Consider the following 57,671-nt stretch of genomic DNA (forward strand, 5'->3'; position numbering starts at 1 on the left):
TGATCGCTGTGTAAAATGGCTGGTTTAATTGCATTTGTGTTCTCTAAAGCCAACCTGATCGTATCGGTAACTAACACCGATGTCTCAGTTTCGGCTACCTGCCAAGCAATAATACTATGATCATATAGATCCTTAATGGCGCTTAGGCGAAGCCGATACTGATTTCTAAGACCATATCTTAATTCGCTACAATCAGTTACCCAAATATGGTTAGCCTCATCTGGATGAAAATTATGACCCTTATCTGCATCATACAGAAGGTTAGCCGAGAGTTGCTCTTTATGTTCCTCATGTCGATCATGTTTCTTAACCCTGATAGATGCTTTGATTTCATTTTCGACCATTAATCGTCGCACTTTATTGTGTCCAACATGATACTTGGTATTCTTATTAACATACATTGTTAGACTCTCAACACCGTAGATATAGTTGTGTTGTTTCTCTAGCTCGATCATATACTTTACAACAGCTTGATCGTCGATCTGACGCTGACTTAGACCGTGATTTAACCACTTATAGTAACTTGATCGTGAAATTCCCGTATAGGTACACAAATAGCCGATATTATAAGGTTGATCGTTATCTGAATTCACTTCTTGTGTGAGTTCTTTAATAACTTGATATTTTTCTGTTTGAGGACATTCCTTCTCTCTAATTCTTGGATTTTTTCCCGCACGGCTAGCTCCGTTGAGAGCCGCATTACGCGGGCCTGAAGCCGTTTGTTTTCAAGCATTAATTTCTCGTTCTCAGTTAATTGACCATGATCTTCTTTCGCCTTACCACGACGATCCTCTAGGCCCATCGAACCATCTCGTTTGAACTTTCTAACCCAGGTATAGGCTTGTCCATATGAGACGTTAAATTTCTTTATAGCACCGACGTAGTCTAGATCATTGGCAATCACCCATTGTGCGATCTCAATTCGTTCAAGTTGAGTTGTTTTACGACCATCTCTCATATCGTTTTTCTCCCTAGTAGTTTCTAATGATTTACCACTAGTATACCGGGTTACCCACTGATATATAACTGCCACGTTAGGAATTTGATATTCTCTGGCCAATTGTGGATATGACGTGTGTCTTGTTAGATATTTTTGAACGATTTCCAGCTTTAGCTCGGTTGGATAACGGTGCGGCCAAGCTCGCTTTAATCCCGCTTCGCCATCTTTGTGATAACGTTGAACCCATTGCTGGATCTGTTCACCTTTAATATTGTACTGAGTGCCAACTGCGTTAGGAGTAATTCCCTGCTCCACTAAGCTAATACACGCCAGTTTTTCCTTCAATGTATAGCGGGAACCTTTTCTTCCCATAAAAAACTCCTTCCTAAGTGTACAAGCTTTGATTATTTGCTTGTCTACTTAAGTAGGAGTATAGCCTGCATTGCTAGAATAATGTCGCTTTTTCAGTTAATGTTCAAATGTAGCTAATATTCAAAATCAAATCGCTTTTTAAACCACTCCGGCACTATTCCAACGGTAAATCCAAATGGACTAAATCCGCAAAACTTTCTCGTTTCACAACTAATTGGGCGTGGCCGTTTTCCACGAAAACAACGGCTGGCCGTGGATTGCGGTTGTAGTTGCTGGCCATAGAATAGCCGTACGCACCAGTGGTGAACATGGCCACCACATCACCAGGCTGCGTCGCCGGTAACTGCTGATCCCAAGCCAACATATCACCGGATTCGCAATATTTACCCGCTAACGAAACGGTTTGAGTTGCTGCGCCATCAGGGTTACTGGCCAAAACAGCATCGTACTTTGCTTGGTAAAGCGCTGGTCGAATATTATCACCCATGCCGCCATCTAAAGCTAAGTAACTACGAATACCAGCCAAATCTTTACGGGAGCCAACGGTGTATAAAGTAGTTCCCGCCTCGGCTACCATTGAGCGCCCGGGTTCAATCCAAATTGCGGGTAGTTTCAAACCAGCCGAGCTGGTTAATTTTTTAACGACCGCGACAATGTCCTTAACGTAGTCCTGGGGCGCCAACGGATGGTCTTCCGCGGTATAGCGGACACCAAAGCCCCCGCCTAAATTCAGTACAGCAGCCTGAAAACCGTCCTTTTGTTTCCAAGTATTTAATAGGTCAACCATCGCTCCAGCAGCCATTTCAAAGCCCTTCGTTTCAAAAATCTGCGAGCCAATGTGACAGTGGACACCTAACAACTTCATTGTGGTCAACTGGCGTACTTTTTCAAAAGCCGCTGTTGCCTGGCCGCTCTTCAAATCAAATCCAAATTTAGAGTCTTCCTGACCAGTCATAATGTATTCGTGGGTGTGGGCCGAAATTCCAGGAGAAACCCGCAGTAACACGTTGACTTGCTGCTGCCGCTCTTCAAGCAAATTATTTAATAAATCAATTTCGTGAAAATTGTCTAAAACAATCGTCCCGACACCCGTTTCTAGGGCCAATTCAAGCTCGGCAACAGATTTATTATTACCGTGAAAAGAAACATCGGCCATGTTAAAGCCAGCCTGATTGGCAGTATAAATTTCCCCACCAGAAACAACGTCACAGCCAACGCCGGCCTGGGCCAAAAGTTGGTACATGGCGATTGCAGTGAAGGCCTTGCTGGCATAAGTTACCTTATAAGCAACACCAGCCGTTTCGAAAACTTCTTTAAATTGTTGAATTCGTTCTTTAATTAAGGCCGTGTCATAGACAAACAGTGGCGTACCATAATCTTTAGCAAGGGCCAAAGTATCAACGCCACCAATTTCCAAATGGCCAGCGGCGTTCGTCCGCGTAGTTCCGTAATGATAATAACTCAATGTATTCACTCCATCCAAAATCAAACTAAATTTTAAAAAAGTGGGCCAAACTGGCGCTTAAATTCCAAACAGAATAATTTGCCCTTTGCCGCACGATACAGCGATCATATTTAGAATAAAGTAAAGACTGGAAACAAAAAATTAACTTTGTTCCAGTCTCCATTTTTGCCGCAAATTACTTCTGTCCCTTTTCTTTTCCCGCAACAAAATAATGATCGTGCTTCATTTCATTTAGCACAATGTGAATATCATCGGCAGGAACATTTGCATCCTTAGCAATGGCAGTTGTGACGTCAGCGGCCATTTTTTTAAGCTGCTCCGGTGTCCGGCCTTCAAGTAAATCAATGTGAACAAGTGGCATAATTAAACACTCCCTAGTCTAATGAATTAGCCTTATTATACCGAATGTCTCCGGCCTTGGCAAAAAGAAGTGAGCGGTGGTCAAACTATTTTTAGTGCATCGTAGCCGCTCATATTTAAATTGAATTATAGCGCTACTAAAAATAATGCTTATGCCGCTTGGCCACTAAATTACACGTGGGCAGATTTGGTTAGGTTCCATTCCGGCGCTGGCGTATGGAACGCGTGCGACTTGGACTTGCCGGACTTCGGCTTAGTCCAATCGACAACGGGAAACAAGTCCTGTTTAGCGAATATGCTCTAGTAATTAATACTTGCTAAAATTAGTTGTTAAGAATGAGTGACAGTGGCGCGTTGACAAGCTAATTTTCTTTCCGATTAAACCCATTCGGAAAAGAAAATGGATCTTATCAATCACGCAAGGTACTAAATGACCACAATTCGGTCATCAAGTACCTTCGACACAGCTGATACGCCAGCGCCTCCATTTCACCTTGGCAGTGGTTGAGTTCTGATTATTGATTAATTTAACCGCTTAGTTAGTGCCATTGAGTAGGAACCACAGCCTTAATGCTGCGCAATTTATCGGCGCTCTTAATTGACTATCAACACTGACAAAGGTAGTTTTTATCCAACTCAATCTAAATATGTTTGAACCAGACCGCCTTCTGCACTTAACCGTAATTTTGACTTTTGCTTAGCTTGGCCCACTCATCAGCATTAAGAAACCAATAATACGCTGCAATTACAGAGTAAGAATATTTTCCCGGAATGTCAACTCAAGCGCAACACCATGGAGCCAGGCCGTGAGCTAGCTTGCAAGCGCGGCCTCAATAAGCTCGGCGGCGTTAGCGTAGCCGAGTGTCATGCGATGTTTTTGATTCAGCGCCTCTTGAACCTTTGCGATGTCATCATCAGAGAAACCATGTAGCGATAGACCCTTAGGGATGTACTCTCGAATCAAACCGTTCTGGTTCTCGTTACTGCCACGTTCCCAAGGTGAGTAAGGGTGCGCAAAGTAGATCTGAGGCCCTTGAATCTGGTCCAACAGTTTGAACTCAGAACCGTTATCAAAAGTGATGGTCTTAAAGTAGCCAGGATGCTGATCAATGGTAGCTTGAAGCTCTTTTAAGCAGGTGTCTGCGTGGTAATTGGGAATCTTGACGATGATCTCATAGCGGGTTCGCCGTTCGGTCAGGGTCATCAGTGCTGGTTCACTAGCCTGACGCTTGCCTTTAACTAGGTCACCCTCCCAATCACCAAAGCGTTCACGGTTATTGATAGTGTCTGGTCGTTCATCAATTGAAGTGCCAGCCAGACGCTTGTTTTTCCGCGAGTGGTTGTGACGATTGGACTTTACATGGCGTCGGACCTTGGCTGGCAGGTCGATGTTCTTAATGTCTAAGCGGCCTTGACCAATGTACCGATAAACAGTCGGTGTTGAGGGGCATGGTTTGTCAGGATGAGCCTGTTTAAAGGTATGAACAAAGCCATCAACACTATCAATCCGTGGCCGGCGTTTAAGTACTGTTTTAAGCATCTTGAAGAACAGCCAGCAGGCTTCCTCTAAGCCTCTGAAACGGCAATTTTGACGGGCTTTTTCGTGGCGAATTTGGCTGGTATCCGCAAAGTATTCGGTGAAAAAGAGATAGTCAGAATTACGCTGTTGAACAGTACCACGCCTGATTTCACGTGAGATGGTGCTACGACTACGGTCAAGCCGACGGGCAATTTCAGCCTGAGATTCTCCTGCATTCAAATACGCTTGGATTTCGCCTCTTTCTTCCGGGGTAAGTTGTTGATAATGCTTGGTAGTGCTATTCTTGGATTGGGTCATGGAGATGTCCTTTCTAGAGTTTCAGCACTTTAAGTTTAGGTCTCCATGGCCTATTTGTATAATTTGAACTTGTTGCACTTAGATTTTAAATCCGGGGTAAGAATATTTTTCCAAACAATCCACTAGCCGCCCTTCACAACGTGCTTCGGCTGTTGGCTCTCATCCAAAAACGCACCCATAACTTCATTTGTGTTCAAGAAATTAACGAAGGCGTGGGCGTCAGCGTCACGAACGGCCTGTTCAATTTCGTACATTTCATAACGGGTGATCACAATCATCAAAACTGTGCTGTCTTTTTTATAGTAGGCACCTTTGGCTGGAATAATGGTGATTCCCCGAATAAGTCGGGCGTGAACGGCGTTGACCACGGCGTCTGTTTGCTGGGTGACAATCATGGCCGTCACTTTCAAGTGGCTGGTATTTATATTATCCACCACCCGTGAGGTGCAGTAAATCGAAATAATCGTGTACAGTGCACTGGCCCAATTCAGCGTTAAACCAGCAACAAGTACGATAATTCCGTTAATCGCCAGCATTAAATTACCAATTGTTTTCCCGGTTGTTTTGGCTAGCACAAAAGCCACAATGTCCATTCCACCAGTTGAAAAGCCATCCCGCAAAGCGTACCCAATCCCCAGGCCAACCAGTGCACCACCAATAATGGCGTTCATCAGCGGATTGGCCGACAACGCCTTAACCGGCAACACAACGGAAAGAACCGCGGAAAGTAACGCCGTTAAAATACTATATAAAGTAAAACTGCGGCCGATTTTAAACCAGCCCAGTAAACCAATCGGAATATTAAACAGCAGAATAAAATAACCAGTTTCAATGTGAATATGCATAAAACGTTCCAATAAAGTTGCCAGCAATTGGGCAATCCCGTTAACCCCGGAACTAAACACATTTGCTGGAATCAAAAACATATTTAATGACAAGGCCGTTAAGATACTGGCAAAAAGAACGAAAAAGACCTTTTTTAGTGTTTCGTTACTTGTTAGTTTATTCATGAATAGCCTCCTGTTAAGTAATTCTTAGCTTATTCTACCTAAGCAACCCGTAAAAAAGGCTAAAATGATGGTTTTCTTTGCTAATTCTCATCTAGAAACAGTGTTCTAACGTTAATTTAACAAATTTGATTAGATCTTGCTATGATTATTATGAATAAAAAATCATTGTTAGCTGATTATGCTATAATTATCCCATTATTTATTCGCTTTAATGCATATATTGAAGAAAGAAGTTTTGCCGATGCAAAAAAATTTATTAACCAATTTCTCAGCCTGTACTAGTGTTCTTGTGGGTAAGGCTGCCAGTGCCGATGGTTCAACCTTTATTGGTCGTAATGAAGACAGTAAAGCTGCTTGGCCAAAGCATTTCGTCAAACACGCCCACAACAGTGCGGTAACTGAGTTTATTTCTAAGGATACTGGGTTAGCGTTAACATTACCACAAGAAAGTGCCGCCTACACGGCAACACCCGAGTGGACCGATAAATTTGGTCTCTTCGAAGAAGACGGTATTAACGAATACGGCGTTGCAATGAGCGCCACTGAAAGTGCCTACGCCAACGCCCAAGTCTTAGGCTACGATCCATTAGTTGCTGGTGGCATTGCTGAAGAAGCAATGGTCACCGTCGTTTTGCCCTACGTTCACTCTGCTCGTGAAGGTGTTCAACGGCTTGGCGATCTGATCAGTCAGTCTGGGACCAGTGAAACTAACGGCATTCTTTTTTCGGACCAGGAGGAAGTTTGGTACCTAGAATCCGGCTCCGGCCATCACTGGGTTGCGCAACGAATTCCCGATGATTCTTACGCGGTTGTTTCCAACCAACTGAGTATTCAAGTCGTTGATTTCGCGGATACTGCTAATTTCATGAGTTCCCCGGCCATTCAAGCGTTCGCCAGCCAGCACCATTTATGGCGAACAGGGACACCGTTCAATTTTCGCGAAATTTTTGGTACGCAAAGTCAATCCGACCTAATTTACAACACACCGCGTGTTTGGTACGGTCAGCGTCTGTTGAATCCCAGTAGTAAACAGAAACCGATGTCCTTTGCGCTACCATTTGTTCGCCAAGCCGAACGGCCAATTACTGTTGAAATGCTAAGTCAGATTCTAAGTTCTCATTTTCAGGGAACCAAGTACGATCCAGTTGGCCAAGGCAAACCAAAAAATAAACATAAATTTCGCCCAATCAGTTTAGCTAAAACGCAAGAGTCTCACATTCTCCAACTGCGACCAAATTTACCGACTGCTATTGGTGGTCTACATTGGTTGGCCATGGGTGTCGCTGCCGAAAGTTGTTACGTTCCTTTTTACGCTGGGATTAGTGAGACACCGGCGGACTACAAAGTTGGCGGCGCAACCTATGATCCTCAGTCAAATTACTGGGCGTATAAGCTGTTAGGCGTACTGGTGGATAGCCATTATCACCAGTTTAACGAACAGCTAGCGGCGGTCCAAAACGAAGTCCACGCCAACCTTTTACATCAGTTAGAGGAAGCTGATCAAAAGGCAGTTACGTTAACTGGCACTGCCTTAACTGACTACTTAACCAAAACCAGTGCCCAGCGTGGAGCTTACGCGCGCCAAGAATTCGAAGCCTTGACGGCCACGCTGATCACGCAGGCAACGGATCGATCACCACTGAATTTTAATACCGACGCAAACTTGTAAGACGTGTTAAAAGGTTATTTTGGACCGGGTTAACTTCGTGAAATGGCAGTCCAAGCGCCAAGCTAACTGTAAGTCACTAAAAACGTGACTAGGTCAAGCATGGCAACACCTTTTACCACACGTTACACCGCAGCACCATTGATTGTTTGGGTCTTAATAAGGGGAATATAAATAAATGGCTACTCAAAAGAAAATAACCTTAGTTGGTTTAGTTTTAATGATTTTTGGCTCCATTTTTGGCTTTGCTAACACTACCGTTGCTTACTACTTAATGGGCTACGGCGGCATAATCTGGTACATTATTGCAGCAATCTGTTTTTTCTTACCTTCATCCTTGATGTTCGCCGAGTACGGCTCAACCTTTAAAGAATCCCACGGTGGCATTTACTCTTGGTTGGCCGAATCAATTGGCCCGCGTCCAGCTTTTATCGGTACCTTTATCTGGCTGGCATCGTGGATTATTTGGATGGTTTCCACCGCTTCCAAGGTTTGGATTCCTTTTTCAACCTTTATCTTTGGTAGCGATAAAACCCAAAGCTGGCACTTATTGGGGCTAACCTCCAACGCCACCATTGGTTTATTAGGGATCATTTTCTTCATTTTAATTACAGCACTAGCAACCAACGGGATTGAACGAATTTCGCAATTTGCATCCTTCGGCGGTACCTTGATTGCCATCTTAAACGTTGGTTTTATCCTAGTTAGTTTGTTTATTTTAATTAAAAATGGCTTTCATCTCGCTGAGCCAATTCACGGCATTCACACTTTCGTTTCGTCACCAAACGCCGCCTATAAATCCTTAATTGGAATGCTATCCTTCGTTGTTTTCGCGGTCTTTGCCTATGGTGGCATGGAAACCATGGGTGGCGTTACTGATAGTATGGATAAACCAGCGAAAAACTTTCCTAAAGGCTTGATTTTCGCAACGGTTCTAATTACCATCAGCTACGCCCTTTCCATTTTTATTTGGGGGATTTCAGCTAGCTGGAACTCCGTTTTAAATAATAAAACCACTAACTTGGGGAACATCACCTACGTCTTAATGCAAAATTTGGGTTACTTCCTTGGTGAAAGCCTGAATCTTAGCCACGCCAGCGCGTTATTAATTGGAACCTGGTTTGCCCGGATTACTGGCTTCACCATGTTCTTTAGTTACTTAGGTGCCTTTTTCGTTCTAATTTATTCACCACTAAAATCATTTGTATTAGGTACACCTAAAGGACTCTGGCCAAAAGGCTTTGCGGAAACTAACAAAGCCGGCATGCCAGCCCGAGCAATGTGGTGCCAAGCTGCCTTTGTCTCGGTACTTATTTTTCTTGTTTCCTTCGGCGGTAAAGACGCCCAGGTCTTCTACAACGTCTTAACCCAGATGGCCAACGTTTCAACAACGCTACCTTATCTATTCTTAGTCACAGCCTTTCCCTTCTTTAAGAAACGGACTGATCTTGAACGACCTTTCGTCATCTATAAGAGTAAGGGTTGGACTAACTTTATCACCGTTGTCGTTGATTTAGTATTAGTCTTTGGGATTATTTTCACGATTGTGGAACCAATTCTAGAAGGCCAATACTTAGATGCTTTTGAAATTATTATCGGCCCCATCGTCTTCGGCCTCATCGCCTGGTTACTTTATTCACGCTATGAGCACCGCCAAACTGTGAAAAATTAACAAAAGTATAGCCAATTGACCGTAAAAATATTTCTAAAAGAGGCACTAAAAAAGGTTGCTAAATTCCTAATTAATGGAATTTAGCAGCCTTTTTAGTACGATTTACTTCGGCTCTATACTTTTTCCTGTTGATAGTTTACAAATGGTAAACTATTAACAGGATTTTTTGTGCCTTTGAATTTACAATTTAAGGACAGAAAAAGAGCTCACAGCCCTCATCCAAAAAATCCACCCACTACATCATTTGAAAGGATATGAGAAAACCGTGAACCCTATAGACAATCATATAAAATTTGCGCTCAGTATTAAAGACCCAAATGTCATTTTTTTCGATTATGGTTACGAATACAAACAAAACAGACGAATTAAAGTCTATCGCGCCACTGTCAAGACCAGCCTTAAGCGTTGTCCCCAGTGTGGCTTTGATCAGTTCAATCATAATGGTCACTATCGTGCCCGGGTGACCTACCTAGCTGCCAATGCCAGTGAGCCGGTTTATCTAGAACTACATAAAGAACGCCTGCTTTGTAAAAACTGTGGGACTAGTGTTATGGCAACGACTGAGCTAGTTGATAAATATTGCAATATCTCTCGGGCGACTCGCCAAAAGATCTTTATGCACTTACAAGATGATCGGACCCAAAAGAGTATTGCTTGTGACAATAATGTCTCACCCAGTACTGTTTGTCGCTACTTAGATAAATATGATGATCTCTTTCGCCGGAATTACAACTATCTGCCCGAACATTTAGCGATGGATGAAGTACGTGGTGTTGGTGGTGTCCTACACTTTATTTGCATTAACGGTGCTGGTGATCATGAAATTCAACAGATCCTGCCGGATCGGTTGAAACAAAGTATTCTTGATTACTTTAATCAGTTTCCGCTCAGTGTGCGTCAGCGCGTTAAAACCGTGACTTTAGACCTTAATAGTTACTACCAAGACATTGTTAAAGCCGTATTCCCCAACGCTAAGATCGTCGTTGATCGGTTTCACATTGTCGCCATGATGACCAGAGCGTTCAACCAAAGTCGCGTGCAGCTCATGAAACAATATTCTAAACGAACGAAAGAATATCGGACCCTAAAATTCGCTTGGAAACTGTTCTTAAAACATTGTGATGGCCTGGAGGTTAAACAATTATTTTATGACCGCCATCTGCGCCAACAATTAACCCAGCAAGAACGCGTGCAGTTAGGTCTTGAACTCGATGAAACGTTGGCGAACACCTACACCATCATGCAAGGCATCATGACTTGTCTAAAAAATCACGATAAAGATGGGCTCGTGATCTATTTATATCACAATGAGCAACTCAGTCCCAAAATGAAGGCCACGCTAATCACCTTCAAGAAGAACCTAGAGATCATCCTCAATGCCAGTGAATCAAAGTATTCGAACGGTCCCATCGAGGGCATCAATCGTATGATCAAACAGATCCAGCGAACGGCTTTTGGTTTTCGTAACTATCACCATTTAGTTTCACGGATCAAACTACAACAAATGCGCACCAAACCAAATAAAAAAACAGCATTAGAAGTTGCCTAACTTCTAACGCTGTAAAATTGGCTATCAACAGGATTTGACAGAGAGCCTTTACTTCACCGTTGGGAGTGTGACAAAAGTCGGTTTTGGGTTTACTGCGCAACTACAGCCAATCCAGACTTTTGGCGCACGTTCTAGAGCAATGTTCGGAAACAGTAAGAGGCTAGGACTTTTTGTCTCAGCCTCTATCCGAATGCTGATCGTGCTCTTGTTGCGGACGTTGTGACCTATTCGGACGGCCAGAAAAACGCTGCTGGTGCGGGACACCGTTTGAAAAATCACGCTTGCCAAAATTGCCTTTGAAAAGTTGCGTCATTTCAGTCCCCATATCCGTTTGCCAATTAGGATTGGTTTGCCGCTGGCTTGCGTATTTACGGCTAATCTCCCGCTGCTGTTTGCGAAAGTCGCGCAGCTTGGCGTTAGACATTTGCAAATATTGATTTTGATCATCCGCCGACAAATTAGTCACTTCTTGCAAATCAGTTTGGTCCTCACGAATCGTAATGAACGAGATCACAGGAAGTGTTAAATAAAACCATAATGCCCATTCTGGTTTGAAGTAAGCCAAAATTAGGACGGCCACGTTTACAATGGCTATAAAATTAGTGTGATTACCGTAGATTCGGTGGAAAATCTTTTCAATATCTTTATGATCGCTATACTTTTGCCGAATCACAAAGTAACTGACCGCGATAAACAATCCATTTACAATTATAGTCAAAATACCATACGCAATAACGGTAACGCGATTGGTATCTACCGTAATCAATTTTGTAAAAATCGGCGTTAACGAAAGAAAGGCCAGGAAGGTAAACTCCAACACGAAAATCTTATTATTCATCGTTTCGGCATCAATAAACAACATTGAATGTTGGTACCAAATATTGGCAACAAAACAAAAACTGATGAAAAAGATGCCAATCGCCTTACCAAACTGTAAGTATTCAACCAATGAATTATGGTGGGGCAATGGTAATTCCAGAACCATAATTGTAATGATGATCGCAATAACGGCGTCACTAAACGCATCCAGCCGTTCTTTTAATTTTTCCATTATAAAATAGCCTCTTTTAAAATAGTCTAGAACTAAACCAGCAGCATGAATTTTGCAACAAAAAACGCGCAATAAAGGGTCGCTTTATTCCGGCAATTTACTTAGTTCACCCATTAATTCTAGTGAACGATAACCTTCATAACGGACCCTTTATCACACGTTATAACTCATTTACTTCGTGATGTACATGTACAACGTGGTCGTTGAAAAACCAATATTGTAGTGGACGCCATTGGAACTAATTTCTTTAACCGTTGTTTGACCTTTTGATTGATTCTTAGTTTGCTTGTTGAATTCTTTGAAGACCTTTTCACCATCAGCACCTACTGTTGAGGAGAAAACTGAAAAGGCGGTGCCAAACTCTTGTTGGGCCGACTTTTGTTTCAATGCCTTAGTTGGAATGATAAACGTGGCACCGATTAACTGGTCGTTTTGGATGTTGCCCCGAATTGTATAACTATCGGTTTTAATTAGATCATGAATTCCGGGTTTTACAGTCTCTGGCAAAGCCTTAGCCGTTAAATGCATTTGCTGCAAAATAGCACTATACTTCATTGTCAGCATTGCGTAACTGCCCAACGGCTTAACTTTTTTAATCTGAACCTTCTTCGTTACTGTTTTACCAGCCGATTTGGCCTTAACTTTGACCGTTTGCTGAACGTTACTTGCGGGAACTGTGAAAACATAGTCACCGTGATTATTTTTAACCTTACTTGTTTTTTTACCGATTTGATAAGTTAGATCGGCGCCAGAACTAGCTGTTCCCTTAACAACGGCGGTCATCCCACTGGGCTTATACGTCGTCTTAGTCGTCGTTAATTTTAGATTAGAACAACCGGCAAGCACTAACACCAGCATTAACGCTAAGCCGGCCGTGATTTTCTTCTTCATTTCATTAATCCCTCACTTTAATTTCGTTGAATGTGTCGCCTAAAAGTCTTTTTCAATCTTATACTTTTAAGGGGCGTTTTTCAATTAGAATCTAACGCAAATTAATTAGGCCGGCCCGCAAACTAGTTAGCCGCCACACTTCAGCTTCCAATCCGTTGCACGCGATTATAACAAGTTAAAAAAATTGATCCACTAATTCTTCCCAGCCGCACAGTCGCAGCAAGTGTAGCCAATTGCCTTTCTAACTAGATCCAAAAGATTCACCGGTAATTTCGTACTCTTTTTTTCACTTATTGATAACCCAATTCAAATTATCGTCTAACTGAGATTAAATAGCGCACACTAACACTTCAAATATAGTATTAATGTACACTTAAATTTTAATCAGGTTCATTAATGACGTTAAAGTTATGATTAACGTTCGCCGTTACCACAGGGTGGGCCTTGAAATAATCCGCGATTAACTCAGGCATTTCCCGTTGAACCTCATGCTCAATTAGACTCGGGTTAAACATCGTAAAGTTGCCTCCACCGCCAGCACGATAGCCATTTAAGGCGATTTTAAGTTGATCGGTTGGTAGAACTTTCCGACCGTGGTACTCTAAACGCGTGATTCGCTGTCCCTTCGGCCGGGCAACGTTAATTGTGTAATCAATGCCTTCATACATGTCATAGTTATAGTACTGCTTTTTCGGGTGTAGAAATTTGGCGTTAATCCCCACTTTTTCCTTACCTAGTGGTGCAAAAAATAAGGCGGATTTTTCTAATGCCGCCCGCAAAATTGCGCCATTAATTGCGACCAAGGCAACCGTGTTGGGGTAAACATAATTTGTCACCACTTGCCGCATTGTCACCTGCTCACCAAAGCCGGTACTCTCGTTATTAAATAGCGCAGTTGCCGAAATGTCCGCCCCCACCGCCGTCATTTGGACGCGCTGAATAAATTCAACGTAGGCCGCTTCAACAACACGTGCTCGGTTAGGATTTTTGATTCGCATATCGCCCTTAACTTGACCCAAGGGTTGGTCCAACCAACGCTCAGCTTCCTGTTGTAACGACCACATCTTGGTCACTAGCCGTGGCTCACTAACTTGCTTGGCCGTGGGTAATAAGGTTGCTGCCGATGCGGTTACACTCACTAATGGTTTTGTGGCCAAGTTTAACTGAATTTTCCCAACGGCCGACCCGCGATAACCTGGCTGAACAATGGGGACACCAAGCACATGACTGGCCAAACTACGGTGTTGGTGGCCGGTGACTAAGGCATCAATGCCACGAACTTCCCCTAACAAACGGTAGCCCTCATTTTCGTCGTTAATAAGCCCAACTGGTTGGCCTGTTTTGAGATCGGCCTCAAAGCCACCGTGGTAGGCCACAACAACAACATCAGCCAACTGCCGCAATTTAGGGACGTACTGCTTTGCCGTTGTGACAATCGATTGAAAGTTTAACCCCTGAATGTGCCGTGGCGTTTCCCAGAATGGAATGTGGGCCGTGGTTAGGCCAAGAACCGCCACCGTCACGCCGGCACAATCAAATAATTTGTAGGCCGAACCAAAGGCGGGCTTACCGGCCGTTGTTAAAATGTTTGCGCAGAGCACAGGCTGAGTTAGACTGGCCAGTGCCTGCTGCAAATAGGATCGGCCAAAATTAAATTCATGATTACCTAAAATTTGGACATCATAGTTTATTTCATTATAGGCCTGGGTTAAATTTTCCGGAGCAACTGGCCGCTTTTGCCGGGCAATGTAATAGGCCAACGGTGAGCCTTGCAAAAAATCACCAGTTTCAATGGTTAGAACTGGCCCTGGTGCAGCTTTGCGTTCAGCCTTAATCACGGCAGCAGCACGAACCAACCCAAATGGTGCCGCTAGTTGCTTGGTTCGATAATCAGTGGGGTAAAGGTAACCGTGAATATCGCTAGTTGTTAAAAGTGTTAGCTTCATCCTATTTTGTTCCCCCTGCATTCAGGCCGTGAAACAAATACTGCCGGTGCCAATTAAGAAATGGCTTACTAGCAGAAGTAAACGCCAACCGCAATTTAGGTTGGGGCAGCAGCCGCTCACGATCAAGTAACGCTAAATTGGCCGCGGGCATTAACTTACCGCCCCGGCTGAAAGTGAGGTAACCTTGTTCCACTAAGGCTGCGTGAACTGGACAAAGAATTAGACCATTCTCCGCCAATATCCGTTCAGCCTGAGGTGAATCCTTCGTTGGTTTAAGCCGAACTGCCCTTAATAAAGTAGGCGTTTCAACACCACAAATAGCACACTGAACCACTTGCTGCTGGAAGACACGTTGCTGAAAAAGCTTTTGTTGGGCCACCACTTGCGCCTGCAAAACCAACCTAGCCTTAACAATCATGGCCAATAAAGGATTATCGATCGTTGATGTAACCGTCGACATGCTTAACTGAAGTTGTTCATTTTTTTGGGTAAAATAATTTTGTTCAATTTGCTGTAAGAAAAGTTGGGTCAACTCGGCATAACACGGATAAAGGTAACCTTGATTACCGGCGCCATTTTGTTGAAAGGCTGAGTGTTGCTGCGGTAATAGCGGCCGAATTAAGGGCAAAATTTGTTTGATTTGGATCGGCCGCGGCAATTCATAGTAATGCAACTGAACGAGGCGTACGATTGGCCGCGCACCATCCAGCGCTAATTCTTCGGGTAATAAACTACTCGTTAGTGGTGCCGTCACCTGGCTTAAGGCAACAAGTGCTCCGGCAACGTAATGAAAAACAATGTCACCTGGCTGAACTTCAGTCAATCGCGCCCAGGATGGCGGTAGCTGACCACTTTGATCATTTTGATACGTCCAAATAATCCCCGCGGCCCGTTCTGCCTGATACGTTCGCCCTTGCATAACTATAAATGCTTGCACCTCAAAAACCCCACTTTCATTAACTCCCGTAGTCTAAAATCTATTTAAAAAATATTGTCGTTTAATCTAACAGTATTATTAACCATTGTTACTTGTTTCTCCTACTAATCAAGCAAACACTAATTTTCCATTGCCACTTGGCTAAGTCAAACTACGACAAATACAAAGGGAACGACAATTAGTTGTACTGCTTCCAAATAACCAACTTGATTTCAAAGTAAACTACCGCCGTTTTTTCAAACACGCTCACCGGCCTTAGCTATATTGGTTCTACAATATCTGTTGTTGGTAATAGATTTTCATCTATTACTGATGACAGATTTTTTATTTATGGCTAGAATAAAAAAGCGGACATTTCCTGTCCGTTCATCCAAGTCAACCACCACGAAGATTTTTCAGAAAGAAGGAAATGCCCTATGTGTCATGATACTACAAAATTATTATTAGGAATAGCTGACGAGAACCTAAAAATTACTGACGGTGAAACTGGAGAAGACGGGGTTATTCGCTTAACTGGCCACTTGGATTACACGCCGAAGGCTTGTCCCAAGTGCGGGATTATCAATGATCAAAAGATTATTAACTACGGCTGGCGCAATACCACTATCAGATTCTCGAAGGTTCTGAGCAACACCGTCATCTTAGCCTTAAAGCGCCGCTATTTCCACTGTAAAGAATGTCACGGCAACTTTCTTGCACAAACATTGGCAGTTCCGAAACACTGTACAATTTCAAACACCAGCCGCAAAGAATGCCTAGAGAAGCTCGGTGAACCGGTCTCTTTGAAGCACATTGCCAATGAAGTATCGGCATCAGATTCATTTGTGGGCCGCCAGTTAATGCGCGCTGAACGAGACTTTCAAACCAATTGGCACTATTTACCAGAGATCATCTTAATGGATGAGGTGAAGAGTACCAAGAGCGCTACTGGTGCCATGAGCTTTGAGTTCATGAATGGCGAAACCCATGAATTAATCGACTTACTCCCTTATCGAACCATCAATAAACTAGAGAAGTATTTTTACCGCTTCGATCAAGCTGCCCGAGAAAACGTCAAAATTATTGTGACTGATATGAATTATACCTACCCCAAGCTTGTGCAGACCGTGTTCCCCAATGCCATGGTGGTCATGGACAAGTTTCATATTATCAACGCCCTAAATCGGGCGTTTAACAAAACCAGAATCAAGGTGATGAAGAAGTTTACCCCGTCTTCTCGCGAATTTCACGCCCTTAAGCGCTACTGGAAGCTGTTGTTAGTACCAACTGAACAGCTTAACTTTGAACAATTCAAAAAGTGGACTAATTTTCCTTACTGGATGGCTGCCACCGATGTTGTCCATCAGCTGTTATCGTTGGATTCAGAACTAGAACAAACTTATCAAGTCTTAAACAGCGTCCGGTCAGCTGTCCAACATCAAGATTGGCATAACTACAATGCGGCATTTTGGAATAACAAAACGTATTCTGAAGAAATGAAGAACACGATTAAAACACTTGAAAGCCATCATGATGAGATTCGTAACACCTTTACCACACACTATTCAAATGGTCCTTTGGAAGGTTCTAATAATAAAATCAAGGCGATCAAACGAGCCAGTTTTGGCTATCGCAGCTTCTGGAGGTTTAGAACTCGAGTACTATACGTTTTCAAAATCAAAACAAAAAGAGCCCTAATCACGAAGTGATTAGAACTCGAAATATGGATTCACCAACAACAGTTGACGAAGAGCCGCTATATTCTAGTGGAGCAACCGCCAAGATGCAATTGTCAAAGCAGATAAAAAAAGCTACTTGGCAATTGCCAAGTAGCTTTAAAGTCAAGCTTAACGACGAATTTCTTTGATTCGGGCTGCTTTACCATGAAGTGCACGTAAGTAGTACAACTTAGCACGGCGTACCTTACCATGACGAATAACGTCAATGGAAGCAACACGTGGTGTGTGAATAGGGAATGTCCGTTCAACACCGACACCATTACTGATCTTACGAACAGTATAAGTTTCGCTAATACCTGCGCCACGACGTTTGATAACAACGCCTTCGAAAAGCTGGATACGTTCACGCGTGCCTTCAACAACACGGGCGTGAACACGAACAGTATCACCAGGGCGGAAGTTAGGAATATCAGTCCGCAATTGGTCTTTCGTGATCTCTGTAATTAATGGGTTCATAATATATTTCTCCTTTTCTACAGACATTCTTGTCTAAGCAAGGCAGCGGAATATCGTAATAAGTGACCTAAACATCACAACAAATAATTTTAGCATAGCTATTCTTACCTGTAAAGGATTTTTCCTTTATAAGCCCTAATTTTATTTCCACAAATCTGTGTCCCCGCGGCCACTAAGTTCCAGTAAAAAGTAATTGCTTCAATCGTTCAGCACAAAAACAGATCCTGATACCAAACAATCTTTACACGATCAAACAACTAAAAGTCACCAATTGACTATGCTATACTAAATTCAATTGAGTGGCGGAGGACAAGGTTTTAAGAAATAAATAGATAACTAATATAGACATTTTACCCCTTAGTACTACTAGCTATTTCAATAAAATCATCTTTGCAGTTACCCGGAACTATCTGCCTATCGTCTATGCTAAATAACACGTATTCCATTAATTGGCCGGTTTTAGGTAAATCGTCACTTTTCGTTTAACTTTAACCACCATACAAATTAAAGCGCGTTTAAAAAATTTGGCATTCAGTACAAAAGATTAGACGCCATTCTTAAGTAAAGGAGGAATTCACGTGCGAATAGTTGATTTTTTAACTTTACTAGGTGGTACCAACCAGCAAATCATTGTTCAGTACGAGTATGGCGCCAACCGCCACGGTAAAAAAACTGGTATCGTCGATCAAGTTCAGTTCATCAATCTGAGTACTTTAGAAATTGTGGACGCCAAACAGCCGCAAATTTACTTAACCGCCGCTGACACGGCAAAACCCAAACATCTATGGGAATTAATTCTCCTATTAAAACAACATAACTTACAACGTTTTATGTACGTCCGTTACGGTGAGTATCTGCACCCGTTATTTGGTTACCGAATTGGCGCTAACAAGCTTTTATTGGCCTAAAATCAAGCAACCAACCTTTTTACACTGCGTCATCTAAAACTTACAAGGTTGTTTAGTCAGTTGCTTGATTAGCCTCTTCATCTTTTACTTCCCATAAAAGATCTTGTTGCTCATGGGTTAATTTAATTGTTTTCAACAAATCCGGTCGGCGCAAATAAGTTCGCCGCAAGGATTCCTTTTCTTCCCACCGAGCAATCAGTTGGTGGTTACCGTTAGTTAGCACTTCCGGCACTGCCATGCCATCGAAATCCGCCGGCCGGGTATACTGGGGGTGTTCCAAAAGGCCGTCAGCAAATGAATCGTGGGAAGCGGATTGATCATTGCCCAGTACGCCCGGTAATAGACGGACGGTGGTGTCAATCATCACCATTGCCCCAAGTTCTCCGCCTGTTAGTACGTAATCGCCTAAAGATATTTCATCGGTCACTAAATTACGGATTCGTTCGTCATAGCCTTCATAGTGACCACAAATAAAGACCAAATGTTCTGCTTTGGAAAGATCCTGGGCAACTTTTTGGGTGAAAGGAACACCGGCTGGGTCTAACAAAATAACCCGCTTTTTACCTGGATGGGCCTGGTTCAAGGCCGCCATGGCCGCATAAATCGGCTGGGGCTTCAATAACATTCCCTCACCGCCACCGTACGGATAATCATCAACCGTATGGTGCTTAGTATCATCGGAATACGGGCGAAAATCGGTCACATCAATGTTCAGTAAACCACGTTCCTGTGCCTTACCAATAATTGATTCATTAAAAACGCCTGTAAACATATCAGGAAATAAACTTAAAACATCAATTCGCATCGTCAATTAATCCTTCCGGTAAATCGATCATCACTACTTTAGCCGCTATATCAACGTTTAGTACCACTTGTTTAAGGTAAGGCAGGAGCCAATCCTTCTTGCCTGGACGCTGAACAACCCAAACATCATTTGCACCAGGGCTTAGAATTTCTTTGACTGTCCCTAGATCTTGCTTAGTCGCTTGGTCAATAATGCGACAACCAATAATATCGCGGTAGTAATAGCCTTCACCTGGTGTTAATTCCTGCTGGTCAGTTCGGGCGACTTGCAGGTCACTACCTTTAAACTTTTCAACATCGTTAATCGACGCTAAACCATCAAAACTCAGTAGATCAAACTTTTTATGCTTTCGGTGTGTTTTAATCGTCAATTGTTGTTTAACGCCATTTAAGGTTAAATACAATTTAGATCCCGGTTTAAAGCGTGCTTTAGTGAAATCCGTCGTTGCCATTACCCTAACTTCACCGGCAATTCCGTGAGTATTAACAATTTTACCAACGTTATAAAATTCTTCGGCCATCTTTTGGTCCCTTCTAATCAATTAATTTTCTAACATTAATAAAAAAGCACTTGAACAAACCAATTGGTCTATTCAGGTGCTCTATTATTCAATAATGTTGAGACGCACTCGTTTGTTACCCGGTACTTTTACACTATAAACGATCGTTCTGATCGCCTGTGCCACACGACCTTGTTTACCGATAATGCGACCAATATCGTCATGATTGACATGCAGATCGTATTCCACAAAACGCTCGGTTTCATGTTCCACAATCTCAATGTCATCAGGTTGGGTGACAAGTGGCTGAACGATTGTTTTAATCAGTTCTTTCACATCTGTCATCGATTAAACCCTATTTTTTTGCGTATTTTGCTTCATGAAGTTTTTGCATAATACCATGGTCAGATAAGATATTGCGAACAGTATCTGAAGGTTGAGCACCCTTTTCTAACCAATCTAAAATCGTATCTTCGTCCAGCTTAACTTGTGCTGGGTTAACTAATGGATTATAAGTACCAACCATTTCAATGAAACGGCCATCACGTGGTGAACGTGAATCGGCAATAACAATCCGGTAGAATGGGCGCTTCTTAGAACCCATTCGCTTTAAACGAATTTTAACAGCCATCTTTGCACCTCCTCGAATCTTTTCAACGCTAATAAATATACCAGTTATTTTGCTATCTGTAAAGAGTTTTTTCTTTACAGATAAAATCAATGTTAATTGCGCGTTTATAATTAAGGTTCTTGCCCCAAAATAGCACTTCTCGCGGATGTTGGCACGACAATTAAACCGGCCGCTAAATAATTATTGCTTAAACCAACAATAATCTTTATCATTTAATAAGTAAACACGTCCAAAGCCTGAGGACGTTAAAAGCTGACTTACTTTGGAGGAATTACATGATGATTCGTAAACCACACCGACAGTGGCCGTTATTGGCCGTTGTTGCCACCTTACTTTCGCTGACGTTTAACGCGACGGCTAGTACAAGCACTCAAGCTGCACCAGCCTCGAATTCTAGCACCGAACAAATTAGTGGTAAAAAGACAAATAAGCAGCTCGCTAATTTAGACTATGCTGGAACTCAAACGATTGACATTAACGACAGTCACCCTACTTTTTCTAAAAAGACGTTGAAAACGAGTAAGGGGGCCTGGCAAAAATACGGGCAGTTGGATAAGCTTAATCGACCGACGGCAGCTAACGCAATGTTACAGAAAAGTTTGATGCCAAACGCCAAACGCGAACCACTCACCGTGAACCCCACTGGTTGGCGTAATAAGAAAATTAAAAGTGGTTATCTCTACAATCGCTCACATTTAATCGGTTACCAGCTCACCGGTCAAAATAATAATCCTAAAAATTTGATCACGGGTACCCGCTCCCTAAATAGTCCCGAGATGCTGCGATTTGAAGATGATATTGCCTATTATCTAAAATCCAATCCTAGTGGCTACATTCGTTACCGCGTAACCCCTATTTTCAAAAGCAACGAATTACTGGCCCGCGGTGTCCACATGCAAGCACAATCGATTGGTAGCAATGCCGTTTCTTTCAACGTCTATATTTTCAACATTGAAGATGGGGTAACGCTTAACTATAATGACGGTACTAGCCAAATTAGTGCCAGTGAAGTGGCCACTAGCAGTTCAAGTTCAAGCTCAACTGCTGCCGTCCAAACACCCCAGGCACCCCAAACAACCGAATCGGCCAGTGGCGATGTTACCACCGGAAATCAAGGCGAAATTATTGGTAATCTCAATAGCCACATTTATCACGTTCCAGGTCAATCTGGTTACCACATGAATGCAGCTAACGCGATTTACTTTAATACTGAGGCCGAGGCCCAAGCAGCTGGTTACCGTAAGTCATTACGCTAAATCATTCTATATTAAAAGTCCGCGAAAAATAACTTCGCGGACTTTTTTCTAGCCAATTAATTTACATTTGGCTAATTAAAAAATGAATTTTGACAACAAAAGAGTGGTCCAGTAAGTCACCATGAAATAGCGTCTGAATTTCATTTTTCCAAAAACGCTCTGCTTACTAAAATTAGTCAGATACAACGACCATTGATTTGATTGTTTTACGCTTTTGCATATCTTGATAAGCTTGATTGATATCATTTAAGCGGTAGGTCTTGGTAAAGACACGGCCAGGGTTAATATTGCCATCAAGAACTGCTTTCAGCAAAAATTGTTTATCATAAGTCGTCACAGAAGCGGAACCACCTGCTACTGAAATATTTTGTGCAAAGGTTGAACCCATGGCATGGTTATTGTAGTGTGGTACACCGACGTAACCAATCCGACCACCGTTATGCAATACACCAAGCGCCTGGTCAATCGCTGACTCTGTCCCCACGCATTCAAGCGCAGCATCGGCGCCACCACCAAGCAACGCACGAACCTTAGCAATGCCTTCTTCACCACGTTCTGCGACAACAGCGGTAGCACCTGACTGCAGCGCCATCTGCTGACGATCTTCGTGGCGACTCATGAGAACAATTTGTGAAGCACCACGCATTTTCGCCGCAATAACCGCACACTGACCAACGGCACCGTCACCGATGACAACAACTTTATCACCTCTTTGAACATTGGCACACCGCGCTGCATGATAACCGGTTGGCATCACATCCGCTAAGGTCGTCAGTGAGTTGATCATTCCTTCTGTGTAGTCAGATGGTTGCCCAGGAACCTTGATCAAAGCCCAGTTTGCATACTGGAAACGGATATATTCTGATTGGAAACCGTTAGACCAGTTGGTACCACCTTGATGGCGATCACAAGTCCCATCAAATCCAGCCAGACAAGCATCACATTCACCACAACCATGAGTAAAGGGTGCGATCACAAAGTCGCCCGGTTTCACCGTCGTAATGGCAGAACCCACTTCTTCAACGATACCAAGCGCTTCATGCCCATCATTGACAGAATGAGGTTCTTTATTGTCGCCATGCGCATAAGCCCAGAGATCAGAACCACAGACACACGCCCGAACGACTTTGATGATCACATCATCAGCAGCTTGTAGACTTGGTTTATCAACGTCTTGAACTGTTACTAGACCAGCTTTTTCAAAAATTGCAGATTTCATAATTTTTATACCCAGAACCGCCAACCAAATTGCTTGGCGTTCAATTCCTTTCAAATTTAATAATAATTTGCGCAGCGACCAAAAAGCCACTAAAAATAAGTTTCTACCCCTTTAATTTACCACAAAAGTATCCGCTATTCTTTGTTGTTGCCCTTATTTACGGTTGATGCCTAAACTGTCACGTGCCCCTAACTTAGGATCATGGGTCAGCCGCATAACTAAATCAGCGATACTAACAACGGAAACATCGTGCCCACCAAATGGTTCGCCTTTATGGGTAACTTGATAAGCGGTGTCGTTGCCATTATCAAACCAGCCAGGACGAATAATCGTATAATTTAGATCAGATGCTTCAATCACATCGGCCGCATCGCGATAAGTTTGTAAAACTGGATTAGACGCCAAGTTACCGGAAGCCCCAACTGCTGCTGGGATCTCATTGTAAATACCCATTGAAGTGATAAATAACAATCGTTTAACCCCAACCTCATCCATTGCGGCAACCAGTGATTGCGCCATTGCCCGCAGGTTGCCACTTAAGGCAGCAAAGACAACATCTTGTCCCTTCAACGCATCCTGTAGCGCTGTTTTATCAGTGACACTACCTGCAATTGCGCGTTCACGGTCAGCGTTTAAATTTCCTAAACGTCGCGTATTGCGGGCCATTAGGGTTAACTGATCCGTTGTGTTAGCCAACAAATACTGCCGGGTCGTGCCACCAACTGTACCAGTAGCGCCAATAATTAATACATTTGTCATCATGTAAAACCTCCTAAAATTTTGCTTTGTTTATTTAACTGACTTAACTATAATCCCTTGCAGTAACTGCAAGGCAAGGATTAAATTAATTTTTGTTCAGCACGGCTTTAAATTCAGGCCGTGCTGTACGCAATACTTTGACCAATGCCGCATTTAATTCACCTAAATAAATCATTTTAAACGGTTTGATGTCGGCATCCTGCAACTGAAAAGATAGCACATTCCAGTCTTGATAATAATATAATCCGCCGGCGTGAATCTGCGATGTGTTTGTTACACCGTTTGTTGCCGGCTGTTGGGATAATTTAGCGTAGTACTCAATATCTGCACGCCGTTTTAGCGTTATCGTTTGCGGTAACATTTTTGTAGTGCCACACTAGTATGATTATTTTCAAGCACTAGTGGATATTCCTGGTGGTTAAACGTGATTTTCATGATCACACTGACCTTTCTAGCTAAAAATTTAATCAATTTTTTTGATCACTTTAGCAGGCGTGCCCACAGCAATACTGTTAGCTGGGATATCTTTTGTGACCACGGCACCAGTTCCGATGATCGCATTTTCGCCAATGGTAACACCAGGTAAGACACTAACCCGGGCGCCCAGCCAAGCATTCTTTTTAATATGAATGGCACCAGTTTTGACCACGCGAATATTCTTTGGTTCGTGGTTGACGGTGAATAGGCCCACGCCAGGTCCTAACATAACCCCATTATCGATGGTAATACCGCCTAATGACATCATGGTTAAACTGTGATTAGCGTAAACATTTTCACCTAAATGAACGCTATTAGCACAATCAATGTGCATCGGTGGCGTGAAATAGGTTCCGTTTTGCATTTGGTTAGCCAATAATTCATTTTCCAGGCCGACTAAACGCGTTTTATTTACCGGATCGGTATTATTGATTTCAAAGCAAATATGATCACAACGATCAATTTCGCCGTGCACTTCACTTTGATAATCTGCGTCCCGAATATCGTAAGTTTGACCATTTTGTAAATCTGCAAAAACACTCATACTTAAATCTCCTTTTCTGATCAATACATGCTAGCATCAATGTGCATGATCAACCATTGCCCATTGACCTTATTCAAATGTAATTCTAATTGTAATGGCCACGTGTTCCGTGAGCCATGAATACTGGCGTCAACTTGGCTTTGACCAACTAAAACTGCGTGCTCAGCGGTTAATTCAGTCACCGCAATATGGTCTTCCGTTGACGAAAAATAATGCATTTGGCCACTTTGAATTTCACTAAGCCACTTTTGCTTACTCTGCACCATGCCCGTCATATGAACCAAATGGAAATCATCCGCCAATAAGGCACCTAACTTGTCAATATTACCGGCAACCATAGACTGATTATGCTTACGATACATGTCAACAACACTTTGTTTAGGATCAGTTTGCTTTAATGTTGAAACCAAACCGGGAAATAGATTTTCATGATTTTGTTGTGCCGTTTTGCTAATTGCCATCATCTTGACCTCCAAAATTAGTTAAATTTTTAATTCAAAATAAGCTTATACCCTTGCACTTACTGTAAGGCAACCATTAATTATACTTTTCTGACCAAAATGGCCGATTTACGAATTATTTAGTCACACTATTTTTTTCCGCCAACTAATGAACGCAAAAACTATGGCCCAAAGTACAAATACCAATGTATTGAGCCAGAATAAATTACGAATACTAGCAATGTGCAAGCCATTTTGTAGCAATAAGGCAGTATAAGGTGACAAAGAATCGACCAAGTTATCTGCAATCAGGATCAACGAAGTGGCCAAAGTATTACCATTACCTTCTAAATTCACTGCGTTCAAGATTCATGGGAAAAATAAATGAACGCCGATGATCGTCAACCAAATGACATTGGCTACTGCAATTAACACCATTGCTGACGCTAATGACGTAAAAACCACGACCAAAATACGATCCTGCGGCCAAGTGAATAAACGACCAAATAATAAACCGCTAAGCATTGCACCAAGACTTAACGTCCAAAGTACTTCTTTAATACTGATTAAATTAATCAAACTGTGTGAAACTCTGATTATTAAAAAAATCATAATCAAATTATGCTTAACCAGCTAACATAGTGAGTTACACTTAAGCTATGAAATACTAAATGAGGTGCAAATATGAACATTAAAGAAGCTAGCAATCAAACGGGTGTTTCCTCTGCCGCCATTCGTTACTATGAAAAGGAATTATTGATTCCCGCAATTGATCGTAGTGAAACAGGTAATCGCGAAATCGATGCTCGCATTATTCGCCGGATCAATTTTGTTAAACAGATGCGGGCCGCTGGCATGACCATTGAAAACCTACGGCGTTATATTGAATTATTCGACTCAAAAGAAGATAACGACAAAGAACAAATTGCCTTGTTAGCAGAACAATTAAGCGATATGGAAGAACGACGGGATGATATTCAATCAGCTATTGATCACCTACACTATAAACTAGATCACTATTATGATCATGTCGTTGCATCAGAAAAAGAATTACAAGAACTAGAACGCAAACATGCCGAACAAGTTGCCAAGGCCAATGATGCCGAAGCTAAATTTTAAGTCCCTAGACTAAAGAGAACCGACCACTAAGACACATAATCTTAGTGGTCGGTTCTCTTTAGTTTGGCTATTATTTATCCGCTGCAGCGTACTGCTCATCTGTTATTGGTTCAAGCTCGGCGTTCCCGCTGTAATGGCAATATGAGAAAACCAACTATCTTTTGTTGCGCCGTGCCAGTGTTTAACACCATCATGCGTAACCACAACATCACCAGCAACTAAATGACGCGCTGGCCTATCTGCCTCCTGATACCGGCCCTCACCACCTGTGACTAACAAAATCTGGAATCCATTATGCTGAAGATGCCAGTTATTACGACAACCAGGCTCAAAAGTCACATTACCAACACCACATTAACTTCGGGTCATTAACTAAACCTTGTAAATAACTTTATCCTAAAAAATATTGCGCAAAAGCATCATTTTTAGGTTCCATTTTGAAAATACCATTTCTCACTGCTGTTTCATTTTGACTCATTGTAAACAGCTTCCTTATCTATTTGATCTAGTGTTAGGTCAACTTTCTAATTGACGTAGCTCACATTCCGCAAGACTTTGATTTTCTTGTAGATAATTTACATGTGCTAGCTCTAACTTAAGATCATTACGTTTTTCATCCAATTGAACTAACGTCTGTTTTAAAAGTGTCGTTTGGGCCGCAATTAGCCTTTGCTTCTCATTTTGTAGTTCCGCATAACGCCTCAATTTATCTAAGTTGACCCCAACAGCGTACATTTCATTAATAAATTTCACAAAATCAATAATTTGTCGCTGAGTAAACAGTTTTGAATCGGGTATCAAAGCCGAATTTTGATAGAATTTAAGTTTTGATTTAGAAATTCCAGTTTGAAGACTCAGTGTTTGGCTAGTCATAAAAATCACTCTCCTTCCCACTTTACAATCACGCAGCGTTAGTTATTTTGTTTTTTTGGTACAATCAAAATAATCGTCAAGAGCAATGCAACAATCAGAAATCCAACACCGCCGCGCAAGGCCCAATCAGTCCGTAAAACCAAATTATTTGTTCCAGCCAAGGCTGTCCCCAGTACGACCAGAATAGCCAAGCCCAATGAGCCACCGACTTGATGGGCCACGTTGACGACGCCAGAAGCGGCGCCAGTATCCCGTGGTTCAATATCAGCAATTCCGGCTGTGGTCAGCGGACTTAATGCGGCACCCTGACCAAGACCAATCAAGATCATTGGCAACGCAATCGTTAAAATATAGTTGCCATTAGCACCGGCAAAACTCAGCCAAAACATGCCAATAATGGTCAATATTAAACCACCAACTAAGGTCATGCCGTTACCAAATTTGGCCGTCCAGCGAGAAACTTGCAAGGCGCTGATGAAATTTGCAATCGTCATCGGAAAGAAACCGATCCCAGCTAGTAGTGGTGAAAAACCGTATACCTTTTGTAAGAACTGCGTAATAAAAAACCAAAATGCCATCATCGCGCCTAAAAATAGCATCCGAGCTAAGTAAGCGCCTGTCCGTTCTTTATTCTTAAAAACACGTAATGGCATAATTGGCTGCGCTACTTTAGCTTCACGAAGAACAAATAGCGCTAATAAAATGACTGCTGCAATAATCCAATACCAGGCCGTGTTACTATCTGAGATTAACAAGATTCCGTAAACTAAACTAACCATCCCAACTAGAGAAAGTAGTGAACCGATGCCGTCAAACGAACCTTTTTGTGCTTTAGTCGCGTGTACCGTTTTGCTGGCCCAAATAAACATCACAATGGCGATAGGAACATTAACGAAAAATGCATAACGCCAACTTAATAAACTGGCGAACAACCCACCAATAACTAAACCTAAACTAGCACCGATACCGGCCACGGCCCCATAATCAGCCACCGCACGAATCCGTTTTGGCCCGGCCGGAATACTATCCATTAGTAACGCCAAGGTCGATGGTGCTAATGCTGCCGCACCGGTGCCTTGAAAACCCCGGGCAATGATCAACCAAGTGGCACTATTGGCCAAACCAACCAATAATGACCCAATACCAAAAATCACTAGACCTAAGTTAAAAATTTGTTTACGGCCAATGATGTCGCCTAGCCGACCGCCTAATAATAGTAACCCACCAAAAATAATCGTGTAGGCATTTTGCACCCAAGTCAAATTGGCCGTTGATAAATGTAGATCACTCTGAATATTAGGTAGCGCTGTGATAACCACCGATACATCTAACACCGTCATAAAATAACTGACGAGTACGATCGCTAAAATAGCAAATTCGTATTTAGTAAATTTGTTTTGCATGATTTTTTTGCTCCTCTGTTATGTCTTTATTTTGATCACAAGGAGCAGTATATTAGGTTGAAGTAACTGCAAGGCAAGTCTTTTTCGAAATTTTTTTATCTGCCGCCAATAAAAGTAGTTGTTACATAGGTCTTTAAAAAAATCCGTTTAGAAATCATTTGATTTCTAAACGGATTCTTTTCTAACAATTAATTCATTGATTTCACTTCTAAAAAGCGAATTCTACATTAGTAAAGTGTTCAATTATATCTGTCACGGCCACATTCTAAATTTGACAAGGAGCATCATTAAATATTAAGGAATACTTTATTCGTACTTTCATAACTTTAGTTGGAAACAATATTTTGCAAACTGCCTATTTCAAAAAAAATAACTAAAAAAGTAGGTTCCTGAAGTGAATTCCCACGAAACTTCAAGTAACTTGTTGAGTGGTAAGAACACGGTATTTACTCGGGCTCTTACCACCCAGTTTTGTTTCGCGTGAAATTATAATATTGAAACCAGTTTGATACGGCTATGGTTAATTCCGCCAAAGCAGTAAACTGTTTTTTGGTCATAGTAAAACCCCCAGTATTAGACTAAAATCCAATACTGGGGGTCATTTCAGGCCGCGAAAAATAACTTCGCGGACCTTTTTTCTATCCAATTAGTTTACATCTGGCTAATTAAAATAGGCAGCAATTACCCTATTTACGGCGGCGTAAAGCCTTGATTTGTTTACGCTTATTTTTCTTTTGTTTCCGTACCATCGAATTCATGGCCATTTTACCTAAACGCCCGGACATGCCTTTACCAAACATTTGGTCCATTCCAGAAAAATTACCGTTGGACATCTTACTCATCATTTTCTTGGATTCGTTAAATTGCTTAATCATTCGGTTAACTTCTTGAATCGAGCGGCCTGATCCGGCTGCAATCCGACGCCGGCGACTTGGATTTAATATATCAGGATTAGTTCGTTCTGCCGGTGTCATTGAATAAACGACAGCCTTCATGTGCCCCATCTCTTTAGGCCCCATTTGAACGTTCTCAATTCCGGGCATCTTCGACATCCCCGGAATCATCTTCATGATATCCTGAACGCCACCCATATTCTGCACCTGATCAAGTTGATCAATGAAATCATTGAAGTCAAACGTATTTTCTTGCATTTTTTCAGCAAGTGCAGTGGCTTTTTTCTCATCGTAGTCAGTTTGGGCCTTTTCAATCAAGGTTAGCATATCGCCCATCCCAAGAATTCGGTTAGCCATTCGATCAGGATGGAAAACGTCAAGATCAGTTAGTTTTTCACCTTGGCCGGTAAATTTAATTGGCTTCCCAGTAACGGCACGAATCGAAAGCGCAGCACCACCACGAGTATCACCATCTAATTTAGTTAAGACAACCCCGGTAATCGTTAACTGTTCGTCAAAACTTTTCGCAACGTTAGCGGCATTTTGACCAGTCATCGCGTCAACCGTTAAAAGAATTTCATCAGGTTTAGCAATTTCCTTAATGTCTTGCAATTCCTGCATTAACTTTTCGTCAATTTGTAAACGGCCGGCGGTATCAATAATCACGTAATCATTCTTATCCTCGGCAGCCTTAGCCAAGCCTTGGCGCACAATTTCCCGCGGATCAGTATCAGTTCCCATTTCAAAAACGGGGGCATCAACTTGCCGGGCAACTGTTTGTAACTGATCAATGGCCGCTGGACGGTAAATATCGGCCGCAATAAATAAAGGCCGGGCGTTATCATTCTTCTTTAAATAACCCGCTAACTTAGCCGCCGTCGTTGTTTTACCAGCACCTTGCAGCCCAACCATCATAATGATCGTTGGAATGTGTGCTGATTTATTCAGCGGAACGGCTTCGTCCCCCATAACTTTAGTTAGTTCTTCATCAACAATTTTAACAATTTGCTGTGCTGGCGATAAACTATCTAAAACTTCGGTTCCAACTGCTCGTTCCCGAACGGTCTTAACAAAATCCTTCACAACCCCAAAGTTAACGTCGGCTTCTAATAAGGCCAAACGTATTTCACGCATGGCGTCCTTAACATCACTCTCAGATATCTTACCTTTACGGCGTAATTTACTCATTGCATTTTGTAGCCGTTCAGTCAAACCTTCAAATGCCATAATGTCACCTACTCTTTAAATTTAATCTTCTTCGTCCTTAGCCAAATCATGAACTAATCGTTCTAATTTTGCATCTTTTTGATAATTAGCGTTAACGTACGCAACCAAACGATCCAAAGTCGCATTGCGCACTTTAAAATCGGCCAGTAAATGTAACTTGGCCTCGTAGTCTTCGAGAATCTTTTCCGTCCGCTTAATATTGTCGTAAACGGCCTGCCGACTCACGCTAAACTCTTCAGCAATCTCGCCCAAAGAATAATCGTCAGCGTAATAAAGCTGTAAATAATTATACTGTTTTTTCGTTAAAAGTGACGCGTAAAAATCAAATAGTGAATTAACTCGATCATTTTTTGCAATTTCCATTATATTTTTCTCCAATGACGATCAGTAACTTGTGCCATACTTAATAAGATTACCCTAAATCAACTTTAAAAGTCAATCATAGCCGTAACCGATTTGAAATTAAGGGAACAAAGTAATAAAATTGGTAGCGTTCACAGATTTAGTCTGTTTTTTGACCTAAAGTCTGCTAAAATAAAGGTAATTACATAAAGGAGGTAAACACTAATGGTACCAGTTATTATTTATTGGGGTTCCGTGATTCTTCTTGCCGTTTGGTTGGTTTGGAATGTACTCTTTTCAATCAAGTTCTTAGCAAGTGGTGAACGTGGCAATCTTTGGGGCTTCATGTTACTAAATATTTTCGCACTTATCTTTGGTATTTTAGTTCAATGGGCCTTTGCCGACAATGGTTTTATCAAGTGGGCACTCGCTTCGTCTTCACAAAAAGTCGTTCAAACCCCGTGGTTGTACATCAACAACTGGATTAACGTTGCTTTAATCGTACTTCAATTCTTCTTAGGCTGGATTCGTTCTCCAAAAACAGCTAAATAGAATTTAGATATAAAGGGTTGTTGTTATCCTAATTTGGATAGCAACAACCCTTTTTTTGCGTTGTAAAATTTTTACACTGCAAGCTTAACAAACGACTAATCTCAGTTATTCATTTTCTTTTGCCGGTTCATCCGTAATCAATCCCTTAAACAAGCCATAAACAAACTCATTTGGATCAAAAGCCTGTAAGTCATCAATTTGTTCACCCAAGCCGACTAACTTAACGGGTAGGTGAAGCTCATTGCGAATTGCTAGGACAATACCGCCCTTAGCTGTACCATCTAGTTTAGTTAAAACAAGTCCCGTTACATCGGTGGTTTCTTTAAACTGTTTGGCCTGAATTAAAGCATTTTGACCAGTGGTTGCGTCTAAAACTAACAATACCTCTTGCGGTGCATCCGGAATTTCACGACTAATCACACGTTTGATTTTTTCTAATTCCTTCATCAAGTTAACTTTATTCTGCAAACGACCAGCAGTATCGACCAACAAAACATCAAAGTCTTCATTCTTAGCCTTTTTGACGGCATCAAACACAACTGCCGCCGGGTCACTTTGGGCCTTACCACTGACCACCGGCACGCCCGCACGCTGCCCCCAAACTTCTAATTGCTCAGTTGCAGCCGCCCGAAAGGTATCACCAGCAGCTAACACGACTTTTTTACCGTCTTCTTGGTACTGGTGGGCCAGCTTACCAATTGTGGTGGTTTTACCTGCCCCATTGACCCCAACAAATAAAATCACCGTTGGCCCAGTTGGCGCAAAATTGATGGTATTTTTTTCGTCCTTACCCTCTTCATCATAGATATCAACGAGTTTTTCAACAATCGTCTGTGCAACTTCTTGTTGACTCTTAGCATTACGCAGCTTAACTTCCTCACGAAGTTCATCACTAATTCGGACGGCCATGTCAAAGCCAACATCGGCGCCAATCAAGGTTTCCTCTAAATCATCGAAGAAGGCCTCATCAACTGACCGGAAGTTAGCAAATAGCGCGTTCATTCGTTCGCCAAAAGTTTTACGACTTTTTTCTAATCCTTTGTCGTATTTCGCTTCAGTTTTTGTTTCTTCTTCAGGTTTATTGCCACTAAAGGCATGTTTAATTCGATCAAATAATCCCATTTAAGCATTTCCTTCCTCAATTAAGTTGAAAGTAATCGTCCAGAAATACGGCCACCCCGTCTTGATCATTGGTCAATGTTGTTTGCCCAGCTACGGCCTTAACCGCTGGAATTGCGTTGGCCATGGCCACCCCCACGTTAGCTGCTGCTATCATGGACAAATCATTGGCCTGATCGCCAAACGCCATTAAATTGCCGCGATCCCAACCAAGGTGGGCCAACAAAACATCTAAAGCATTCGCCTTAGTTACTGTCTTAGGTACAAATTCCAGCAAATTAGTTCGGGATGAAGCAACGTTAAATTCTGCCTTTAATTCCTCAGGTAAGCGTGGTACAGCCTGGTTAATCTGCTCTGGCTCCGTTGCTATCACTAGTTTACTATAATCATGCTGCTCCGGCAATTGTGTCGCGGTTGTGGCCACCACTTTCAAATTTGGATTCATTGCTTGATAAAGCGACGCTCCGAAATCAGTGATGTGGTAAACTTGTTCAAAATCCAAAACATCCACTGGCCACTTAACTTGCTGGGCAAAAGTAAACAATGGCTGCATTGTACTCTTGGCCAAGTTAATTTGCAGCAGAGGTGTTTTTTGCATTGTTGCGCGTACCAAGGCACCATTAAAAGTGGAAACAAATTCTCCTGCCTGCATTAAATTAAGCTGTTGTAAGTAGTCCGAAATTGCGTTAATTGCCCGGCCAGTGCAAAGTACAATTTTAAGCCCTTGCTGCTGTAAGCGGTGCAATGTGGCAACTGTTCGCGGACTAATTTGCTTTTGACTATTTAGTAACGTTCCATCTAGGTCCAACGCAATCATTTTAATCATTGCTGTACTACCTCCGTTGCTTCTTTGAGTGAAACTGAAACCATGTGCGACACACCAGATTCCTGCATGGCAACGCCGTACAAAACGTCCATTGCCATCATCGTTCCTTTGCGGTGCGTGATGACAACAAATTGCGTATTTTTATCGTAATGCTGCAAAAAACGACCGAAACGGTCCACATTGGCATCATCTAATGCCGCCTCGACTTCATCCAAAATACATAAAGGTACCGGCCGAACTTTAATAATCGCAAATAATAATGTGATGGCCGTTAAAGCACGCTCCCCACCAGAAAGCAGGCTTAGTTGTTGCAATTTTTTACCTGGTGGCTGTGCGATAATTTCAATGCCCGTCGTTAATAGCTCATGCGGGTCGGTTAACGCAAGCGAAGCCTGACCGCCACCAAACATTTTTGGAAAAGTTTCACTAAAGGCAGCGGCAACTTGGTCAAAGGTTGTTTTAAAACGTTGAATGACTTCTTGATCCATTTCCGTCATCGTAGTTGTTAACTGTTCTTTAGCCGTTAACAAATCCTGCCGTTGTTCATTCAAGAAATCATACCGTTTCTTCAATCGCTCGTATTCAGAAATTGCCCCTAGGTTAACCGTGCCAATATCATCGAGACCCATTTGTAATAATTTGGCCTGCTGACGTAGTTCCGCCGTCGCCGTTGACAAGGCAGCCGCTTCAGCAGCCGCATAACTTAATTCATAGGTTTCCGAAAGTGTGGTTAGCGCGTGATTAATTTGTTGATTAAGATCCGCCACGTTCGCCGTTACCTGCGTTAATTTGGCGTCTTGCTGCTGCACAACTGCCTGTGCGTGATCCAATTGCAACTGTTGCTGTTCTAGCGCCGTAGCAATTGTCGCCCGTTTTTGCTGCTTGGCCGTAATCGCGGTTGTTTGTTGCCCCAGTTGCTGTTCAATTTTAGCCAATTTAGCCTTTACTGAATCTGTCGTCGTGCCAGTTTGGGCAAGCTGCTTAGTCAGTTGTTCCTTTTCTTGCTGTGCCGTACGTAAATCCGAAGCGAAGTCCTCTTTACGTGCTTGGCCTTCACGCTGTTCTTTTTTCAAGTGTTGCAATTGTTCTTTAGCAACCGCCAAACTCGTTTGTGCCGCTTGTCGCTGCTTGGCCGTTTGATTTTGATTAGCCTCATAGGCCGTAAGATCAGTCTGGGCCTGTTGAAGTTGCTTATCAAGCGTTGCCATGGCCGTTACCAACGCGGTCGTCTTAGTCGTGTTAGTGGCCAACTGCTGTTCAACTTGTTTTTTAGTCACAGCCTGTTGTTGCTTTTCGTAAAGACTAGCCTGTTGCTGCTGGGTAAATTGTGCCTGCTGCGTTTTCAACGTCGCAATCGTGGTTGCGGCTGTTGTATTTTGCTTGGTTAAGGTTTGCTGTTGTTGGCGTAAAGTAACTTGTTGTGCTTCTTCTTTTTTCAAAGTAGCCTTGGCCGTTTTTAAGGCGGTCTCTTTATCGTCTAACTGTAATTGCATAGCATGGAGTTTTTCAGCCAACTGGCGCTGTTCCAACTCACGAGCCAGCAAACCACCGCGTTTGGTTGCACCGCCACCAGTCATTGAGCCCCCGGGATTCATAACGTCGCCACTAAGGGAAACAACCCGAATTCGGTGCTGTAATTGATTGGCAATTTGAATCGCAGCCGTAATATCTTTAGCGATAACAATTCGACCCAGTAAATGGCGAATAACTGGCGCAATTCGTTGATCATAGGTGACCAGGTCGGCCGCGATCCCTACAAAACCAGTAACTTGCCGCACTTCAGTTAATTGCGCCTGCGTCAAACCTGCAGCGTGCACAACATCCAAGGGCAAAAAGGTAGCCCTTCCTAATTGCTTTTGTTTTAAAAATTGAATGGCGGCCTTACCGGCACTCTGATTTTCAACAACAACCGATTGTAATTGTCCGCCTAAGGCCGTTTCAATGGCAGTATTATATTTTTCGGGAACTTCCACTAACTCGGCCACTGCTCCGACAATCCCATTAAGTTGACGCCGGTTTTTTAAAACGCCACGAACGCCTGCATAAAAACCGGCGTAATCCTGCTTCATTTCGGCAAAACTAGACTGCTTAGCTTCGGCCTTCTGCATAATTGCCAACGCCTGATACCAATTTTTTTGAGCCTGATCATATTGCTGATTATGCCTTTGGTGCAACTGCGTCAAATCCGTTAACTGTTTTGTTAACGTCTGCTCACGCTCATTGGCCTGTTCAAACGCCTTTTGAGCCGCATCTAATTCTGCAACTACTTTAGCAGCCCGTTGTTGCGCGGCACTGGATTGATTCTGCTGCTTTTTGTTCACCGCATTTTCTTGCGTCAATTGTTTTTGTAGGTAGGCAGCCTCGTTATGCAAAGTTGTTTGTTGCTGCATCTGGTCAATGTATTGATTTCGTAAATTTTCAATTTGTTGTTTCCGCTTGGAGGCACTCAACGAGCCGTCTTGTTGCAGGTCAAGCTGTTTTTCTTGTTGAGCCACTTGTTGCTGTTTTTCCGTTAATAATTGTGTATTACGCGCAACTAGGTCAGTTTGTTCACTTAATTGTTGCTGTTTAGTTGTAATAGTTGTCATTAAATTAGCAACCTTTTCCTGAACAACTTTCCGCCGCTCGCCAGCTAATTGCTGCTGACCACTAACATCAGCCTGTTGCTTGGTCAACGTCAGCCGCTGTTGCTGTAATTGATCCAATTCCAACTCCAATTGCTGTTGTTGCTGCTTTTGCGTTGTTACTTGTTGTGCAAAGGCAGCTTGATTCTGTTTTGCCTGTTCAAGGTTTTCACGCGTCTCCTTGAGCTCAGTCTGCTGTTGTTTTTTTGCCACCACTTGTTCATCAATTTGCCGAACCAAAAGTGTTTTAGTTACTTCGTCCAACTGCTTTTTTTGCGCCAAATAATCCTTGGCCAAACTACTCTGCTCTTTTAATGGCTCCACTTGATCCTTTAATTCCACAATAATATCTGCGACGCGGTTAAGGTTAACCGCGGTTTCATCTAATTGACCAGTGGCTTCATGCTTACGCTGCTTATATTTAACAACCCCAGCGGCCTCCTCGATAATTCCCCGCCGATCCTCTGGTTTACTGTTGAAAACTGCCGCAATTTTTCCCTGGGAAATAATGGAAAAGGATTCTCGCCCAAGGCCAGAATCCATAAATAAATTCACAATATCCTTTAACCGGCAGGGCTTTTGGTTAATATAAAACGCCGAGGTGCCATCCCGGTACAACGAACGCATGACGCTAACTTCCTCGAAACTTGTCTTTAAAGCGTGATCGTGATTACTAAAAGTTAAGGTTACTTCCGCCCGATTAAGTGGCTTACGCGCGCTTGAACCAGCAAAAATCACATCAGGCATCTTGCCACCACGAAGACTCTTCGCCGATTGCTCACCTAGGGCCCAACGAATAGCCTCCGTAATATTACTTTTTCCTGAACCATTAGGCCCAACGATTCCTGTAATTCCAGAATTGAAGTTAATAACGGTTTTATCCGCAAATGATTTAAATCCATTTATTTCTAACGTCTTAAGCTGCACACTTCTGTTCCCCTTTACGCATGACCTAGTAAACGGTCTAACGCCACCTCTGCTGCCACTTGCTCAGCAGCCTTCTTAGTGTGACCTGATCCCGTACCTAATACCTTACTTTTGGCAACAACCTCAACCGTAAATTGTTGGTTATTAGTTGGCATTGCCTCAGCAACTAAATGATAACTAATTTCAACTTCGCCATCTTTTTGTAAATACTCTTGTAAGTTTGTTTTGTGATCCATCACGTATGAAAAGGCCCCTGCTTCAACCTTAGGAAAAACAACCTGCTGCACAAATTTTGTCACAGCGGCTTTACCTTGATCAAGGTAAAGTGAACCAACAAAGCTTTCAAAAATATCACATAGTAGCGAATTGCGGTTACGGGCACCGTTCTTTTCTTCGCCCCTACCCAGTAGAATGTACTGATCAAAGTGACATTCACGCGCAAAAGCACTAAAACTATCCTCACAGACAATTGCAGCCCGTAAGCGGGTTAATTTACCTTCAGGATAATTAGGGTACTTTTTATACAAATAATCGGACACAGTTAGTTCCATTACAGCGTCGCCTAAAAACTCGATCCGCTGGTAATCTTGTAACTGTAACTCAGGGTGCTCGTTAACGTATGAAGACTGGGTAAATGCCTCTTCAAGTAACGCAAGATTATGGTACTCAATACCGAATTTGGCCTTGAGTTCCTTTAAAAATTTTTCGTTCACAATAGTACTCCTTTATTTTTAGTTTCTGAAAACTGCTTAGAAAGTGCCTAGATTCCATTCTGAAATGGCAACTGTCTACCCGCCGGTGTAATATTTGAGCCGCTTAAAACCGCCAGCTCCCGGCGACACTGTCCACAAACCGCTACACCCGCGTAACAATCGATTACCGTTTATGAAGTAGTTGCCACCTGACAACAGAAAGTAGGCCGTTACTAATTTAAACCACAAAACGCTGGCCAGTTGACATTGTGTTATTAAATTGAATTTCCATCCCTTTTCAGATATATCCATTTAAATTATACCGTTCTTCGCTTCAAAATCCTACTCAACAGTAGCCGGGGCAAATAAAAAAGCAAAGGACTTCAACTAATTTAGTGTCCGCACTAAACATAGAATCCTTTGCCTTAATAAAATCGATTTACTTTTGGTGACTTTGAACGTAAGCGACCGCATCGCCCACAGTAACGAGCTTTTCAGCATCGTCATCAGAAATTTCGGCGCCAAAAGTGTCTTCTAATTCTAAGACAAATTCAACAACATCGATTGAATCAGCGTTTAAATCCTTTTTAAAATTTAAATTCATTGTGATCTTATCCGCAGACAGTTCAAAATGATCTTCAATTAATTTGGCAATTTTATCGTAGATCTCTTGATCAGACATGTGCTTTCCTCCTAAGGCCTTAACCTAAAATTAATCGTGTAACCCAAAGCAGCCCTTTAGAAAAATTCTAAATGGCCGAAGTTCATAAGTAGTTTACTGTTTTTCAAACAACTTGTCTAGTCAAACTTATTTATTTTCCGGATGCTTTTCTAATTGATGTTTGCCAAAATAGTCCACTACATCAGTGACAACATTATTTTGCACCATGTCGCGAATTTGACTAACCGTGTAATAGACGGCATCTGGTGAGGCCGTCCCGTGAGTTTTAACCACTGGAGCCTGCAAACCAAGTAATACTGCCCCACCATAGCGCGAGTAATCAAAGGCATCCCGCATCGTATTTAAACTTGGCTTTAACAGGAGCCCACCAAGTTTACCCCGAGTGCCACTAGCCAAGATTGTCTTTTTAAGTAGACGCATAACCGCCATTGCTGTACCTTCAATTGATTTCAAGGCCGCGTTACCAGTAAAACCATCCGTCACAACAACGTCCGCCGCACCGTTTAATAATTCACGGGCCTCAATGTTCCCAATGAAATTCAAATCTGGATTGGCCGCTAGGAGTTGATAGGCCGCTTTATGCACTAAATCGCCTTTTTCAGGTTCCGTGCCATTATTTAATAACGCAATCCGGGGATTATCAATTTGGCGCATATTTTTAGCGTAATAGTTACCTAATACCGCATACTGGTAAAGATTATCTGGTTTTGTATCAGCGTTAGCACCAATATCCAAGATATTGAACTGGCCATCATTCTTAAAATCAGGCAAGGTCGGCATTAAGCCTGGCCGATCAATTCCTTTAATTCGGCCAATAATAAATAACCCAGAGGCCAATAGTGCCCCGGTACTCCCCGCTGAAAAAATTGCGTCAGCTTTGCCCGCCTTAACTGCCTGGGCGGCAACAACCATCGATGCATCCTTCTTACGGCGAACGGCGCGAACTGGCTCCTCAGTATCTAAAATTTCTTCCGTTGTGGGAACAACCGTTAATCTTGTTTCTGATTTGATTTCTGCGCGAATTTTCTTTTCGTCACCGTATAGCTGAAACTCAATATCAGGGAATTTATCCCGGGCACGTTCAACACCTTCAATAATTGTCTTGGGTGCGTTGTCGCCGCCCATCGCATCAACTGCTAATTTCATTATAAACGCCTCTCAATCTAAGTTCTGGTAAGCCTTAGTTTCATGTTCCAAATAGGCCTTCAGTTGTTCATTGGCCGGTAAATCTAAGTTATTATTCGTTAATAATTTTTGTGCTTCTAGTTGTGCCGTCTCTAGAACCGCAAAGTCGGCTACTGGATCACCAACTTTGAATTCCGGCATGCCGGACTGTTTTTCACCAAGAACATCCCCGGGTCCCCGTAATTCTAAATCTTTTTGCGAAACTTTAAACCCATCATTGGTTTCCGTCATGACTTGCATTCGTTCAATTCCAGTTTGATTTTTAGGATCAGCAACCAAAATACAGAAGGAAGCAGCTTTCCCCCGCCCAATTCGACCGCGCAACTGGTGAAGTTGCGATAGGCCAAACCGATCAGCATCAAAAATTAACATGGTTGTTGCATTAGGAACATCGACGCCAACTTCAATTACCGTTGTCGCCACAAGAACTTGAAAATCATTGGCCTTAAAATCGGCCATTACTGACTCTTTTTCATCAGCCTTCATTTGCCCGTGAAGTAGACCAACCTGGTAAGTTGGTTCAAAGGCCAATTGCATGTTCTGGTAGATTTCTTGCGCGTTCTTTAGATCCATACTTTCCGATTCTTCGATTAAGGGTGTAATGACGTAAGCCTGGTTATGCTTGGCCAATTCTTTTTGCATAAAAGTTAGTGCGTTAGGAACCTGGTTACTACGAATCCACGAGGTTTTAATCGGAATTCGCCCGGCCGGCAGCTCGTCAATTGTTGAAACATCCATTTCTCCAAAGGCCGTGATTGCTAAAGTACGCGGGATCGGCGTGGCCGTCATTGCCAAAATATCAGGCCGGTAACCCTTTTCTCGTAAAATCCGCCGCTGATTTACCCCAAAGCGGTGTTGCTCATCAGTAATTGCTAACCCTAAATCGGCAAAATCAACGCCCTTTTGGATTAATGCGTGCGTTCCGATAATCATCTGAACGGTTCCAGCAGCAAGACCAGCTAAAATTTCTTTCCGGACCTTAGTTTTAGTTGAACCAGTTAACAGCACAATTTTGACGTTAAACGGCGCAAATAACTTGGTCAAGTTCTTGTAGTGCTGTTCCGCCAAAATTTCGGTTGGTGCCATCAAGGCCGCCTGCAGTCCAGCAGTAACCGCGGCGTACATCACAATTGCAGCCACGATCGTTTTCCCACTACCAACATCACCTTGCAGTAGTCGATTCATGTGTTTCACTGATTTTAAATCACGACAAATCTCGTTAACAACTCGCTTTTGGGCGTTGGTTAATTCAAACGGTAAGGTCTTAATGAAGGCCCGTAACTTCTGATTATCATAAGCAACCACCATACCCTCTTGCGGCGCCTGTTCACGCTGCTTAACTAACTGCATTGTCATTTGAAATAAAAAGAACTCTTCAAAAATAGCGGTTCGCCGGGCGGCATTTGCCTCTTGCTGTGTTTTTGGAAAATGCATTCCGGCAATTGTCGCTTTTTCAGAAAGTAACCGGTACTTTTGTTGCAACGCAGCCGGAATAATATCACTAATACAATCCTGATAACTTGTAAAAGCATCCCGAATAAGCTTTACCAGCGTACTCTGATGAATATTTTTACTAACACTGTAAATAGACGCAAATGCTGGATTACTAGAGTTTTTAACCGCCAGTACTTTCATACCAGTCAAACTTTTTCGCTTGGCGTCCCACTTGCCATAGATTGCAACCTCGGCGCCGGTCACAAATTTATCCTTAAGCCATGGTTGGTTAAAAAAAGTGACCATGATCACATCGTGCTCAATTAAGAGCCGGACGTTTAACCGATTACGACCGCGGCCAAAACGGCTCACAATTGGGTCGGAGACGACGGTTCCTTTTAACGTTACCTTTTCTTGGTCAGCGGCCTCATTTAGATCAACAACTTTAAGATCTTCATAACGAAAGGGAAAATAATGTAATAAATCGGCGATTGTTGTAATTTTTAATTCGCTAAGAGCCTGCACACGTTTGGGACCAACTCCAGGCAAAACAGCAACGGAATCCTGCAAACTTTTTCCAACAACCATTATTTTCTCCTCTCTCCAAACAAAAACATGGGTCAAAAGACAATTAGTTTCTTGAATAAGCATCACTTAATCATCCAGAAATGTCCTTTAACCCACCATAACTTAACTATAAAAATTTAATTATTCCACCGAAACTAAATATGGATAAACAGGCTGCCCACCATCGTGGATTTCCACTTCGATATCTTCATTAGCTTCCGTTATTTGATCAGCAATGGCCTGAGCTTCTTGTTTTGTACCACCTTCACCAACAAGAAGTGTCACAATTTCACTATCTTCATTTAACATGGCCTGAATCATTTTTTGAGCGGCCTGCTGCCGATCGGGCTCTGAAATCTTGATCTTACCATCAATAATGCCCATAAAATCATCTTTATGAATTTCAAGCCCGTCAATTGTGGTATCGCGAATAGCCTTCGTCACTTGACCACTGATCACATCGGCCAAACTGGATTGCATATTAGTTTGATTCGTTTTTAGATCATCACCAGGATTGAAAGCAAGTAGTGATGTCATTCCTTGGGAAATTGTTTTACTTGGCACAATTTCGACGGGAATTTCAACGACCTTTGCTGCTTCCTGAGCCGCTAATAAAATGTTTCCATTATTTGGCAACACCAAAACTCGCTTAGCGTTAGCCTGTTTGATGGCCGCCACAATATCAGCCGTACTAGGATTCATTGTTTGACCACCGCTCAAAATAACCGTGGCACCAAGACTCTTAAAGAGATCACCAACGCCTTTACCAGAAACGATTGCAACAATTCCGTAATCAACTGGCTCAGCAGGTTCATTCTTTTCTTCTTCATCGTGTTCCAAAATTGTTTCGTGCTGTAGGCGCATGTTATCAATCTTAATCTTCATCATTGAGCCAAACTGGTGGCCGTAATTTAACACCGTTCCCGGATGCTCAGTGTGAACGTGGACCTTAACAACCTCTTCATCATTAACAACTAATAATGAATTACCTAAGGCATCTAAATAATTGCGAAAATCGTCATAGTTAAACTGCTTGGTTGCACCATCTTGACCTAAGCCAACCATCATTTCAGTACAATAGCCGTACTCAATGTCATCGGTAGCAATCTGACTCTGAACGCTCTGATGATGCATGGCGTTAACCATCTCATCCATTTCACTTTCATCAGGGGTATAAACATCCTCGTTTTCTGCATCACCGGAGAGCCCTTCCAAAAAGCCCTCATACACAAATACAAGCCCCTGGCCACCAGAATCAACCACACCAACTTCTTTTAAAACTGGCAATAAATCAGGTGTTTTAGCTAAAGATTCCTTAGCAGCAATGACCACCGCCCGCATAACTTCGGTAGCATCATCGGTTGTTTTAACGGTCTTATTTGCGGCCCGCGCGGCTTCACGAGCAACTGTTAGAATTGTCCCTTCGACTGGCTTCATTACAGCCTTATAGGCCGTCTCGACACCACTCATCAAGGCTTGGGTCAAATCTTGTGCGCTAAGCGTTGATTTGCCAGCCACACTTTTAGCAAAGCCACGGAAAAGCTGTGATGTAATGACACCAGAATTACCACGAGCGCCCATTAAAAGCCCCTTAGCAAGCGCCTGGGCAAGATCACCAACAGTTGTTACCTTAGCCTCATTAACCGCCTTAGCCCCACTGCCAAATGACAAACTCATATTTGTTCCAGTGTCACCATCAGGAACGGGAAAAACATTTAGTGAGTTAACAAAATCAGCATTCTTATTTAAACGGTGGGAGCCGATCCGCACCATATCTTGAAATTTTTCTGCTCTTATTTCAGTTACTTCCAAAACAGATCCTCCTCATTAATCGGCTAACACCCGGACACCTTGAACAAAAACATTCACGGAATTTGCCGAAACACCGAGCATTGTTTCTAAATTATACTTCACTTTATCTTGGACATTACGACAAACTTCTGAAATTTTAGTGCCATAACCAACAATAATGTAGACGTCAATTGCAACGCCATTTTCTTCTTGGCGAACAACAACCCCACGTGCGTAGTTTTCTTTTCTTAAAATATCATTTAAATTATCACGAATTTGATTTTTACTGGCCATACCGATAATGCCGTACACATCCGTTGCAGCACCACCAACAACCGTTGCAATGACCGTATTGGAAATATCAATCGTCCCGTATTGGGTCTTAATTCGAACAGCCATACTAAGTAACCTCCTTGAAAAACAATCTACACGATATTCTATCATAGCCCCCGTTTAAATAAAAGTCAGCCTGTTTTCAACAACGCCGAATTTGAACGGGCAAACGGGCCATATTTGCAAATTACCTTACCAGTACTTTGCAGCTTAATTTAGCAGAAACGTGTTAAAAAAGCAAAAACGGCATCTTTTTAAGCACTTCCTAGCTTTATGCTGTCATCACACAAAGGCAAGCGGTATACTAACTTTAAGGTTTGAATTAGATGGGAGTGGTGACAATGGCACAGGCTTACCAAAATATTCTTGTTGCAATTGATGGATCAAAACAAGCACATAATGCTTTCTTACAAGCACTGCAAACTGCCCGCACAAATTACGGACATATCTTCTTACTGACAGTTCTCGATATTTGGAACGAGGACTACCACTATGATTTTAAAAAGAGTGAAGAGCGTGATAATTATACTGATCGACTAGTTAAAAAAACACAAAAGCAACTAAATGGTTTAAAAGAAGAAGCCGCAAACTATGGCTTCACTGATCTCGACATTCATATTCGCTTTGGCAATCCTAAGACGGTCATTGCCCATGACTTTACCATTGATCATGCCGTTGATCTCATTCTGCTAGGCCCAACTGGTAAGGGTGTTGTTGCCCGGGCTCTAGTTGGTTCAACGGCAAGTTACGTTGTCCGTTCTGCAAGCTGTGATGTTCTCATTTCACATTTTGGCAATTAGCTAAGGTGCTGTCAAGCAAAATTACTTGAAAGAAATCTATTGCAATCATGGTCGGATTATGCTAAATTTATTCAAGTAAGTGTTTAATGAATAACCTTAAAAAGTTTCGGTAAAGGAGGCAATCTCATGGCAAAAGACTTTTTAACCGGACAAGGTACTAACTTCGGTAACAAACGTTCGCATGCGTTGAACCATAGCCGGCGTAACTGGAAACCTAATTTACAAAAAGTACGTATTTTAGTAGATGGTAAACCAAAACGCGTTTGGGTATCTGCACGTACTTTGAAATCTGGTAAAGTAACTCGCGTTTAAGCGATTAAAAAAAGAGTTGGGGGAAATCCCAACTCTTTTTTTATTGTCGTAAAAATACCTTAGTTTGCTTCATCCGAACTTTGAATAACACAAACAACCCCACTGCGAAACGAAAAGGTTGCCGAACGTTTTGTGAATTGATTGCTGGCGTACATAATTGGTTGCGCTACGTCCGCGTCCCGTAAGTGATATTTAGTGTCATACAACGTGAGACCCTTTACTGCCGTCAACGGCCCGAAACCTAAATAATGCTTATCAGGATCGCTAACAATTGAATGGACCCCTGGATTAAAAAAGCGAAAATTATTTTGCTTATCCACTAATTTAATTCGTTCAATAAACGGCAAAAATCGTGCCTCCAAAAGCATAAACAGATTATCAAGAAAATGATCTAACCGTCCGCCCGTCGCGCCGTAGATTACCACTTGTTGTGCGTGAAATTCCTGTAAGGCGAGTACCAGGGCCAATTCAGTATCGGTATCATCTTTATCAGTAACTGCTGTTCGAATATCCGCCACTTGCGCCTGAACCTGATCAAATTCCCGGGGAGAAAGCGAGTCGTAGTCCCCCACCGCAATTTTAGGGATGATCCCCAAACGTAACAGGCGTAAAGTTCCCCGATCAGCACTAAGCCACTTTCCGGGAATCGCTAAGGGATTTTCCGTCAACTCTTGCGGCCATAAATCAGTTGGCCCACCAACCAATAAATTAATCCGCGTCATAGATGGCCACATTATTTTTTAAAGTTTGCAAACGAGCGGCAGGATCGGCGGCCTCGTAGATGTAAGAGCCAGCGACGAAAACATCGGCACCTGCGGCCGCGCAAGTCTTGATCGTTTCTGCATTAATACCGCCATCAACTTCAATGTCAAAGTGATATTTATCATTCGTTTGCCGTAATTGATCTAGGCGCTTAACTTTAGCCAGCATATCTGGTAAAAACTTTTGCCCACCAAAACCAGGATTCACGGTCATGACCAGTACCTGATCAACTAGCGGGAAAACATTCTTAATCAATTCAAGCGGTGTCCCCGGGTTAACAACCACTCCAGCTTTTAAGCCAGCTTCTTTAGTCATTTGAATTGCCCGGTAATAATGGGGCGTACTTTCCACGTGAATGGTTAATAAATCAGCGCCAGCCTGCGCAAAGTCCTTGATGTAGTTTTCTGGGTGCTCAATCATTAAATGGCAGTCCAAGGTTAACTTGGTGACTGGACGTAAAGCAGCAACGACACTAGGGCCAAACGTAATGTTGGGGACAAAATGACCATCCATCACGTCAACGTGCAAGTAATCGGCGCCAGCGTTTTCAACCAATTTCACATCATGTGCCAAATTTGCAAAATCAGCACTTAAAATTGAAGGTGCAATTTTCATCAATATTTTCCTCCCTTACCGTACTTAGGTTTTTCAGCTTTTTTTTCTTCACGAAATTGCAAGTAGTTTTCATAACGGCTTTTTAAAATTGTTCCTGCTTCAACCTGGCGTTTAACTTCACAGCCTGGTTCTTTATCGTGCTGACATTCACGAAACTTACATAGTGGTGCTGCCTGCATAAATTCTGGGAAAAGTCGGCCTAACTCCTCCAAATCAATTTCAGCCAAGTTTAGTGCCGAAAATCCTGGTGTATCAGCTACTAGGCCGCCAAATAAGGGTAACAATTCAACGTGGCGCGTGGTATGTTTCCCCCGGGAGAGGCTTTCAGAAACGGCCGCCGTTTTTAAATTTAAATCTGGTGATATGTGGTTCAACAGGGTTGATTTGCCAGCACCTGATTGTCCTGTAAAAACAGTCAACTTATCCTTAAAATGGGCTGTCAATTCGGCGACACTTGTTTTAGCGTACGGTTCTTTCGCCACTAAAGTTGGGTAACCTAACTGCCGGTAATAAGCCAGCGTTGTTTGTAATTCCTGATAACGCGCCGGCGAAAGTAAATCGGTTTTGGTCAAATAAATAATTGGCTTAATACCGTTAGCCTCTAAAGTAATTAGAAAGCGGTCCAATAAATTACTTGAAAAATCAGGCTTCACCGCCGAGGTCACCACGACCGCCTGATCAATATTAGCAACTGGTGGACGCACTAACTGATTTTTTCGCGGTAAAAGTTCTAGAACGTAACCTTCATTTAAGTTGGTGCTTTCAAAACGAACGTAATCACCGACAAGTGGCGTTAAACCACGCTTGCGAAAATTGCCCCGGCCCCGCGTTTGAAACGTCTGTTGATCAGCGTAAACATAATAAAAACCGCTTAACGCCTTGCGAATTTGTCCTGTGGTCAAACTGTAACCTCCCTTTATTTAAAAAAGAGGCCGTTTCCGACCCCTCACAGGTAAACGGATTTACATCTAAAAAGCAGTTTCTCCACTTAATTAATACTTGCCCAATTACGGAGTAGAAATTAAACGCTCTTTAGATACTTTCTAGTTTACCAAAGTTTAACCTATTTCGTTACATTATTGTTTTCACTTACCGTAGTCCCATCCCGAACAACTCGGTACTGACCGCTAGCCTCAGGTTTCAGCGTAAATGGTAATTTAAAAGTTGTTGTTTTAGTCATAACTGATTGCTGGTATACCGTTCCAATGTCGTGTGCATCATCGCCGATATAAATAACAACCTGATTACTACTACCAGTGCTTTTATCGTAAGGAACAGTGACTTTTTCGGTAAAGCTGATGTCATTTGCAGGTTTTTGGCCTCGCGAAATTGTTACGATTAACTGATCTCCTGGCTGAGCATACTTACCAGCAACTGGCTTTTGAGCCATAACCGCACCGGAACGAACTGAGTCAGAGAAGGCCGTCTTAAGCGTTAAATCAAGTCCCATACTACTGGCGTATTCTTGTGCGCTAGCCTGTGACCAATTAATCAAATTACTTAACCCAAAAGCCCCCTGTCCAGCACTAACCGTCAGCCTAACCGTTGTTTTTTCTGGTACAACATGGCTGCCGGCGGTAACGTTTTGGGTCATCACCACACCCTTGGCTGTAGCAGTAGAAGCGGTCACTGTTTGCTTAACTCGAAAACCTTTTTTTCGTAACTCTTTTGCCGCCGCCGAATAGGATTGTCCTGTGTAATCAACTACCCGCACCTTCGCTTTTCCTTGGCTAATAACCAAGCTAACCCGACTATTTCGCTTTACGTGTCCCTTAGGTGTTGAACGAATCACCCTACCATTAGTGATTTTTTGATCAGTTTGCCGCGTTGTTCTGCCTAACTGTAAATTTTTAGCGGCCAATCTTTTTTGCGCCTGAGTTTGCGTTAGCCCGACAACGTTCGGAACTTGTGTACTCATCATTTCTTGGTAAGCATAAACACCGCCACCTAATAGAATTAAAATTATAATCGCCAACAAGGCTAGTAATAGCGGTGTTCGCCGCTTTTGTTTCTGTTGCTGTAAAGCCGCCTTAGTTGCCGAATTATCGACTGGTTTCTTTTCTTCAGTATGATGTTTCGCTGTGTACGTCGTGACGTCACCCTCATCTTTGGGCAACCGATCGTTCAACTGTGAAATCGGCGTGATCACTTTTGTTTCCTCTTGATCAATTTCAGGCTTAAACTTCGCTTCAGCCGCCCGATCTACATTCAAACTTGTTTTCAAATCAGCAGCCATTTCGGAAACGTCCGCGTAGCGTTCTATTGGAACTTTGGCCGTCGCCTTCAAGACAACATTCTCTAGTGATTGGGGAATATTATGATCAAATTCGCGAACGGAGGGAATTTGATTTTGAAAATGTTTTAAGGCGATACTGACAGCAGTTTCACCCTCGAAAGGAACCTTACTGGTTAACATTTCGTACAAAATAATGCCCAATGAATAAATATCGGAACGCTTGGTTGCAATACTGCCCCGAGCCTGTTCAGGTGACAAATAGTGAACCGAACCCAGCATTGAATTAGTCTGAGTAATTGAATTCTCCGACAAGGCCACCGCAATTCCAAAATCCGTAATTTTCACTTGACCAGTTTCATCAACTAAAATATTTTGCGGCTTTAAATCACGGTGAATTATTCCGTGGGCGTGGGCCTCACCAACCGCGGCCAAAATGGCCAACATCATTTTAATGACCTGGGGGTAAGCAATGGGAAAATTGCGGGCAATGTAACGTTTTAAGTCGGTTCCTTTAACGTATTCCATTACGATATACTGCATGCCACTATCTTCGCCAACGTCGTAAACCTCAACGATATTCGGGTGAACTAACTCAGTTGACGCTAATTCTTCCCGTTGAAAACGACGAATAGTGTCAGGATCGTTCTGCAAATCTAAACGCAGAATTTTAATGGCGACATCACGATCAAGAATTAAATCCCGCGCTAAATAAACGTTAGCCATCCCGCCTTCACCAATTGGCTTACGGATCTCGTAACGACCATCTATTTTATAGCCATCTTCCATCATCGGCTCTTCACCTCACGATCCTCAAAGAGTAGCAAGGCAGTAATATTATCTAATCCACCGGCCGCGTTCGCCTGTTTAATCAACTGATCACATTTTGCTTGTAGGCTAAGCTCACTTGCCAATACCGCCGTAATTTCATCATCACTGACCATGTTAGTCAGACCATCAGAACAGAGCAAAATATAATCACCGTACTGTGACTGCCGAACAGTCACATCCGCATCGGCCTCCGCAGAAACACCTAACGTTCGGGTAATAATATTTTTTTGCGGGTGATGGCGGGCGGCCTCTTTACTAATTTCCCCGTGCTTAACTAACTCATTAACCAAAGAATGATCTTCAGTCAATTGAGCTAACTTGCCGTTTCGGTATAAATAAGCACGACTATCCCCAATGTTGGCGATAATATATTCATTTTGAAAGTAAATAACGGCAACAAAAGTAGTTCCCATGCCACTAAGATCAGCGTACTGCTGGGATTTTGTTAAGATATGTTGATTTTCTTTTTGTAACTCCGTGACTAACCAAGAAACGATTGGTTCAACTTTTTTAAAGGTTGTTTGTTCAAAATCATATCCAATATGTAAAACGGCCATTGCCGAAGCAACGTCACCGCCTAAATGACCACCCATACCATCCGCAACAATCGCAAAATGAACGCCGGAGCGATTTTGATAAACACTGACATAATCCTCATTATTTGGTCGTTTTTGACCCACATCCGTCCGATAGGCAAACTTCATGAAAACTACCTCGTTTTTCGCTGTAGACAGCAGATAAAGAAACCATCCGTTCGGTAATCGTCTGGATAAAGCTTCATATATGGTTCCGTTTCAACCGTTAAGTCATAATCAGTTTTAACCGGAATTAAGTCAAATTCTGGGTGCTGCTGTCTAAATTTTTCAATAACCTGCTGATTTTCTTCATCAACAATTGTACACGTACTGTAGGTCAAAATACCACCGATTTTTACCTTCTTGGCAACACTATTTAAAATAGCCAATTGAATCTTTTTAAGGTTCTGTAAGTCGGCCTCACTACGAGCATACTTAATTTCAGGTTTACGCCGCAACAAGCCAAGCCCAGAACAAGGTGCATCAACCAAAATCCGATCAAACTGCTCATCAGCAAATTTACTGTGTACATCCCGCGCATCCATTGCCTGGGCCGAAACAACATCAGAAACGTGCAACCGATTAGCATTTTCTTCAATCAAACGAACCTTATTAGCGTGTAAATCCAAAGCAGTCACGTGACCGCCCGCCCCAGCATTTAGATAAGTTGCAATATGTGTGGTTTTCCCACCAGGCGCTGCACAAGCATCTAGAACTTGTTGATTCGGTTTAAGTTGCATACTAGCTGCCACCAACATGGAACTTTCGTCCTGTACTGTATACTGGCCAGCCTCAAAAGCGGCCGTCCCAGCAAAGAAACCACCTTGACTCACCAAACCAACGGGGGTTAAATGGCTTGGCTCTACCTGTAGATCAACCTCCGCCAATTCAGTTTGTAATTTTTCGGCGTTAGTCACCCGCGTATTAACCCGAATTGACGCTGTTGGTGGTTCGTTAATGTGTTCCAAAATTGCCAAGGTCTTCGCCTGGCCTAATTCCGTTTGTAGCTTCTTAACTAGCCAGACCGGCAAACTATATTTGATACTCATTTGTTCGTCAGCATCCGCTATTTCCGTAAGATCACGCAAACCAGTTCGTTGAATATTACGTAAAATGGCCGTCACCAAACCAGCAGTTCCCTGATTTCCACGATTTTTAGCAATTTCGGTTGCTTCATAAAAAATAGCCCGGTTAGGAATTTTATCTAGATAAGTCATTTGGTAAACGGAAAGCCGTAATACCTGCCGTACCCAGTGTTCTAACTGCTGTGGCTTTTTTATAAATGGTGCTAACCAATAATCTAAAGTTAGCCGGTGTTGAATAACCCCGTAAACTATATTAGTCAGTAAACCCGCATCACTTGAATTCAGGCGTACTCGATCAAGCACTTGATCGAGGGCAATATTTGCGTAACTACCCTCTTTTTCAACTCGCTCTAAGATATCCACTGCTAAATAACGTGGTGTTTGCTTTAATTTATTTGCCATCGAATAATTGTTGTCCTTCCTTAATACCATGCCCAATACCGTTTAAAAAGGCCGTTATTGGCATTCGTGCTTTACCTGCTGGCTGAATTTCATTAACGGCAAAGACACTTCCCGCCCCAGCAGCAAGCGTTAATTGGTGCTTTGTCACTGTAACAACACTTCCTGGTGCCTGGGTCGTTTTTTCTGCTAAAGGTGCCACCGACCATAATTTAGTTCGCTTACCTAACATCATAACATAAGCACCTGGTTCTGGACGCAAGGCCCGAACTTGGCAATCAATTTGGTGCGCCGTATTTTCTAAATTAATTTCTTCTTGCTCTGGTTTGATGTTTGGGGCAAAGGTTACTTTAGCAGAATCTTGAACTTGCGGCGTTATCTTCCCGGCCAGGAAATCTGGTAACGTCGTACGTAAAAGCCGTTCGCCCACTACACTAAGTTTGGCAAACAAACTACCACTATCATCCGTGGCTTCAATTGGTAAACGTTCCTGGCGTAAAATATCACCTGCATCCATCTTCATCACCATCTTCATAATGGTCACGCCGGTTTCTTTTTCACCGTTTAAAAGTGAATACTGAATCGGAGCACCACCGCGATATTTTGGTAACAACGAGGCGTGCACATTTAAGGCCGCAATTTTTGGTGCCGCAAGCACACTCTTAGGTAAAAATTGACCAAAAGCGGCCGTAACAATCAAATCTGGTGCCAGGTCAATAATTCGTTGTGCCTCGGGGCTACCGCTTAATTTTTCCGGCTGCAGTACCTCTAATTGATGTTCCAAAGCAACTCGTTTTACCGGGGATGGTGTCAGTACATGCTTCCGACCAACTGGGCGATCTGGTTGCGTGACAACGGCCAAAACTGCGTAACCTTGTTTTAGCAAACTTTCTAAAATTGGAGCCGAAAATTCTGGAGTACCCATAAATACAATTGACGTCAAATTTAACTCCTCCTTAATTCTTCAATGTTAATCTACACTTCACCCGGAAGTTTGTTCGTATGATCCGCTTTGCCATACTTCTTTTTAAATAAAACTCAGCGGCTCACGATCGATTGAGATCTGAATTCCCTTTTTGGTTTCCTGATTGTCTTGCATTATTTTTGTTAATTCAGCGTTTAGGTTGGGTTCATTTTTATATTTGATCACCATTTGGTAGTAATAACGCCGGTTAACTCGTGCAATGGCCCGTGGTGTTGGGCCTAAAATAATCGCTTTTTGGGATAAAACTGGTTTTAATTGATTCATTAATTGAAAAATTTTCTTTGCGGCCAAATTTTCTTCTTCATGGCTGGCCGTTAGCAAAATAGTGAAATAATAAGGCGGGTAATTGCCTTGATGCCGTAACGTCATTTCTCGCTTGTAAAAACCTTCGTAGTCATGATGCCGGGCCAATTGAATAGCGTAGTGTTCCGGATTATAAGTCTGTACAACTACTTCACCCTTCTTATCGGCCCGCCCAGCACGACCGCTGACCTGGGTTAATAACTGGAAAGTTCGTTCACTGGCCCGAAAATCAGGCAGACCCAAAGCCGTATCCGCATTTAAGACTCCAACTAAAGTGACATCAGGAAAATCAAGCCCTTTAGCGATCATCTGTGTTCCAAGTAAAATATCGGCATCATGCTGGCCAAACTGATTTAAGATTTTTTCATGGGCACCCTTGCGCCGAGTTGTGTCAATATCCATTCGTAAGATGCGGGCAGTTGGTAATAGTTCCTTTAGCTCCGCTTCAACTTTTTGGGTGCCGGTACCATAATAACGTATTTTATGACTGTGACAGTTTGCGCACACCTTGGGGATTGCTTCTTCGTGCCCACAATAATGGCATTTCATTGAATGGGTATCCATGTGTAACGTTAATGAAATATCACAATTAGGACATTTCAAAACAAAACCACAATCCCGGCACATCACGAATGACGAAAAGCCACGGCGATTAAGCATCAAAACACTTTGTTCATGTCTAATCAGCCGTTGCCGAATTTGCGTCAACATTAACTCAGAAAAATTACCTTCAGTTGTCTTCTTCAATTCATTTTTCATATCAACAACGGTTACTTCTGGCATAGGCCGATCATTCACTCGGTGTTTCAGGCGAATTAAGTGGTAAACGCCCTTTTGTGCACGCGCCCGGGATTCCAATGAAGGCGTTGCACTGCCTAAAATCACAGGGCAATTGTGATACTTGGCCCGCCATAAGGCCACATCCCGGGCATTGTACCGGGGCATATCATCTTGTTTATAACTTGTCTCATGTTCTTCGTCCATAATAATTACACCTAAATGACTTAACGGTGCAAAAACAGCCGATCGTGCTCCTACAACCACTTGGGCCTCTTGGCGCTCAATTCGGCGCCATTCATCGTAGCGCTCACCAGTCGACAAACCACTATGCAACATTGCCACTCGCTCACCAAAGCGGCCCTTAACGCGATTAACCATTTGGGGCGTTAAGGCAATTTCTGGAACTAACATTAACGCCGTTTTACCAAGCTTTAGCGCATCCTGAATCACTTGCAAATAGATTTCAGTTTTGCCACTCCCAGTTACACCTTCAACTAAGTAAACCTCGTTTTGGCTTTCTTTAACCGCTTGACTAATTTGTGTGACGGCGGCCGCTTGTTCTGCAGTTAAAACTCGTGGCCGTGTGTGTTCAACTGTATGGCCAGCGTAGGGATCACGGTATTGCTCAATCGCAACCTCCTTGAACCAGCCTTTCTTTGCTGCTGTCCGTAATGTCTCGCGTGATACCGCAACAGCCGCCAACACTTGCTGGTAGGCAATTGCCTCCGTTTGGCCTGCAACTGAGGTCAAATAAGCCAACAATAAAGCCTGCTTTTTGGCAGACTTGGTTAAATTGGCTTTTAATGCTTCACATTCGGCCACTGATTTAGTTGGCAACAATCCTTTAAGCATTTTTTTATGCGCACGATTATTAACGTGGTAAACAATTTCAACTTGCTGCTCTTTTTGTAACTGTAATAATTTATGGGCCGAAGTTAAATTAGTTGCCTCTGAAAAAGGAATTTCTTGTTTACCTTGAAATAATTCAGTCGCTAATTTAGGGTCAGCAGTTGGTTCCAGGCGAACCGTTTTTTCGTAGCTAGCCTTCATGACACTTGGCAACATGGTTTGTAAACAACTAATCCAAAAAGCAAACGTTGATTGGGCCAACCACTGCGACAATTGTAGTAATTCATGGTTGAGCACTGGCCGCAAATCAACTACCGCAACGATTTCTTTTAAAGTACCTTCAAAAGAACTTTGATCGGTAATCGCAACAACGAAACCTTGCAACTGACGTTTACCGAAAGGAACGACAACTCGCATTCCGGGACTGATTTGCTTGGTTAAACTAGCTGGAATTGCGTAATCAAAAGGTCGATTAGTCTGCATTGTCGGAACATCCACAATTACCTCTGCTATTTGCGTCACCATTGGCCCTCCTCTCGTTTAGATCTAATTTAACTTCAAATCTTCTACTGCTTGTGCCAAAATCTCCCGGGCAATAACATGTTTATCTGCTAACGGCAAATCAAGCGGCCCTTGATTTGGTCGGAAAATAGTCACTTTATTCGTACTAACGTTAAAACCTGCATTACGATTGGAAACATCGTTGGCAACGATCATATTTGCTTTTTTGGCAGTTAATTTTCCTTGGGCATATTCAGCAATATTCTGCGTTTCTGCAGCAAAACCAATTAAGTATTGTTGTTGTTTATTCTGCCCAAGTGTCGCCAAAATATCCGGCGTTTTTTCTAATTCTAAAGTTAAAGTTACCGCCGTTTTCTTTATTTTTTCTTTAGCAACCTGTTTAGGCCGATAATCCGAAACGGCTGCGGCCATAATAACAATTGCGGCCGTTTTAAACTGTGCCTGAACCGCCTGACTCATTTGTGCCGCAGTTTCCACCGAAATAAGCATTATTCCAGTTGGTGCACTTAGATTTGTCTTTGCACTAATTAAGATTACTTCAGCCCCCAGATCACGCGCAGCTTCCGCCAAGGCATAACCCATTTTACCGGATGAATCATTCCCAATAAAACGAACTGGATCTAACCGTTCACGGGTCCCTCCAGCCGTAATAATAACTTTTTTACCCTGCAATGGTAATTGTTGTGGATTAGATTTATGCGCAACGTAGTCCGCAATTTCATGCGGCTCTGGCAAGCGTCCCTTACCAGAGTAACCTTCAGCAAGAAAACCGACGGCTGGATCAATCACATCAAACCCATCCTGCTGCAATTGGGCCAAATTACGGGCTACCGCCGAATTTGCCAACATATGCACGTTCATTGCTGGTGCAATATATTTTGGCGCAACCGTAGCCAATAATGCAGTTGTTACAAAATCGTCCGCAATCCCATTGGCTAATTTACCAATAACATCTGCTGTAGCCGGTGCAATGATCGCGATATCCGTCCAATCAGCCAAAGCAATATGAGCCACCTCAGCCGCATCTTCTTGTTTAAAACGATCCGTATAAACAACGTGTTTACTCAACACTTGAAAGGTGAGTGGAGTTACAAAAGCGGTTGCTCCCTCGGTTTCGGCCACACGAACTTCTGCGCCACGGCGAATTAATTCTCGCACTAAAGAAGCCGCCTTATAAGCTGCAATTCCACCGGTAACGTATAACGCAATATGTTTTCCTGCTAACAATTGTAGTTCCTCCACTTCTTCATCGATCAACTTAGACTACGTTTAGGTTAGTTTTTCCTTGTTTAGTGCAAGCGTGTTTGAAAAAAACGTTTGCTAGTATCTTCTGAACTAATTTAGTGTAAACCCGTGAAAAAAACTGCCTACAGTTACCTGGTTTCAACTTGGCGAGTTTTGCCATAGTTGAATGGACAACAAATGGCACAGTAAGCTGGTTAGCGTTTTGAGCCGCGACTCGGACCTTATTTTTTCTTAGTCCGATCGACAACGTCAGCGAAGCTAGTAATAAGTCTCAATTGCGAAATAGAATCTGAACGCTTTTTCAAAGACTCCCAAATTCCACTGCCTATAATTGTAGCAGAAAACAACTAAAATAGCTTTGCGCCTGCCACAAAAAAAGGACAGGAATTTTCCTGACCTTCAAGTTGATATTAATTATTTATCGTGCTTATTTTCTTCGTCAATTGCTTCTGCTTCCCGTTCAGTCATTTGTGAAGCCGGATCAATGATAACGTCACCTTCGGCAATTTCTTCTAAGGCTTGGCCCACCGTTTGTGGTGACCGATATTCCGGTAGCATCTTTAAAGCACCAGCTTCAATTTCATGGGCACGCTTAGCCGCTAAAACTGCCAACGAATAACGTGAATCAACTTTTTCCAATAATTTATCAATTGAGGGATATAAAATCATTTTTCAACCGCTCCAATCATTTTTTCATATTGCGTCATAACTCGTTTTACACGCAAATGTTCACTTTCAATAATATTCTCAATTCGTTTAACCGCAAGGAAAACTCGGTCGTTAACTACGGCATAATCGTATTGCTGCATCATTTTAATCTCTTCCACAGCCTTAACCATCCGTTTATTAATTGTTTGGCTATCTTCAGAGCCACGTCCCTTAATTCGTTCTTTGAGAGAAGATAAATCAGGTGGTGTTAGGAAAATAAAAACACCGTCTGGACATTTTTCACGAACCTGCATTGCACCGTTGACTTCAATTTCTAAAAAAACATCCTTACCAGAGTCCAACGTTTGATTAACGTACTTCAACGGTGTCCCGTAATAATGATCGACGTATTGAGCATACTCGAGCATGCCGTCAGTCGCAATCTCGTGTTTAAACTCCTGCTCACTACGAAAATAATAGTCCACGCCATCAACTTCTCCAGGTCGTGGCTTTCGGGTTGTCATCGACACTGAGTAGACAAAATCTCGTTTCTTATTATCACGAAACATTGCCTTACGAACAGTTCCTTTACCAACGCCCGATGGCCCAGACAGCACAATTAACATTCCACGCGTTGCCATTAGCTTACTTCTCCTTCTTCCTTAAACGTATTAAATTTCATTTTGCACTTTTTTTCAACTTTTTTCAAGTTATTCATTAACCATACCAA

56 protein-coding genes and 1 pseudogene (2 of these 57 running past the window's edge) are annotated in these 57,671 nt (G+C 42.5%); 10 read left to right on the plus strand and 47 right to left on the minus strand.

Translation table 11 applies throughout. The features are described 5' to 3' along the window. From AYR53_RS09660 to AYR53_RS09685, 6 genes are all read right to left on the minus strand, one after another. Window positions 1-593: the 5' portion of an IS3 family transposase gene (locus AYR53_RS09660; protein WP_238595646.1), read on the minus strand. It extends 286 nt beyond the left edge of the window; 593 of the gene's 879 nt are visible here — the first part of the coding sequence; it begins with the start codon at window positions 591-593; its stop codon lies off the left edge, out of view. Beyond that, window positions 590-1,312 (minus strand): helix-turn-helix domain-containing protein, encoded by a 723-nt coding sequence (locus AYR53_RS09665; protein ID WP_057823861.1) that lies wholly within the window; start codon window positions 1,310-1,312, stop codon window positions 590-592. The genes AYR53_RS09660 and AYR53_RS09665 overlap by 4 nt, the downstream gene beginning before the upstream one ends. A gap of 154 nt (window positions 1,313-1,466) precedes the next feature. Further along, the gene (gene lysA, locus AYR53_RS09670; RefSeq protein ID WP_068280494.1) at window positions 1,467-2,777 is read right to left on the minus strand and encodes a diaminopimelate decarboxylase; all 1,311 of its coding nucleotides are present in this window, start codon (window positions 2,775-2,777) and stop codon (window positions 1,467-1,469) included. A gap of 175 nt (window positions 2,778-2,952) precedes the next feature. After that, window positions 2,953-3,138 carry a 2-hydroxymuconate tautomerase gene (locus AYR53_RS09675; protein ID WP_068223978.1) on the minus strand — a complete coding sequence of 62 codons (186 nt, stop codon included), beginning with the start codon at window positions 3,136-3,138 and terminating at the stop codon, window positions 2,953-2,955. Between the two features lie 810 nt (window positions 3,139-3,948). Continuing rightward, window positions 3,949-4,974, minus strand: a complete 1,026-nt coding sequence (locus AYR53_RS09680) for an IS30 family transposase (RefSeq protein WP_065928829.1) — start codon at window positions 4,972-4,974, stop codon at window positions 3,949-3,951. Between the two features lie 122 nt (window positions 4,975-5,096). After that, complete coding sequence (locus AYR53_RS09685; protein WP_068223975.1) at window positions 5,097-5,984, minus strand: YitT family protein; 888 nt, start codon at window positions 5,982-5,984, stop codon at window positions 5,097-5,099. A gap of 241 nt (window positions 5,985-6,225) precedes the next feature. On the opposite strand from AYR53_RS09685, the gene AYR53_RS09690 reads away from it, so the two are divergent. From AYR53_RS09690 to AYR53_RS09700, 3 genes are all read left to right on the plus strand, one after another. Continuing rightward, window positions 6,226-7,653 carry a C69 family dipeptidase gene (locus AYR53_RS09690; RefSeq protein WP_068280491.1) on the plus strand — a complete coding sequence of 476 codons (1,428 nt, stop codon included), beginning with the start codon at window positions 6,226-6,228 and terminating at the stop codon, window positions 7,651-7,653. A 175-nt stretch (window positions 7,654-7,828) separates the two neighbouring features. After that, window positions 7,829-9,322, plus strand: a complete 1,494-nt coding sequence (gene yjeM, locus AYR53_RS09695; RefSeq protein WP_068280488.1) for a glutamate/gamma-aminobutyrate family transporter YjeM — start codon at window positions 7,829-7,831, stop codon at window positions 9,320-9,322. Between the two features lie 265 nt (window positions 9,323-9,587). Then, on the plus strand, window positions 9,588-10,871 hold the full coding sequence (locus AYR53_RS09700) for an ISL3 family transposase (protein WP_068224077.1): 1,284 nt from the start codon (window positions 9,588-9,590) through the stop codon (window positions 10,869-10,871). A 175-nt stretch (window positions 10,872-11,046) separates the two neighbouring features. On the opposite strand, the gene AYR53_RS09705 is transcribed toward AYR53_RS09700, so the two are convergent. The 4 genes from AYR53_RS09705 to AYR53_RS09720 form a co-directional block, all read right to left on the minus strand. Further along, window positions 11,047-11,922 carry a TMEM175 family protein gene (locus AYR53_RS09705; RefSeq protein ID WP_068280485.1) on the minus strand — a complete coding sequence of 292 codons (876 nt, stop codon included), beginning with the start codon at window positions 11,920-11,922 and terminating at the stop codon, window positions 11,047-11,049. Window positions 11,923-12,093: 171 nt separating this feature from the next. Beyond that, window positions 12,094-12,813, minus strand: a complete 720-nt coding sequence (locus tag AYR53_RS09710; protein ID WP_068223965.1) for a hypothetical protein — start codon at window positions 12,811-12,813, stop codon at window positions 12,094-12,096. 380 nt (window positions 12,814-13,193) lie between these two features. Continuing rightward, window positions 13,194-14,759: a bifunctional metallophosphatase/5'-nucleotidase gene (locus tag AYR53_RS09715; RefSeq protein ID WP_068280482.1), complete on the minus strand. Its 1,566-nt coding sequence runs from the start codon at window positions 14,757-14,759 to the stop codon at window positions 13,194-13,196. 1 nt (window position 14,760) lies between these two features. After that, window positions 14,761-15,696: an HNH endonuclease family protein gene (locus tag AYR53_RS09720; protein WP_068223960.1), complete on the minus strand. Its 936-nt coding sequence runs from the start codon at window positions 15,694-15,696 to the stop codon at window positions 14,761-14,763. Between the two features lie 416 nt (window positions 15,697-16,112). Between AYR53_RS09720 and AYR53_RS09725 the strand changes: the two genes are divergently transcribed. Further along, window positions 16,113-17,384: an ISL3 family transposase gene (locus tag AYR53_RS09725; RefSeq protein WP_068279055.1), complete on the plus strand. Its 1,272-nt coding sequence runs from the start codon at window positions 16,113-16,115 to the stop codon at window positions 17,382-17,384. 138 nt (window positions 17,385-17,522) lie between these two features. On the opposite strand, the gene rplS is transcribed toward AYR53_RS09725, so the two are convergent. Then, window positions 17,523-17,870 carry a 50S ribosomal protein L19 gene (rplS, locus tag AYR53_RS09730; protein ID WP_068223957.1) on the minus strand — a complete coding sequence of 116 codons (348 nt, stop codon included), beginning with the start codon at window positions 17,868-17,870 and terminating at the stop codon, window positions 17,523-17,525. 578 nt (window positions 17,871-18,448) lie between these two features. Between rplS and AYR53_RS09735 the strand changes: the two genes are divergently transcribed. Then, entirely contained in the window at window positions 18,449-18,778 is a 330-nt protein-coding gene (locus AYR53_RS09735) for a hypothetical protein (RefSeq protein WP_068280479.1), read from the plus strand. 52 nt (window positions 18,779-18,830) lie between these two features. Here AYR53_RS09735 and trmD read toward each other — a convergent pair whose 3' ends face one another. From trmD to rpsP, 4 genes are all read right to left on the minus strand, one after another. Beyond that, window positions 18,831-19,583: a tRNA (guanosine(37)-N1)-methyltransferase TrmD gene (trmD, locus tag AYR53_RS09740; protein WP_068280476.1), complete on the minus strand. Its 753-nt coding sequence runs from the start codon at window positions 19,581-19,583 to the stop codon at window positions 18,831-18,833. Continuing rightward, complete coding sequence (gene rimM / locus AYR53_RS09745; protein ID WP_068280473.1) at window positions 19,573-20,103, minus strand: ribosome maturation factor RimM; 531 nt, start codon at window positions 20,101-20,103, stop codon at window positions 19,573-19,575. Before rimM ends, trmD begins: the two co-directional genes overlap by 11 nt. A gap of 84 nt (window positions 20,104-20,187) precedes the next feature. After that, window positions 20,188-20,427, minus strand: a complete 240-nt coding sequence (locus AYR53_RS09750; RefSeq protein ID WP_068223946.1) for a KH domain-containing protein — start codon at window positions 20,425-20,427, stop codon at window positions 20,188-20,190. Window positions 20,428-20,437: 10 nt separating this feature from the next. Continuing rightward, window positions 20,438-20,713, minus strand: coding sequence for a 30S ribosomal protein S16 (gene rpsP / locus AYR53_RS09755; RefSeq protein WP_068223942.1), 276 nt, complete (start codon window positions 20,711-20,713; stop codon window positions 20,438-20,440). A 275-nt stretch (window positions 20,714-20,988) separates the two neighbouring features. Between rpsP and AYR53_RS09760 the strand changes: the two genes are divergently transcribed. After that, window positions 20,989-21,969, plus strand: coding sequence for a DNA/RNA non-specific endonuclease (locus AYR53_RS09760; RefSeq protein ID WP_100071125.1), 981 nt, complete (start codon window positions 20,989-20,991; stop codon window positions 21,967-21,969). A gap of 172 nt (window positions 21,970-22,141) precedes the next feature. Here the strand turns inward: AYR53_RS09760 and AYR53_RS09765 are convergent, their stop codons facing one another. From AYR53_RS09765 to AYR53_RS09795, 6 genes are all read right to left on the minus strand, one after another. After that, window positions 22,142-23,188, minus strand: a complete 1,047-nt coding sequence (locus AYR53_RS09765; RefSeq protein ID WP_068281271.1) for a zinc-binding dehydrogenase — start codon at window positions 23,186-23,188, stop codon at window positions 22,142-22,144. A gap of 153 nt (window positions 23,189-23,341) precedes the next feature. Continuing rightward, complete coding sequence (locus AYR53_RS09770) at window positions 23,342-23,947, minus strand: NAD(P)H-binding protein (RefSeq protein ID WP_068280470.1); 606 nt, start codon at window positions 23,945-23,947, stop codon at window positions 23,342-23,344. A gap of 85 nt (window positions 23,948-24,032) precedes the next feature. After that, window positions 24,033-24,308, minus strand: coding sequence for a cyclophilin-like fold protein (locus AYR53_RS09775; RefSeq protein ID WP_068280467.1), 276 nt, complete (start codon window positions 24,306-24,308; stop codon window positions 24,033-24,035). Window positions 24,309-24,410: 102 nt separating this feature from the next. Next, complete coding sequence (locus tag AYR53_RS09780) at window positions 24,411-24,968, minus strand: DapH/DapD/GlmU-related protein (RefSeq protein WP_068280464.1); 558 nt, start codon at window positions 24,966-24,968, stop codon at window positions 24,411-24,413. A gap of 20 nt (window positions 24,969-24,988) precedes the next feature. Beyond that, window positions 24,989-25,429, minus strand: coding sequence for a nuclear transport factor 2 family protein (locus AYR53_RS09785; RefSeq protein WP_082920466.1), 441 nt, complete (start codon window positions 25,427-25,429; stop codon window positions 24,989-24,991). Between the two features lie 348 nt (window positions 25,430-25,777). Beyond that, window positions 25,778-25,987 (minus strand): hypothetical protein, encoded by a 210-nt coding sequence (locus tag AYR53_RS09795; protein ID WP_068223930.1) that lies wholly within the window; start codon window positions 25,985-25,987, stop codon window positions 25,778-25,780. A gap of 105 nt (window positions 25,988-26,092) precedes the next feature. Between AYR53_RS09795 and AYR53_RS09800 the strand changes: the two genes are divergently transcribed. Continuing rightward, window positions 26,093-26,527 carry a MerR family transcriptional regulator gene (locus tag AYR53_RS09800; RefSeq protein ID WP_068280458.1) on the plus strand — a complete coding sequence of 145 codons (435 nt, stop codon included), beginning with the start codon at window positions 26,093-26,095 and terminating at the stop codon, window positions 26,525-26,527. A 70-nt stretch (window positions 26,528-26,597) separates the two neighbouring features. Here AYR53_RS09800 and AYR53_RS09805 read toward each other — a convergent pair. From AYR53_RS09805 to AYR53_RS09825, 5 genes and pseudogenes are all read right to left on the minus strand, one after another. Continuing rightward, a pseudogene (locus AYR53_RS09805) lies at window positions 26,598-27,005 on the minus strand (cupin domain-containing protein). A gap of 38 nt (window positions 27,006-27,043) precedes the next feature. Then, a complete protein-coding gene (locus tag AYR53_RS09810; RefSeq protein WP_068280455.1) occupies window positions 27,044-27,400 on the minus strand; it encodes a MerR family transcriptional regulator in 357 nt (118 codons plus the stop codon). Window positions 27,401-27,438: 38 nt separating this feature from the next. After that, window positions 27,439-28,803, minus strand: a complete 1,365-nt coding sequence (locus AYR53_RS09815) for an MFS transporter (RefSeq protein WP_068280452.1) — start codon at window positions 28,801-28,803, stop codon at window positions 27,439-27,441. 686 nt (window positions 28,804-29,489) lie between these two features. Beyond that, window positions 29,490-30,923 carry a signal recognition particle protein gene (gene ffh, locus AYR53_RS09820; RefSeq protein WP_068223918.1) on the minus strand — a complete coding sequence of 478 codons (1,434 nt, stop codon included), beginning with the start codon at window positions 30,921-30,923 and terminating at the stop codon, window positions 29,490-29,492. Between the two features lie 21 nt (window positions 30,924-30,944). Then, window positions 30,945-31,286, minus strand: a complete 342-nt coding sequence (locus AYR53_RS09825; protein WP_068223916.1) for a putative DNA-binding protein — start codon at window positions 31,284-31,286, stop codon at window positions 30,945-30,947. Window positions 31,287-31,490: 204 nt separating this feature from the next. Between AYR53_RS09825 and AYR53_RS09830 the strand changes: the two genes are divergently transcribed. Next, window positions 31,491-31,817, plus strand: a complete 327-nt coding sequence (locus tag AYR53_RS09830; protein WP_068223914.1) for a hypothetical protein — start codon at window positions 31,491-31,493, stop codon at window positions 31,815-31,817. A gap of 105 nt (window positions 31,818-31,922) precedes the next feature. Here AYR53_RS09830 and ftsY read toward each other — a convergent pair whose 3' ends face one another. The 9 genes from ftsY to AYR53_RS09875 all read right to left on the minus strand — a co-directional run bounded on the left by ftsY (window position 31,923) and on the right by AYR53_RS09875 (window position 44,063). Continuing rightward, the gene (gene ftsY / locus AYR53_RS09835; RefSeq protein ID WP_068223911.1) at window positions 31,923-32,939 is read right to left on the minus strand and encodes a signal recognition particle-docking protein FtsY; all 1,017 of its coding nucleotides are present in this window, start codon (window positions 32,937-32,939) and stop codon (window positions 31,923-31,925) included. A 16-nt stretch (window positions 32,940-32,955) separates the two neighbouring features. After that, window positions 32,956-33,762 (minus strand): Cof-type HAD-IIB family hydrolase, encoded by an 807-nt coding sequence (locus AYR53_RS09840; RefSeq protein ID WP_068280450.1) that lies wholly within the window; start codon window positions 33,760-33,762, stop codon window positions 32,956-32,958. Then, window positions 33,759-37,313 carry a chromosome segregation protein SMC gene (gene smc, locus AYR53_RS09845; protein WP_068280447.1) on the minus strand — a complete coding sequence of 1,185 codons (3,555 nt, stop codon included), beginning with the start codon at window positions 37,311-37,313 and terminating at the stop codon, window positions 33,759-33,761. The genes AYR53_RS09840 and smc overlap by 4 nt, the downstream gene beginning before the upstream one ends. 14 nt (window positions 37,314-37,327) lie before the next feature. Then, window positions 37,328-38,026, minus strand: coding sequence for a ribonuclease III (rnc, locus tag AYR53_RS09850; RefSeq protein ID WP_068223903.1), 699 nt, complete (start codon window positions 38,024-38,026; stop codon window positions 37,328-37,330). Between the two features lie 418 nt (window positions 38,027-38,444). Then, window positions 38,445-38,687, minus strand: coding sequence for an acyl carrier protein (gene acpP, locus AYR53_RS09855; protein ID WP_068223900.1), 243 nt, complete (start codon window positions 38,685-38,687; stop codon window positions 38,445-38,447). A 126-nt stretch (window positions 38,688-38,813) separates the two neighbouring features. Continuing rightward, window positions 38,814-39,833, minus strand: coding sequence for a phosphate acyltransferase PlsX (plsX, locus tag AYR53_RS09860; protein ID WP_068280445.1), 1,020 nt, complete (start codon window positions 39,831-39,833; stop codon window positions 38,814-38,816). A 12-nt stretch (window positions 39,834-39,845) separates the two neighbouring features. Continuing rightward, window positions 39,846-41,894: an ATP-dependent DNA helicase RecG gene (recG, locus tag AYR53_RS09865; RefSeq protein ID WP_068280443.1), complete on the minus strand. Its 2,049-nt coding sequence runs from the start codon at window positions 41,892-41,894 to the stop codon at window positions 39,846-39,848. Between the two features lie 120 nt (window positions 41,895-42,014). Further along, window positions 42,015-43,685: a DAK2 domain-containing protein gene (locus AYR53_RS09870; protein WP_068280440.1), complete on the minus strand. Its 1,671-nt coding sequence runs from the start codon at window positions 43,683-43,685 to the stop codon at window positions 42,015-42,017. A gap of 15 nt (window positions 43,686-43,700) precedes the next feature. Beyond that, complete coding sequence (locus AYR53_RS09875) at window positions 43,701-44,063, minus strand: Asp23/Gls24 family envelope stress response protein (protein ID WP_068223889.1); 363 nt, start codon at window positions 44,061-44,063, stop codon at window positions 43,701-43,703. Window positions 44,064-44,338: 275 nt separating this feature from the next. Here AYR53_RS09875 and AYR53_RS09880 point away from each other — a divergent pair, with 275 nt between their 5' ends. Next, window positions 44,339-44,797: a universal stress protein gene (locus AYR53_RS09880; protein WP_068280436.1), complete on the plus strand. Its 459-nt coding sequence runs from the start codon at window positions 44,339-44,341 to the stop codon at window positions 44,795-44,797. Between the two features lie 126 nt (window positions 44,798-44,923). Further along, window positions 44,924-45,109, plus strand: coding sequence for a 50S ribosomal protein L28 (gene rpmB / locus AYR53_RS09885; RefSeq protein WP_068223881.1), 186 nt, complete (start codon window positions 44,924-44,926; stop codon window positions 45,107-45,109). 59 nt (window positions 45,110-45,168) lie between these two features. Here the strand turns inward: rpmB and AYR53_RS09890 are convergent, their stop codons facing one another. The 12 genes from AYR53_RS09890 to AYR53_RS09945 all read right to left on the minus strand — a co-directional run. Next, window positions 45,169-45,831 carry a thiamine diphosphokinase gene (locus AYR53_RS09890; RefSeq protein WP_068280433.1) on the minus strand — a complete coding sequence of 221 codons (663 nt, stop codon included), beginning with the start codon at window positions 45,829-45,831 and terminating at the stop codon, window positions 45,169-45,171. Next, complete coding sequence (gene rpe / locus AYR53_RS09895) at window positions 45,818-46,486, minus strand: ribulose-phosphate 3-epimerase (RefSeq protein WP_068280430.1); 669 nt, start codon at window positions 46,484-46,486, stop codon at window positions 45,818-45,820. The genes AYR53_RS09890 and rpe overlap by 14 nt, the downstream gene beginning before the upstream one ends. Continuing rightward, window positions 46,486-47,388 carry a ribosome small subunit-dependent GTPase A gene (gene rsgA, locus AYR53_RS09900; protein WP_068280426.1) on the minus strand — a complete coding sequence of 301 codons (903 nt, stop codon included), beginning with the start codon at window positions 47,386-47,388 and terminating at the stop codon, window positions 46,486-46,488. Before rsgA ends, rpe begins: the two co-directional genes overlap by 1 nt. 161 nt (window positions 47,389-47,549) lie before the next feature. Continuing rightward, complete coding sequence (pknB, locus tag AYR53_RS09905) at window positions 47,550-49,511, minus strand: Stk1 family PASTA domain-containing Ser/Thr kinase (RefSeq protein WP_068223870.1); 1,962 nt, start codon at window positions 49,509-49,511, stop codon at window positions 47,550-47,552. Further along, window positions 49,508-50,254: a Stp1/IreP family PP2C-type Ser/Thr phosphatase gene (locus AYR53_RS09910; RefSeq protein WP_068280423.1), complete on the minus strand. Its 747-nt coding sequence runs from the start codon at window positions 50,252-50,254 to the stop codon at window positions 49,508-49,510. The genes pknB and AYR53_RS09910 overlap by 4 nt, the downstream gene beginning before the upstream one ends. 5 nt (window positions 50,255-50,259) lie before the next feature. Then, window positions 50,260-51,612, minus strand: coding sequence for a 16S rRNA (cytosine(967)-C(5))-methyltransferase RsmB (gene rsmB / locus AYR53_RS09915; RefSeq protein ID WP_068223864.1), 1,353 nt, complete (start codon window positions 51,610-51,612; stop codon window positions 50,260-50,262). Continuing rightward, complete coding sequence (gene fmt / locus AYR53_RS09920; protein WP_068223859.1) at window positions 51,602-52,552, minus strand: methionyl-tRNA formyltransferase; 951 nt, start codon at window positions 52,550-52,552, stop codon at window positions 51,602-51,604. The genes rsmB and fmt overlap by 11 nt, the downstream gene beginning before the upstream one ends. An 84-nt stretch (window positions 52,553-52,636) precedes the next feature. After that, entirely contained in the window at window positions 52,637-55,048 is a 2,412-nt protein-coding gene (gene priA / locus AYR53_RS09925) for a primosomal protein N' (RefSeq protein WP_068280420.1), read from the minus strand. 24 nt (window positions 55,049-55,072) lie between these two features. Further along, the gene (gene coaBC / locus AYR53_RS09930) at window positions 55,073-56,275 is read right to left on the minus strand and encodes a bifunctional phosphopantothenoylcysteine decarboxylase/phosphopantothenate--cysteine ligase CoaBC (protein WP_068280417.1); all 1,203 of its coding nucleotides are present in this window, start codon (window positions 56,273-56,275) and stop codon (window positions 55,073-55,075) included. A gap of 432 nt (window positions 56,276-56,707) precedes the next feature. After that, window positions 56,708-56,962, minus strand: coding sequence for a DNA-directed RNA polymerase subunit omega (gene rpoZ, locus AYR53_RS09935; protein WP_068223851.1), 255 nt, complete (start codon window positions 56,960-56,962; stop codon window positions 56,708-56,710). Further along, window positions 56,959-57,582, minus strand: coding sequence for a guanylate kinase (gene gmk / locus AYR53_RS09940; protein WP_068223850.1), 624 nt, complete (start codon window positions 57,580-57,582; stop codon window positions 56,959-56,961). The genes rpoZ and gmk overlap by 4 nt, the downstream gene beginning before the upstream one ends. Before the next feature lie 69 nt (window positions 57,583-57,651). Then, window positions 57,652-57,671, minus strand: the final stretch of a protein-coding gene (locus AYR53_RS09945) for a YdbC family protein (protein WP_068223848.1). It continues 208 nt past the right edge of the window; only the last 20 of its 228 coding nucleotides appear in the window; its start codon lies beyond the right edge, outside the window; the stop codon is at window positions 57,652-57,654.

Source organism: Loigolactobacillus backii, from assembly GCF_001663675.1.
Taxonomy (GTDB): domain Bacteria; phylum Bacillota; class Bacilli; order Lactobacillales; family Lactobacillaceae; genus Loigolactobacillus; species Loigolactobacillus backii.

What these genes read in the sequence shown, in the direction of transcription:
- AYR53_RS09665 (WP_057823861.1), bottom strand. Translation starts at nt 1,312, where the DNA reads ATGGGAAGAAAAGGTTCCCGCTATACATTGAAGGAAAAACTGGCGTGT.
- AYR53_RS09675 (WP_068223978.1), bottom strand. Translation starts at nt 3,138, where the DNA reads ATGCCACTTGTTCACATTGATTTACTTGAAGGCCGGACACCGGAGCAG.
- AYR53_RS09680 (WP_065928829.1), bottom strand. Translation starts at nt 4,974, where the DNA reads ATGACCCAATCCAAGAATAGCACTACCAAGCATTATCAACAACTTACC.
- AYR53_RS09685 (WP_068223975.1), bottom strand. Translation starts at nt 5,984, where the DNA reads ATGAATAAACTAACAAGTAACGAAACACTAAAAAAGGTCTTTTTCGTT.
- AYR53_RS09690 (WP_068280491.1), top strand. Translation starts at nt 6,226, where the DNA reads ATGCAAAAAAATTTATTAACCAATTTCTCAGCCTGTACTAGTGTTCTT.
- yjeM (WP_068280488.1), top strand. Translation starts at nt 7,829, where the DNA reads ATGGCTACTCAAAAGAAAATAACCTTAGTTGGTTTAGTTTTAATGATT.
- AYR53_RS09705 (WP_068280485.1), bottom strand. Translation starts at nt 11,922, where the DNA reads ATGGAAAAATTAAAAGAACGGCTGGATGCGTTTAGTGACGCCGTTATT.
- AYR53_RS09710 (WP_068223965.1), bottom strand. Translation starts at nt 12,813, where the DNA reads ATGAAGAAGAAAATCACGGCCGGCTTAGCGTTAATGCTGGTGTTAGTG.
- AYR53_RS09715 (WP_068280482.1), bottom strand. Translation starts at nt 14,759, where the DNA reads ATGAAGCTAACACTTTTAACAACTAGCGATATTCACGGTTACCTTTAC.
- AYR53_RS09725 (WP_068279055.1), top strand. Translation starts at nt 16,113, where the DNA reads ATGTGTCATGATACTACAAAATTATTATTAGGAATAGCTGACGAGAAC.
- rplS (WP_068223957.1), bottom strand. Translation starts at nt 17,870, where the DNA reads ATGAACCCATTAATTACAGAGATCACGAAAGACCAATTGCGGACTGAT.
- trmD (WP_068280476.1), bottom strand. Translation starts at nt 19,583, where the DNA reads ATGCGAATTGATGTTTTAAGTTTATTTCCTGATATGTTTACAGGCGTT.
- rimM (WP_068280473.1), bottom strand. Translation starts at nt 20,103, where the DNA reads ATGGCCGAAGAATTTTATAACGTTGGTAAAATTGTTAATACTCACGGA.
- AYR53_RS09750 (WP_068223946.1), bottom strand. Translation starts at nt 20,427, where the DNA reads ATGACAGATGTGAAAGAACTGATTAAAACAATCGTTCAGCCACTTGTC.
- rpsP (WP_068223942.1), bottom strand. Translation starts at nt 20,713, where the DNA reads ATGGCTGTTAAAATTCGTTTAAAGCGAATGGGTTCTAAGAAGCGCCCA.
- AYR53_RS09760 (WP_100071125.1), top strand. Translation starts at nt 20,989, where the DNA reads ATGATGATTCGTAAACCACACCGACAGTGGCCGTTATTGGCCGTTGTT.
- AYR53_RS09765 (WP_068281271.1), bottom strand. Translation starts at nt 23,188, where the DNA reads ATGAAATCTGCAATTTTTGAAAAAGCTGGTCTAGTAACAGTTCAAGAC.
- AYR53_RS09770 (WP_068280470.1), bottom strand. Translation starts at nt 23,947, where the DNA reads ATGACAAATGTATTAATTATTGGCGCTACTGGTACAGTTGGTGGCACG.
- AYR53_RS09775 (WP_068280467.1), bottom strand. Translation starts at nt 24,308, where the DNA reads ATGTTACCGCAAACGATAACGCTAAAACGGCGTGCAGATATTGAGTAC.
- AYR53_RS09780 (WP_068280464.1), bottom strand. Translation starts at nt 24,968, where the DNA reads ATGAGTGTTTTTGCAGATTTACAAAATGGTCAAACTTACGATATTCGG.
- AYR53_RS09785 (WP_082920466.1), bottom strand. Translation starts at nt 25,429, where the DNA reads ATGGCAATTAGCAAAACGGCACAACAAAATCATGAAAATCTATTTCCC.
- AYR53_RS09800 (WP_068280458.1), top strand. Translation starts at nt 26,093, where the DNA reads ATGAACATTAAAGAAGCTAGCAATCAAACGGGTGTTTCCTCTGCCGCC.
- AYR53_RS09810 (WP_068280455.1), bottom strand. Translation starts at nt 27,400, where the DNA reads ATGACTAGCCAAACACTGAGTCTTCAAACTGGAATTTCTAAATCAAAA.
- AYR53_RS09815 (WP_068280452.1), bottom strand. Translation starts at nt 28,803, where the DNA reads ATGCAAAACAAATTTACTAAATACGAATTTGCTATTTTAGCGATCGTA.
- ffh (WP_068223918.1), bottom strand. Translation starts at nt 30,923, where the DNA reads ATGGCATTTGAAGGTTTGACTGAACGGCTACAAAATGCAATGAGTAAA.
- AYR53_RS09825 (WP_068223916.1), bottom strand. Translation starts at nt 31,286, where the DNA reads ATGGAAATTGCAAAAAATGATCGAGTTAATTCACTATTTGATTTTTAC.
- AYR53_RS09830 (WP_068223914.1), top strand. Translation starts at nt 31,491, where the DNA reads ATGGTACCAGTTATTATTTATTGGGGTTCCGTGATTCTTCTTGCCGTT.
- ftsY (WP_068223911.1), bottom strand. Translation starts at nt 32,939, where the DNA reads ATGGGATTATTTGATCGAATTAAACATGCCTTTAGTGGCAATAAACCT.
- AYR53_RS09840 (WP_068280450.1), bottom strand. Translation starts at nt 33,762, where the DNA reads ATGATTAAAATGATTGCGTTGGACCTAGATGGAACGTTACTAAATAGT.
- acpP (WP_068223900.1), bottom strand. Translation starts at nt 38,687, where the DNA reads ATGTCTGATCAAGAGATCTACGATAAAATTGCCAAATTAATTGAAGAT.
- plsX (WP_068280445.1), bottom strand. Translation starts at nt 39,833, where the DNA reads ATGAAATTAGCAGTTGATGCGATGGGCGGCGACAACGCACCCAAGACA.
- recG (WP_068280443.1), bottom strand. Translation starts at nt 41,894, where the DNA reads ATGGTTGTTGGAAAAAGTTTGCAGGATTCCGTTGCTGTTTTGCCTGGA.
- AYR53_RS09875 (WP_068223889.1), bottom strand. Translation starts at nt 44,063, where the DNA reads ATGGCTGTTCGAATTAAGACCCAATACGGGACGATTGATATTTCCAAT.
- AYR53_RS09880 (WP_068280436.1), top strand. Translation starts at nt 44,339, where the DNA reads ATGGCACAGGCTTACCAAAATATTCTTGTTGCAATTGATGGATCAAAA.
- rpmB (WP_068223881.1), top strand. Translation starts at nt 44,924, where the DNA reads ATGGCAAAAGACTTTTTAACCGGACAAGGTACTAACTTCGGTAACAAA.
- AYR53_RS09890 (WP_068280433.1), bottom strand. Translation starts at nt 45,831, where the DNA reads ATGACGCGGATTAATTTATTGGTTGGTGGGCCAACTGATTTATGGCCG.
- rpe (WP_068280430.1), bottom strand. Translation starts at nt 46,486, where the DNA reads ATGAAAATTGCACCTTCAATTTTAAGTGCTGATTTTGCAAATTTGGCA.
- pknB (WP_068223870.1), bottom strand. Translation starts at nt 49,511, where the DNA reads ATGATGGAAGATGGCTATAAAATAGATGGTCGTTACGAGATCCGTAAG.
- AYR53_RS09910 (WP_068280423.1), bottom strand. Translation starts at nt 50,254, where the DNA reads ATGAAGTTTGCCTATCGGACGGATGTGGGTCAAAAACGACCAAATAAT.
- rsmB (WP_068223864.1), bottom strand. Translation starts at nt 51,612, where the DNA reads ATGGCAAATAAATTAAAGCAAACACCACGTTATTTAGCAGTGGATATC.
- rpoZ (WP_068223851.1), bottom strand. Translation starts at nt 56,962, where the DNA reads ATGATTTTATATCCCTCAATTGATAAATTATTGGAAAAAGTTGATTCA.
- gmk (WP_068223850.1), bottom strand. Translation starts at nt 57,582, where the DNA reads ATGGCAACGCGTGGAATGTTAATTGTGCTGTCTGGGCCATCGGGCGTT.